Genomic DNA, 52,480 nt, shown 5'->3' on the forward strand with positions numbered 1-52,480 from the left:
TCTCGCAAGCCCTGCGAGACCTTGGCGTTGGGCCGGTTGGCGCCGTAGAAAGGTGCGGTCAGGTCCTTGAAGAACTGCGAGCGGTCGGCCGTGACGCCGGCGCGGATGCCGTCGAAGACCTCGAGCGGCAGGCCGCCCGGATTGGCCGCCGTCTTCAGCATCAGCGGCGGCACGGCGCCCAGCAGCACGGCCTTGGCGACGCGCTTCGTGCCGTGGCGGCCGAGGTAGCGCGTCACCTCGCCGCCGCCGGTGGAATGGCCCACCATCACCGCGTCCTTGATGTCGAGCTTGTTCATCAGCTCGGCCAGGTCGTCGGCGTAGGTGTCCATGTCGTTGTCGTTCCAGGGCTGGCTGGAGCGGCCGTGGCCGCGCCGGTCGTGAGCGATGACGCGAAAGCCGCGCTCGCCGAGGAACACCATCTGGGCGTCCCAGGCGTCGGCCGTCAGCGGCCAGCCGTGCGAAAAAACGACCGGCTGGCCCGTGCCCCAGTCCTTGTAGTAGATCTGCGTGCCGTCTTGGACGGTGATGGTGTTGCTCATGGTTTGCTCTCCGCGGTTGTGATGCGACGCCTTGCCAAGCGTAGACGCCGACAGGGTTCAGAAGAACCGCAGGAAGAGTAGTGCCGCTCTATGACTTTGGGGAGACTTAAAGTCCCGCGAGCCACTTGAAGCCGACGATGAGCGCCACCCCCAGCAGCGCCAGAACCACGAGCCGGCCCCAACGCACGGCACGGTGCTCCGGGGCATCGTCCAGGTCGGGTCGCGCGAGCGTGTCGAACGAGGTGTCCGGCTTGTCTCGTGCCCAGTCGTGGAAGTTGTCGCGCTCGGTGTTCATGTAATACATTCTAACTACATGTAAGCAAAACTTGCAGAGCCGGCGTTAAGCCTGGCAGGGACAACACCGGGGCGACACAGGGCTATACAAGATTTCGCTCGTGCCTTACGCCTACTTCACATGGCAGGAGCACGATGAAGGCTCCTTCCAAGCACAAGGAGCTCGCATGAGAAAGATCACTTTCACTCTTGGCGCCGCCGCCCTGCTGTCGCTCGGCGCGATCACGGCTCCGGCCCATGCTGAATACGGCGAGCGCTATCCGCACCGCGTGATCGTGGTTCCGGCGCCGCCTCCGCCGCCGCAGGTTTACTACGGGCAGCCCTATTACGGCCAGCCGCAGCAGCGCTGGCACGGCGACGATCGCTGGGATTCCCGCCGCCGCGGCTGGGGGGACAACGACCGCGACGGCATACCGAACCGTTATGACCGCGATCGCGACGGTGACGGCGTGCCCAATCGCTACGACCGCCGCCCGAACAACCCCTATCGCTACTAGGTAGCCTCGCGCCGGCGACGGCGCTCGACGGCGTTCCGAATACTCGTAGACGGTGCATGTGGACACCGTCCAGTATCTCTGCTAAGGTTTGTGGATGGTGTACACAAACCCGAGGAGATACGCATGCTGCTCGCCAACAAGACTGCAGTGATCCACGGCGCCGGAGGCGCCGTCGGCGGTGCCGTCGCACGCGCCTTCGCCCGAGAAGGCGCCAAGGTGTTTCTCGCCGGCCGCACGCTGGCCCGCCTCGAAGGCGTCGCAGCGGACATCGAGGCCGCGGGCGGCACGGCCGAAAGCGCGGTGGTCGATGCCCTCGATGCGCAAGCGGTCGACCGGCATGCCGATGCCGTGGCGCAGAAGGCCGGCGGCATTGACATCGCATTGAATGCCATCGGCGTTGCACACGTCCAGGGCACGCCCTTCGCAGACCTGTCGCTGCAGGACTACGAATACCCGATCACCATCTACACGCGCAGCAACTTCATCACCGCGCAGGCCGTGGCGCGGCACATGGCGAAGAAGGGTTCGGGCGTGATCCTCACCCTCTCGACGCCAGGCGCCCGCCTGCCGGGGCCCGGCTACATGGGAAACTGCGTGGCGAGCGCAGCGGTCGAGGCGCTGTCCCGCCACTTGGCCGGCGAGCTCGGCGCGCAGGGCATCCGCGTCGTCTGCATGCGGCCCCATGCGATTCCCGAGGCGGTGGCGACTTCGCACACGCGTGAGGTGTTCCGTCCGCTGGCCGAACGCGCCGGCCTCAGCATCGACCAGATGCTCGCAGGCGCGGCCACCGGCACGTTGCTGAAACGTCTGCCGACGCTGGACGAGGTGGCGAACACGGCGGTGTTCCTGGCCTCCGGCTACGCCGGCGCCATCACCGGCACCGTCGCCAACCTCAGCTGCGGCTTTCTCGTCGATTGAACGGAGATTTTTTTCATGCTCAAGACCATCGTCATCGCCATCGTCGTCCTGTTGGCCGCATTGCTCGGGTGGGCGGCCACCAAGCCCGACACCTTCCGCGTCGAGCGCAGCACCACCATCAAGGCGCCGCCGGGAAAAATCCTTCCCCTCATCAGCGACTTCCGCAATTGGCGCGCCTGGTCGCCCTACGAGAACCTGGAGCCGGGAATGAAAAGAACCTTGAGCGGCCCGCCCAGCGGCAAGGGCGCCGTGTACGCATGGGAAGGCGAAGGCAAGGCCGGCGCCGGACGCATGGAGATCACGGAGGTCGCGCCGGCGTCACGCGTCAAGATCCAGCTCGACTTCAGCAAGCCCTTCGAGTCCCACAACACCGCCGAATTCACGATGCAGCCCGAGGGCGATGCCACCAAGCTGACCTGGGCGATGTACGGGCCCAATCCCTACATGGCGAAGCTCATGCAGGTGTTCTTCGACATGGACACGATGGTCGGCAAGGACTTCGAGACCGGCCTCGGCAACCTCAAGACGGCCGCGGAGAAGCAAGGATGAGCCAGCACATCGAAGGTCGCCGGCGCTGGCTGGCGCTCATGGTCCTTTGCCTCGGCGTCCTGATGATCGTGCTGGACACCACGATCGTGAACGTGGCGCTGCCCTCGATCCGCACCGACCTCGGCTTCACCGAGACCTCGCTGGTCTGGGTGGTGAACGCCTACATGCTCACCTTTGGCGGCTTCCTGCTCTTGGGCGGCCGGCTGGGCGACCTGTTCGGGCATCGGCGGCTGTTCCTGCTCGGCATCACGCTGTTCACCGTCGCCTCGCTGGCCTGCGGTCTCTCGAACTCGCAAGCCCTGCTGGTCGCCGCGCGCGCGGTGCAGGGCCTGGGCGGCGCGGTGGTCTCGGCGGTCGCGCTCTCGCTGATCATGAACCTGTTCACCGAACCGGCCGAACGCGCCAAGGCGATGGGCGTCTACGGCTTCGTGTGCGCCGGCGGCGGCAGCATCGGCGTGCTGCTGGGCGGCCTCCTGACCGACGCCCTCAGCTGGCACTGGATTTTTCTCGTCAACCTGCCGATCGGTGTGGCGGTCTATGCGCTGTGCCTCGCGCTGCTGCCGCACCTGCCCGGGCATGCGGCCGGCGAGAAGCTCGACGTCGGCGGCGCGGTGACCGTCACGCTTTCATTGATGCTGGCGGTGTATGCAATCGTCAACGGCAACGAGATCGGCTGGACTTCGACGCAGACGCTGGGCCTGCTCGGCATCGCGGCGGCATTGCTGGCGGTCTTCATCGCCATCGAGGCGCGCGTGCGCCATCCGCTGATGCCGCTGCGCCTGTTCCGCCTGCGCAACGTGGCCGTCGCCAACGTGATGGGCGTGCTGTGGGCCGCCGCGATGTTCGCGTGGTTCTTCATCTCGGCGCTCTACCTGCAGCTGGTGCTGGGCTACAGCCCGATGCAGGTCGGCCTCGCCTTCCTGCCGGCCAACCTCATCATGGCAGTCTTCTCGCTCGGCCTCTCGGCCAAGCTGGTGATGCGCTTCGGCAACCGCGGGCCGCTCGCGTTCGGGCTGCTGCTGGCGGCCGCGGGACTGGCGCTGTTCGCGCGCGCGCCGGTGGACGGCAGCTTCCTGCTCGACGTGATGCCAGGCATGACGCTGCTCGGCCTCGGCGCCGGCATCGCGCTCAACCCGATGCTGCTGGTCGCGATGAGCGATGTCGCGCCGAGCGAATCGGGCCTGGCTTCGGGCATCGTCAACACGGCTTTCATGATGGGCGGCGCATTGGGCCTCGCGGTGCTCGCGAGCCTTGCCTCGGCGCGCACCGACCGCCTCACGGGCTCCGGGGCGCATGCGCTGGCCGCGCTCAATGGCGGCTATCACGTGGCCTTCATCGTCGGCGCCGTCTTCGCGGCCGCGGCGGCCTTGCTCGGCGCCTTGCTGCTGCGTGCCGGATCGCTGTCGCCCGAAACCGAAGAGGAAAAAGAGCCGGTCGGCGCCGCACGCACCAGCTAGAACCGCCAGTCGATGTAACCGGCGCGACGATCGGTCTTCGCCTACAGAAATCGAGGACCTCGGCGCCCAGGATGAGTGGGCCATGAAAAATCCGATCAAACTCACCATCGATGAGCCGGCGCCCGGATCCTTCGTCTGGACGCTGCTCGAAACCGACACCGACGGCGCGCCGCGGAAGGTTCTGAAATCGGCGGAATACGACGCCGACACTTACGAGGCCGCGCTAGCGGCCGGAACCCGCGTGATGGATGCCGAGCTGCGCAGGAGCGCTGCGCCCCCGCGGCGCCGCAGCATGACGAACTGATCAGGCCAGGTGCGTCTTCAGGGGCACGGCGGAGTCTGCCGCAACCGCCGGGTCCGGGCTGCGTCCGGCTTCCAGCAGCTTGCGGCTCATCATGTGGTCTACCGGCGCATTGACCGACTCGACGCAGCGCAGCACGCCGTCCACGTAGTGCAGCAGCGAGAACGAAGCCGGATTGGCGCCCGGGCGCCGCACCATGCTCGCGCCGGCCGTGCCTTCGGCGGGGACCAGCCCGGCCATCTGCAAGCGCAGGCTGCCCTGATCCGACCAGAACCACGGCACCGCGTCGTGCGGACGGGCCGCGCCGGTCAGGGTGGCGACGGCCGTGCGCGCCTGGTCATTGGCGTTCTGCACCGACTCCAGCCGCAAGGCCTGGCCTGCGCGCCGATCCGGAAAGCGCGTGCAGTCGCCGACCGCGAGCACGGCCTCGTCGCTGGTCTGCATGTAGGCGTCGACCACGATGCCATCGGCGCACTCCAGCCCGGCGGCCTGCGCGAGCGCGGTCTCGGGCACGGCGCCGATGCCGAGCAGCATCAGGTCGACCGGCTGCGCCACGCCGTCGAGCTCGATCGCCGCGAGACGCCGGCCCTCGGTCTGCCAGGCGCCGCATTGCACGCCGGTGCGGATGTCCATGCCCGCGGCGCGATGGGTCGCGAGCACATGCTCGGACAAGGCGGGCGACACGGCCCGGCTCAAGAGCCGCGGCGCGCTTTCCAGAACGCTCGCGCGCTTGCCGAGCGCCAGCGCCGTCGCCGCCACTTCGAGGCCGATGAACCCGCCGCCGAGCACCGTGACGTGCTCTGCCGCCATCAGCATCGAGCGCAGCTGCGCGGCCTCATCGGCGGCACGCAGCAGCGCGACGTTCTCCAGCCCCACCAGCGCCGGCAACCGTCGTGCGCGGGTGCCGGTCGCGAGCACCAGCCGCTCCCAGCCGAGCACGGTGCCTGAACGCAGCGTGACGGTGCGCGCCGCGCGATCGATCACAAGCGCCGGGTCGCCCAGGTGCATCGTGATCCCGGCCTCGGCATACCACGCCTCGGCGCGGTGGAGCTGCGGCGCCTCGTCCGGACTCTTGAGGAAGGTCTTGGACAGCGGCGGCCGGTGATAGGGGATCGAGCTCTCCTCGCACACCAGGTGCACGCGGGCGCCCTGCCCCGCCTCCGCCAGGCCGGCGCACAGCTGTGCCGCGGCATGGCCGCCGCCGATGATCACGATGTCTCTGCTTGAATGCATGGTTGGCTTTTTCGTTGATGCCTGCAGATTCTCGCTCGGCGGGCCGCGCCCTTAGGATGCGCGGCATGACCCGCCGCATCGATGCCTACAGCCTGCGACTCTTCGTCTCGACGGCGCGCGCCGGCTCCATCGTGCGCGGCGCGGCGCTCGAGCACATCGCGCCCTCGGCGCTGAGCCGGCGCATCGCCGATCTCGAGCACGCCTTCGGCACTGCCCTTTTCGTGCGCTCGCCGCGCGGCGTCGCGCTCACCGATGCGGGCCGCCTCGTGCTCGAGCGCGGGCAGCAGATCGACAACGACCTGCAGTCGCTGGTGCGCGAGGTGCAAATCGAGGGTGACGAAGTGCGCGGCACGGTCAGGCTCTACGCCAACATGTCGGCCGTGATCGGCTTCCTGCCCGAACGTCTGCAGGCCTTCATGGCCCGGTATCCGCGCGTCCAGATCTCGCTGCATGAAGAAGACACGCGCGACGTCATCCGCGCCTGCCTCGACGACCGTGCCGACGTCGGCGTGGGCGTGGAGGCGCCGGTACCCGCCGGGCTCGATGCCTGGCGCTTCGCGACCGATCCGCTGCAGGTGGTGCTGCCCGCCGGCCATGCGCTGGCCAAACGAAAGGCCGTCGGCTTCGCCGAGCTGCTGGACCATCCGCTGATCGGCGTCCACCAGGGCGGCGCGCTCGACCGCTGCCTGCACGAACGTGCCCAGGCGCTGCAGAAAAAACCTTTTGCGCCCACCGTGTCGGTCAGCAGCTTCGATGCGGTCTGCCGCATGGTCGAGGCGGGCCTGGGCATTGCGGTGGTTCCGCAAAGCGCCGCCGCGGCCTATGCCGGCAGCCCGCGCTTCGTGCGCCGGCCGCTCGACGAAGCGTGGGCGGCGCGCGAGCTGCATCTCTATGCGCTGCGCAAGACGCCAAGGCCGCGCTCGGTCGCGGCATTGATCGACGCGCTGCGCGGGTAAGTCCCCATCTCGCATTTCGCGAGAGCCCCTGTGCCGCCTTGGCGCTTTTCGGCCCCGGGGGCCTGACGCGAAGATCAGGCATGCCAGCCCTTGCGCCAGCTTCCGACGATCTTCCGGCGCTTCGCTTCGCGCCCAGGCTGCTCTTCTTGAGCAGCTCACCCGAAGTCGTCGAACAATGCCTGCGCGGCGAAACGCCGGCACTGGCGGAAGCCATGCCCTTGCGCGACGACATCTCGACCGACGAGATCACACCGCTGCCCATCCTCACCCATTACGACGACAAGCTCGGCCGCTACCCCTACACCGGCTTCAAGACCGGTGACCGCCTGCCCGTCGGCACCGATGCGGTCCGCGCGAGCGGCATCGAGGTAGTGGTCGCGGGCAGGCGCTACGGCAAGGGCTCGTCGCGCGAGCACAGCCCCGCGGCCGAGAAACTGGCCGGCGTGCGGCTCGTGATCGGGGAGAGCTTCGAGCGCATCTACCGCCAGAACGCCGACAACATCGGCCTCTTCACCTCCACCGATTTCGGGCTGGTCGAACGCATCCGCGCCGGCGAGGCGATTCCGCTCGCCGAACTCGTCGCCGGCCGCGATGCGCTCGCCGCGGCCATCCTGCAAAGCGGCGGCCTGCTGCGCTTCGGCCAGCACTTCATGTGCCGCATCCGGAGCGCCGAGGGCGCGCCGCCCGAGCGGCCACGCACGCTGTTCGAGAAGATCGTGGCCCGCCATGCGCTCGCGACCGAGCTCACCGAGGCGCACCCGGCGCCCGGCGACGGCGCCTTCGTACGTGCCGACTGGCGCTTCATCCACGAGTACTACACCGGCATGGCGGCGCACATGCTGCATGCGACCTTCCGCAAGCCGTTGAACCTGCACGAGCCGGCATCGATCGTGGTGTTCGAGGACCACACCTCCTACGTCGGGGAAAGCCCGGCCCACGTGCGCGGCGGCCTGGTGCCCAACGTGCACCGCATGGTCGAGGCGCAGCGCGAATTCGCGGCCGCGTACGGCCTGCGCTCGCACCGCACCCTGACCGAGGAGGAGGCGCGCACCGACGGCAGCAGCAACATCGCCGGCATCTCGCACGCGATGATGGCCGAGCGCTACGCGCTGCCGGGCCAGGTCGTGGTCGGCACCGACTCGCACACGCCGCACAGCGGCGCGCTGGGCTGCGTGGCATTCGGCGTCGGCACTACCGACATGGCCAATGCCTTCGTGACCGGCGCGCTGCGGCTCACCGTGCCGCAGTCGCTGCACATCGTGTTCGACGGCGCGCTGCGGCCAGGCGTGACCGCCAAGGACATCGTGCTGCACCTGCTGGCCGAGCCGCGCATCCGCGCCGGCGGCGGCGTGGGCCGGGTGTTCGAATTCACCGGCGAGGTGGTCGCGCAGCTGTCGACCGACGAGCGCGCGACGCTCACCAACATGACGGCCGAGCTCGGAGGCTTCACCGGCATCGTCGCGCCCGACGCGGAAACGGTGCGCTTCCTGCGCGAGCGGCGCGGCATCGACTTCGTGCTCGAGCCGTGGATGCGCAGCGACGCGGACGCGGTCTATGCGGAGACGATCCGCGTCGATTGCACCGCGGTGCCGCCGATGGTGGCCCGCCCTGGCGACCCCGGCAACGGGCTGCCGCTGGCGGCGCTCGAGGAACCGGTGCGCATCGACATCGCCTACGGCGGCTCCTGCACCGCGGGCAAGCGCGAAGACTTCGACCACTATCACGAGGTGCTGCGCTGGGCGGCCGACCGCGGCCTGCGCGTGCCGGATCGCGTGTCGCTCTACCTCCAATTCGGCACGACCGCGGTGCGCGACCACTGCGCGGCGCGCGGCTACCTCGATGCCTTCGAGCGGGTCGGTGCGCGCATCCTGCAACCGTCGTGCGGCGCCTGCGGCAACTGCGGCCCGGGCACCTCGGTGCGCAAGGAAGAGGTCACCGTGAGCGCGATCAACCGCAACTTTCCGGGCCGCGGCGGACCGGGCCAGGTCTGGCTCGCGAGCCCGCCGACCGTGGCCGCGAGCGCCATCGCAGGCGAGCTGCTGTCCTTCGAGGAACTGCGACGCCGGCATCCATGAAACAAGACAAGGAGACACACGTGACGATGATGAAAGCCCCCCTGATCCGCCGCATCGCGGCATCGCTCGCCAGCGCCGCCTTGGCGACCGCAGCGCTCGCCCAGGCACCGGCCTCCGACAAGCCGATCCGCATGGTCGTGCCGCTGGCGGCCGGCTCCACCGTGGACGCGGTCGCGCGCGCCATCGGCCCGTCCTTCGGCAAGGCCGCGGGCCATCCGGTCGTGGTCGAGAACATCGCCGGCGCCGGCGGCATCCCAGGCACCACGCAGATCGTGAGGGCGCCGAAGGACGGCCTCACGCTCGGCATGATCTCGTCGAACCACGTGATCAACCCGGGCATCTACAAGACCGTGCCCTACGACACGCTGAAGGACATCACGCCGATCGCGGTGATCGCCACCGTGCCGCTGGTGCTGGTGGTGCACCCCTCGGTACCGGCGAAGAACGTCAAGGAACTGATCGCGCTCGCCAAGGCCAAGCCCGGCACGCTCAACTTCGGCTCGGCCGGCAACGGCAGCACGCTGCACCTGGCCGGCGAGCTGCTGGTCAGCGAGACCGGCATCGATATGAAGCATGTGCCCTACCGCGGCACCGGCCCGCTCGTCACCGACCTGATCGGTGGCCAGGTGCAGTTGGGCTTCGTGTCGGTGTCGCAGGTGGCGCCGCAGATCAAGGCCGGCACGCTGCGCGCGCTGGCCGTGTCGACGCCTACGCGTTCCGGCGCGCTGCTCGAGGTCCCGACCGCGGCGGAGGCCGGCGTGCCCGGCTACAGCTTCGACGCGTGGATCGCGCTGATCGGGCCGGCGGAGCTGCCGAAGAACATCGTCGACGGCTACAGCGGCGCGATAAAGATCGCGCTGGCCTCGCCCGAGGCGCAGAACGCGATCGCCGGCCAGGGGCTCATGGTGCTGAACACCGGCCCCGACGCGGCGCCGGCCTTCTTCCAGGCCGAGCTGAGCAAGCACCAGAAGCTGGTAAAGCAATCGGGAGCAACGCTCGATTGAATGGCCTGCGGACGCGGGTAGAGTCGGCCCAAATGGTCGTCCTCTACCACTGCGTCAGCGCCCGCTCCTTCCGCCCGCTGTGGATGCTCGAAGAGTTGGGCGCACCTTACGAGCTGCGCATGCTGCCCTTCCCGCCGCGCGCGCTCAAGCGCAGCTACCTCGAGATCAATCCGCTCGGCACCATTCCCTACCTCATCGACGGCGAGACGCGGATGACGGAGTCAGCCGCGATCTGCCAGTACCTGGCCGAGCGCTTCGACCCGGACAACCTGCACGGCCTGGCCGTTCGACCCCACGAGCCCGGCTTCGGCGCCTGGCTCAATGGGTTGCACCAGGGCGAAGCCACGCTGACCTTCCCCCAGACCATCGTGCTGCGCTACGGCCGCTTCGAGCCCGACGAGCGCAAGCTGCCGCAGGCGGCCGAGGACTACACGCGATGGTTCCTGGCACGGCTGCGCGGCATCGATGCGGTGCTGCAGCAGGAAGACTTCCTCAGCGCGGGACGCTTCACCGCCGCCGACATCTCGGTCGGCTATGCGCTGATGCTGGCCAGCAAGCTGGACCTGGTTGCGCAGCTTCCGGCCGCCGTTGCCGCCTACTGGCAACGCCTGCAGCAGCGCGACGGCTTCAGGCGCGCCCTCGTCGCGCAGCACGATGCGGCCCTGGCACAGGGCGTTTCGCCCCAAGATGCCAGCGTTGACTGAATCGGCATTGCACCTGCATAACCGTAGGGATGGACTTCCACCACCCGCTGTTCCAGAGCCTGGCGCTGCCGCTTTGCATTGCATTCGCGGCGACGGGGTTTCTGCGCGGCGTGCTGGGCCCGGTTCAGGGCGCGCGCTGGGCCGCAGTGGGCGTCGCGGTGGCGATCGTCGGCACGGTGCTGTGGGTGCTGGGCTGGCGGCTGATGCCGGGCGCGCTGACCGAGAAGCTGCCGTGGGTCTATGCGGCTGCTGCGCTGCTTGGCCTCGGCCTCGAAGCCATGCGCGCCGGCCGGCGCGTGCAGTGGCTGGCAGCCGGCATCCTGTGGGCCCTGGTGCTGGCGATCCTGGCCTGGCAGCCGCTGCCGCTCAAGATCGGCATCTGGCTGCTGGGTCTGGCGGTGATCCGCGCCGTGTTGAAGGAAACCCCGCGGCGCGCCGATGCGATCGCGATGCTCGTGCTCGCGAGCTTCGGGCTCGCGGCGCTCGCGATGATGTCCGGCTCTGCCCTGCTGTTCGAGCTGAGCCTCGGGCTGGGCGCCGCGCTGGCGGGCTGCGCGCTGTGGCTCTGGCCTGTGGGGCGCATCGCTTTCGGCGCCAGCGGCGCGGTCGTCGCGCTGCTGGCCTGGCTGGCGCTGGCACAGGCCACGGCATTGCTGACGCCGGCCCGGCCGGGCGCGTTGCTGCTGCTGGCTGCGTCCTTCACCTCCGGCTCGCTGGTGCGATGGGGACATCGGCGCCTGCGGCGCGGCGAGGGCCGCCCCTGGGCCGAAACGCTGATCGTGGCCGCGGTGGCCGCCTTGTGGGTTGCAGCCGCGCTGGCATTGGCGCATTGGGGCGGCGGGGTCGACGGGCCCGCCGCTAACATGGACGATCCCTACTACAAGCCCAGGTGGTGAATGCCCGCAACCCGCGCCCGCTCATGAGCTCGACCCAACCCCGCAGCTTCGGCATGGAAGCGCTGTGGCCGCTGTGTCTGGACATCGTCCGGCGTCGCCGCAGCGGAGAGCCGCCGGCGACGCCACTGGTGCCGGGCGAGGATTGGGACGACGAAGCTGTCGAGCTCCTGGCACTGCTACAGCCCCTGCTCGAGCGGACGGCCGAGGCCACGCCCTGGGTGATCGGCCAGTTGGGCCAGAGCCTCGACGGCTGTATCGCCACGCGGGGCGGCGACTCCAACTACGTGAACGGCGAGCAGGTGCTGCTGCACCTGCACCGGCTGCGCGCACTCAGCGATGCAGTCATCGTGGGCGCCGGCAGCGCGGCCATCGACAACCCGCAGCTCACCACGCGCCGCGTGGCGGGCGACAACCCGGTGCGCGTCGTGCTCGACCCGGCCCTGCGCCTGACGCCGACGCTGCGCGTCTTCACCGATCGCCAGGCGCCGACCCTGCTCGTGTGCGACGCGGCACGTGAAGCCGAAGCAGCGCAGCGCGTGGGTGCCGATCAGGTGCTGGGCGTGCCGGGCCTGGTGGACGCCAAGGGCGCAATGGACTTGCGCGCCCTGCAGGCCGCGCTGCAGCAGCGCGGCCTGCGCGTGCTGTTCGTCGAGGGCGGGGGTATCACGATCTCGCGCTTCATCGCGCAGGGGTGCATGGACCGCCTGCACCTCAGCGTCGCGCCGGTGCTGATCGGCGGCGGGCGTCCCGGGCTGCTGCTGCCGCAAAGCGCGGCGATGCGCGATTGCCCGCGTCCCGCAAGCCGCGTCTTTCGCATGGGGGCGGATGTGATGTGGGATCTGGATCTGCGCCTTGCTCCCTCTCCCTCTGGGAGAGGGCAGGGGTGAGGGCAGCGGCCGTGGTGGCGATGGCGCCGGTTGCTGAGCCCTCACCCTAACCCTTGTATGTAGCAAAGTAGCGGCTGGCCGAACTCGAAAAGAAGACGGAGCTTGTGGCGATGCAGCATGAGTCCTTCAGCCGCAACACGCGCAACCAGCTTCGGCAGGTTTTTCGATGCGCTGCGCGAATTGATGACACCACCCGAGCCAGCCAAGCGCCCCATAGGTTTCGTGGCACCCAAGACACGAAAACCTCGCTAAGGCATCGCCAGAAGATCCACGTGCCCCACGCGCAGGCAGGTGCGATCGACAAGCGCTAACCGCCGCGCCTTCCATGCGCCGACGAGCTCGTGCGCAGCCGGTTCCTGTTCCAGCGTGGCATGAGCCATGCCTTCGATCATCGCGCGCAGCATCGCCGCCTCCTCGATGCACCAATCGCTTCGCGCCTGCGTGACGCTGTAGCCCATCGCATCGAGGCGGGCGACCGCCAGCGCAACCGCTTCGCCGCCGAGCGCGGGTCCGAAACCCTTGTCGCGCTGTTGATGGGTGGCGAACAGTTCGTGGACCTCCGCGTCGCCTGCAAGACCAGGCGCCCACGCGACACGGCCATCGACAGTCAGTGCGAAGAGCACGGCCGCACTCGCCATTCGCACATGGTTCAATAGCGCGTCGAGCCACGATGCGGACACGAGGTCCAGCAGCGCCGAGGCCGTGACGAGCCGCGCCGCGCCATAGGGCACGGCATCAAGCGCCGCCGCCAGATCGATGCGGAGCGGACGCGCCTTCGCATGCCACCCCGGGCCTTCGAGCGATTCCGGCAACGCCGCCAGCAGGCGCGGGTCGTGGTCGACCATCAGCCACTGCTGGGCGCCGCCCAGCCGCGGTGCCAGGTCGCGCAGATTGGCGCCGGTGCCGCAGCCCAGGTCGATCACGCGCAGGACCGGATCGTCGCCGCGCAGCCGGGCCGCCATCGCGTGCAGATCCAGCAGCGCAGCCGACGCACTGCGCGCCGCGCGATCGAAGGGCTCGCGCAGGGCGAGCCAGTCGGCGCTGAAGCCTGTCATGCGCCTCCTGCCGGCTGCCGGAAATCGGCGAGCACCGATGCAAAGCGCGCGCCGCTCTGCTGCCATGTCGGCAGGCGGCCTCGCGCTCTTTGCGCGCCGGCCTTCAGTTGCGCCCGCCACGCAGCATCGTCCATCAGCCGCTGCAACGCGGCACGCAGCGCGATCGCGTCGCCGGGCGACACCAGCAGGCCCGCATCGGCCGGCACCGTGTCCGGAATGGCGCCCGCGCGGGTGCTGATCACCGGCAGGCCGTACGCCAGCGCCTCGGCCAGGGCCATGCCGTAACCCTCATGGAACGAGGGCAGCACGAAGGCATCGGCCTTCGCATAGAGCGCGCACAGGCCCACCTCGTCCTGCTCGCCATGCAGCACCACGCGTTCGCGCAGGCCGTGACGTTCGATGGCCTGCATCAATGCCGATGCGCATGCGGCGTCCATGACCAGGCTGCCTGCGCAATGCAGCGTCCAGCGCCGGTCCTTCAACCCGGCCAGCGCTTCGATCAGCAGGGCATGCCCCTTGCGCGGCGTCACGGTCGCCACGCACAGCAGCGACAAGGCATCGGTGCCCGAGCCTGCGGCCAAGGGGGCCGGCTCGGTCCCGGGCTCGACCACGACGATGCGCGAATCCGGAACGTCGAAGGCTGCCAGCGCTCGAGCCGTGGAAGAGCTGGTGACGATCACGCCGCGCGCACTGGCCAGCGCGCGCCGCTCGCTCTCGAACAAGGCGCGCTGCTGCGCCGCGTCGAGGCCGGTCTCCAGCGACAACGGGTGATGCACCAGCGCGATCCAGCAAAGCCGCTCTGCATGCCTTTGCGCCAGATCGGGCAGCACGCCGAAGGCGAGGCCGTCGACCACCGCCAGCGCGCCATCGGGCAAGGCATCGGCCACGCGGCCGGCCTGCGCGAGCGCTGCCGCAGCGGGCGCCGGATAGCCTTCGCCCAAGGTCTGGACCTCGACCTCCCACTGCTGCGCGCGCAGGCCATCGATGATGCGGCGGTCGTACGTGTAGCCGCCGGTGCGGGTGTTCAGGTCCCCCGGCACCAGGAAGCTGCAGCGCCTCGCTGTCAAAGTGCGCCCTCGTAGGCCGCCCAGGCCACATGCGATTCGTTCAACTTCACGCGCATGCTCGCGAGGCCGCTTGCGTGGGGCCCGAGTTCGCCGGCCGCGATGCGCGCGGCAACGCGATCGAAGATCACGCGCGCCATGAATTCCGTGGTGGTGTTGCGCCCCTCGAAGGCCGGATCGTCGTCGAGGTTGCGCAGGTTGAGTTCGCCCAGCACGCTGCGCAGCACCTCGGTGGCGAGCGCGATGTCGACCACCACGCCGTCGGCATCGAGCTCGGCGCGGCGCAGTTCGAGATCCACCACATAGGTCGCGCCATGCAGGCGCTGCGCGGGGCCGAAGACCTGGCCGCGAAAGCTGTGGGCAATCATGAAATGGTCGCGGACGTTGACGCTGTACATGCGAAGTCTTTCCAGGGTGAAGGGGTCAGGGATAGTCGATGCGGTGGCACAAGGTGTTCGGCGCGCCCGCGGCGAGCCGGCCGAGCACCGCCGGCAGTTCGGCGAAAGGCGCACTGTCGGTGATGAGCGCATCGAGCACCGGATCGCGCAGCAGCGACAACGCCAGCGCCATCCGGCGCCGATGGCTCCAGCGCGCGCGCTGCGCGGTGGCCACCTGGCCGACCTGCGAACTCCTGAGCGTGAGGCGCCGCGAATGGAAGGCTTCGCCCAACGGCAGCGTCACCGCGCGCTGCCCGTACCAGCTCAGTTCCAGCACCGTGGCCTCGAAGGCGGCCAGCCGCAGCGCCGTGGCCAGGCCTGCTGGGCTGCCGCTGGCATGCAGCACCAGATCGGCCTCGAGACTCGCAGCCTCCGGACTCGCAAAGACGAGGCCCAGCCGTTCCGCCACCGCACGGCGCGCGGGATTCGTGTCGATCACCTCGACCGTGCAACCGGGGATGCGCCCGGCCAGCCAGGCCACCAGCAGGCCGACCACACCTGCGCCCACGACGGCGATGCGGTCGCCGACGCGCGGTGCCGCATCCCACAGCGCATTGACTGCGGTCTCCAGGTTGGCGGCCAGCACCGCGCGCGCGGGCGGCAGGCCCTCGGGCAGCAGGTGCACGGCATCGGCCGGCACCACGTAGCGGGTCTGGTGCGGATAGAGGCAGAACACCTCGCGGCCGAGAAGCGCCTCGCCCCCCCGCTCGACCGTGCCGACACTCGCATAGCCGTACTTCACCGGCGCTGGAAATTCGCCTTCCTGGAAGGGCGCGCGCATGCGTTCGAATTCGCTGGCAGGCACCTCGCCGCCGAACACCAGCAGCTCGGTGCCGCGGCTGATGCCGCTGTGCAGCGCACGAACCTGCACCTCCTCGGGACCGGGCGCATCGAATGCAGCGCGCCGGATGCCGGCCCGGCCCGGGGCTTCGATCCAGCAGGCCCAGGACTCGGCAGAAGCAACACGGGAGGGATATGCTGGCATGCAACGGATCTTATGACGATGCTCACCCATCCTCCTGCCGATGGCCCCGCACGCAGCGCGGGCCGGCTCGCGGCGCTCCGGCGCGATGCCTGGCGCGAGGCCGTGCCCTGCTTCCTGCTGCTCGCCGTGGCGGCTGGCGGGCTGACGGTGCTGGGCGAGCTCAGTCCCTGGTTCAAGCTCAAGGCAGCCGCCGTCTTTGCGGCAGCCTTCGCGTGGGTGCTGCATGGCCTTGCGGCGCATGCGCCGAATGCGCGCTTCGGTGCCGCCAACCGCGTGACGCTGGCGCGCCTGGCGCTCGCCGCATTGCTCGCGGCGGGCATCGGCGAGCCCCTGGCCGATGCCGAAGCGATGGCGTGGAGCGCCATCGTCGTGGGCACGACCGCCGCGCTGCTCGATGCCCTCGATGGCCCGCTCGCGCGCCGCAGCGGGCTGGCCAGCGAATTCGGCGCGCGCTTCGACATGGAGACCGATGCGTTGCTGACCTTCGCGCTCTGCCTGCTGGTCTTTCATTTCGACAAGGCCGGCTCATGGATCCTTGCCGCGGGCCTGATGCGCTACGCCTTCGTGCTGGCGATGAAGCCCTGGCCCTGGCTGGCGCGGCCGCTCGCGCCGAGCCAGCGGCGCAAGGCGGTGTGCGTGGCGCAGATCACCAGCCTGCTCGTCTGCCTCGGTCCGATCATCTCGCTGACCTGGAGCCAGGCCATCGCGGCCGCGAGCCTGGCCGCGCTCACTGCGTCTTTCGCGATCGACATCGCGTGGTTGATCCGTCATCGCGCATCCCCACTGGAGCCTGCCTCATGAAAGCACTCGCGGCCCGCTTGCCGTACGCCCTGATCGTGTCATGCCTCATGGCGAACGCCCTGCCCGCGCGCGCCGAGGCCACACGCTACGAGCTCGACCCCGAACATCTCACCATCGCCTTCCTGGTCGATCACATCGGCTACGCCAAGGTGCTGGGCATGTTCCGCGCCGCGCGCGGCAGCTACAGCTTCGATGAGGCCACGGCCACGCTCGGCAACGTGCGCATCGAGGTCGACACCCAGAGCGTCTTCAGCAATTTCGCCAAGCGCGACCAGCACCTGAAGAGCGCCGACTTCCTCAACACGGCCGAGTTCCCGCGCATGGTGTTCACCGCGGCCGGAGCCAAGCGCACCGGCGAGCGCACCTTCGAGATCGCCGGCCAGCTCGAGCTGCTGGGCCGCTCCCAGCCGCTGACGCTCGCCGCGACCTGGAACAAGAGCGGGCCCTCGCCGATCGAGAAGAGCTACGTGATGGGCGTGTCGGCGCGCGGCAGCTTCAAGCGCAGCAGCTACGGCATGAACTACGCTGTCGGCAACGGCTGGGTCGGCGACGAGGTGCCGCTCATCATCGAGTTCGAGGCCAAGCGCAAATGAGGCCCGCCGCATGGGGCGGGTGGCTGCCGCGCTTCGCCCTGCCCCTGCTGCTGCTCAATGCGCTGCTGACGATGGAGAACCACGGGCCGGGGCTGTGGCCGCGCCTGGCGCTGCGCGTGTCCTTCGAACTCGTCATGGTTCTGGTGATGCTCACGGCCTGGATCGCCTGGCGCGGGCAGCCGGGCGCACGCATGCTGCGTTTGCTGGCGAGCGTCACCGCCTTCTGGATCCTCGCTCGCTACCTCGACGTGACGGTGTCGGCCGTATTCGGCCGGCAGATCAACCTCTACTGGGACAGCAGGCACGCGCTGGACGTGCTGCGCATGGGCGAGCTCGCAGCTTGGCAGATCGGCTTGGCAGCGCTCGCCGCGCTGGCCATCCCTGTGCTGCTGTACGGCCTGGCATGGCGATGCTGGCTTGCGATTGCGCGCGAGCTGGCTTGGCCCACGCCGCGGCCCGCGATCGGCCTCATCGGCCTTCTGCTCTTCGCGAACTTTGCCGCGCATGGCATCGGGGGGCGCGACACGCGCTGGTTCTTCTCGATGCCGGTCGCGCCCATTCTTGCGCAGCAGGCCGCAATCCTGGCCGGCCAGCTGCTGCCCGGCCACGCGGCTTCGCAGCTCTCGCCCAGCCCGGCCTTCGAGCACAGCTCGCTCGCAGGCCTCCGCGGCGCCGACGTGCTGCTGATCTTTGCCGAGTCCTACGGCGTCACCGCGCTGGACGACCCGCAGCAGGCCGCCGCGCTCGCGCCGGCGCGCGCGCAGCTGATGCAGGCGCTCGCGGCCCGCGGCCGGCAGGCGGTCTCGGCGCGCGTGCGCTCCCCCACTTTCGGCGGCGCCTCCTGGCTGGCCCATGCGGCGCTGCTCAGCGGCGTCGACATGCAGGACCCCGGCGCCTACGAACTGCTGCTGACCACTGATCGTTCGACGCTGGTGCGCCATTTCAAGGCCCATGGCTGGCGTACCGTGAACTGGATGCCGGGCCTGCAGAAGCCCTGGCCCGAAGGCAGCTTCTACGGCTTCGACCGCTATGCCGACGCCGACCGCATCGGCTATCGCGGGCCGCCCTTCGGCTACTGGCGCGTTCCCGACCAGGCCTCGATGGCACTGCTGCACGCGCAGGAACTGGCCGAGCCGCGCGAGGAACGCGCGCCGCGCTTCATCGTCTTTCCGACCCTGACGAGCCATGCGCCCTTCCGCCCGATCGCGCCCTACGTGCCGGACTGGCAGCGGCTGCTGCGCGCCGACGCCTACACGGCGGCGGAAGTCGCACAGGCCGTCGCGCAACCGGGTTCGTGGCTGCAGCCCGTGCCCGCGTACCTCGAATCGCTGGCCTACACCTTCCACTGGCTGGGCGACTACCTCTCGGGTCGCGCACCGCGGCAGCTGCTCACCATCGTGATCGGCGACCATCAGCCGATGGCGGGCGTGAGCGGCGCGGGCGCTTCGTGGGACGTACCGGTCCACATCATCAGCACGGACACGCAACTGCTCAAACGCTTCGAGGCCCTCGGCTTCACGCCGGGTCTGCTGCCGATGCGGCCCTCAACCGCAGGTATGCATGACCTGACGCCGGTGCTGATCGCCGCATTCGACGCGACTGCCGACGCACCGTTGGGCAGCGCAGAATGAAAGCTGGCGCGCCCACAGCTTCCGAGCAATAGTTCATACCCTGTTCGGCCAGGGCTCTGCTAGCCTCTCTCCCATGCGCGCCATTCTTCTTCTCGCCAGCATCGTGATCCTCGGCCTCGCCTGGTGGCTGGGATCCTTCGTCGGATTGCTGATCGCGATCGGCGCGTGCTTCGCACTGGCGGCTGCGAGTTTCATCTTCTCCAGGGCCCGCAAGGAAGCCCGCGAATCCAAGGAGATGCAGCGCGCCTTCGGCCGCAGCACCACCTTCCTCGCCGGCCTGCGCAGGCACTGACGGCGGCTCACCCGCTGCTACTTGCCGGCGCCCGCGGCCTCCTTGGCATGCGCGACCTCGGTCTCGCGCGGCAGCCTGACGCCGTTCTTCACCGCCAGGATTTCGGCCATCACGCTCACCGCGATCTCGGGCGGCGTCTTGCTGCCGATGTAGATGCCGATCGGGCCGCGCAGGCGCGAAAGCGATGCCTCGGTCTGCTCGAAGTGCTCGATCATGCGTTCGCGCCGCGCCTGGGCATTGCGGCGCGAGCCGATCGCGCCGACGTAGAAGGCTTCGCTTTGCAGGGCCTCGAGCAGGGCCAGGTCGTCGAGCTTCGGGTCGTGCGTGAGCGCGACAACGCAGCTGCGGCGGTCGGGCTTGAAGGCGCTCACCGCGTCGTCGGGCATCTCGGTGCTGAGCGTCACGCCCGGCACGGCCCAGGCGGTGCGGTACTCGGTGCGCGGATCGCACAGCGTCACCGCGAAACCGCTGAACTTCGCCATCGTCGACAGGTACTCGGCCAGCTGGCCGGCGCCGATCAGAAGCATGCGGTATTCGGGCCCGAAGGTGTTGACCAGCTCGGTGTCGCTGATCGAGAGCTCGGCCGGCGCGCTCGCCTCGGCCACGCTGACGGTGCCATCGGCCAGCGACACGGTGCGCTGCATCAGCCGCCCTTTTTCGAGCGCGGCCACCAGCGTCTCGAGCGAGGCGGCGTCCGGGTCGTATTCGAGCAGCAGTTCCAGCGTGCCGCCGCAGGGCAGGCCGAAGCGGTGCGCCTCATCCGCCGTGATGCCGTACTTGACCAGCGCCGGCGCGCCCGAAGGCATCTCGCCCGGCGCGCCGTGGGCACGGCTGTAGCGCGCGATCAGGTCGTCTTCGATGCAGCCGCCCGAGACCGAGCCGATCACGGCGCCGTCTTCCGCCAGCGCCATGATCGAGCCGATCGGCCGCGGCGAAGATCCCCAGGTGCGCACCACCGTCGTGAGCAGCGCGCGGCGGCCCGCGAGCCGCCAGTCGCGCAGCGTGCGCAGAACCATGACGTCGAGGTTCTCCATGATGTTCGTCTTCCTAGTCGGCCGGCTCTTCCGTATCGCTCGCCGATTTGTCGGACTTCCTGCCGATGCCGATCTTGCGCATGAAGCCCGCCATCGCGCCGGTCTTCTCGGACGGCTCGGCGGCAGCGGGCGCCTCGGCGCTCTCGGCCACCGCGGCCGGCGGCGGGCCGTAGCGGCTTTGCATCTCGACCTCGAAGCGCTTGAAGAAATCGTCGGCCGTCGACTTGGCGGCGCCGTCGATCAAGCGCTGCCCCAACTGCGCGATCTTGCCGCCCACCTGCGCCTGCACCGTGTAGTCGAGCTCGCAGCCGGGGCTCGCATCGGCGACCGGCTTGAGCGTCACGCTCGACGAACCCTTGGCGAATCCGGCAACGCCGCCCTGCCCTTCGAAGGACAGCTTGTAGCTGTCCGGCGGCGAGATGTCGGCCAGCGCGACCTTGCCATTGAACTTGGCCGACACCGGGCCGATCTTGACGGCCAGCGCCACCGCGTACTGGTTGTCGCCTACGGCCTCGAACTTGTCGCAGCCGGGGATGCATTTCTTCAGCGTCTCGGGATCGTTGAGCGCCTCCCAGGCTTGCTGCTGCGTGATGCCGAGCCGGCGGTTGCCGAGCATTTCCATCGTGAGGTTCCTTCTAGCGGCCGGACCGCATCAGGGCCGCGAGACTCGCGGCCAGTTGTTCGAGTGCCAGGAGATTGTGGACCGCGAGCATCGCGTCTGCATGGCGGTGCAGAACGGCCGCCCCGCGCGCGAGCGGCGCATAGCCCTCGTAGCGCAGCAGCGGGTTGAGCCACAGCACCCGCCGCGAATGGCGCTTGAGCCACAGCAGTTCGCGCTCCAGGGTTTCGGGTTCGCCGGTGTCCAGGCCGTCGCTGATCACCAGCACCAGCGTGCGGCGGCCGGTCAGGCGACGCGCATGGCGCTCGCGCAGTTCGCCGAGCGAGGCGCCGAAACGCGTGCCGCCGGCGAAATCGGCGATGGCCTCGCTGGCTGCGGCCAGCATCAGATCGGTGTCGGCCAGCCGGAAGGCCGGCGTCAGGTCGGTCAACTGGGTGCCGAAGGCGAACACGTCGCGCCGGCCGGCGCGCCGCGTCGACGCATGCAGAAAGGCCAGCAGCAGGCGCGCATAACGCTCCATCGATCCGGAGACGTCGACCAGCACCAGCAAGGGCAGCGGCTGCTTCTGCCGCGAGAGCCGCGGCAGAAGCAGCATCTCGCCGCCGGTGCGCCCGGCCTCGTGCCAGACGCCGGGCCAGTGCATGCGCGAATGCGCTCCCGCATCGCCGGTCACGCGCAGGCGGCGCGAGGGCAGCGCCGGCACCGGCAGCGCGATGTCGCGGGCCAGTCGCTCCACCAGGCGGTACTCGGCGGCGCCCAGCGCGTTGAAGTCGGCGTGGTGCACCCGCTGGCGATCGCTTGCCGTCATCGCGGCATCGAAGTCGACCTCGCGCTCGGTCTGCGCGGGCTTCACCGCATCGCGCGGCGCCGCAAGTGCCTCGCGCACGCGTGGCCGGCGCTTCGAGGGCTCGGCCTTGCCTTCGGCGCTCGGCAGCATCTGCGCGAGCAGCTTGTTGGCAAGCTCGGGATCGCGGAACCAGGCATCGAAGAGTTCTCGGAACACCAGGCGATCCTGTTCGCGGCTGATCATCACGGCTTCCATCGCGGCCGCCAGGTCGAGCCGGCTGTCGACCCCGACCAGCGCAGCGGCTTCGGCAGCGAGCGCGATGCGTGCCGAATCGGTCCGCACGCCGGCGCGGCGCAGCGCCCGGCCGAAGCCCATCATGTTGCCGGCCAGCTTGCCGCGCCGCGCGTCGCCGAGTTGCGGAACGCTCACGACGCCGACTCCTCCTCGGGCTTCAGCAGATCGGAGGCCAGCTCGTGCGTCAGCGCCGCCACATCGTCGCGCTGCTTGAAGAGAATGCCCGCGGTATCGACCACGATCTCGGGGTCGAGCTCGACGGTGTCGAGCGCGATCAGCGCCCTTGCCCATTCGACGCTTTCCGCAATGCCCGGTGCGCGCTGGAAGGCGCTTGCAAAGGGCGCGCTACGCAAGCGCCCGACGAAGGCTGCGACCTGCTCGGAAAGAACGGCGCCCGCCTTCGGCACCTGCGCACGCACGATGGCCAGCTCGCGATCGCGCTCCGGGTAGTCCAGCCAGTGGTAGAGGCAGCGCCGCTTGACGGCATCGTTGAGTTCGCGCGTGCGATTGCTGGTCAGGATGGTGACCGGCGGCACCAGCGCCTGCACCGTGCCCAGCTCGGGAATGCTGACCTGGTATTCGCCCAGGTACTCGAGCAAGAACGCCTCGAAGGGCTCGTCGGCGCGATCGACCTCGTCGATCAGCAGCACGGCACCGGGCGCCGGCGCCTGCAGGGCCTGCAAGAGCGGCCGGCGGATCAGGTAGCGCGGCTGGTAGACCTCCGATTCGACGTCGCTCGAAGCCCCGTGCGCCTCGGCCGCGCGCATGTGCAGCAGCTGCGCCGCATAGTTCCATTCGTAGAGCGCCTCGCGCTGCTCCAGGCCGTCGTAGCACTGCAAGCGCAGCAACTCGCGCGCGAGCGCGGTCGCCAGCGCCTTGGCCAGCTCGGTCTTGCCGACGCCGGGTTCGCCCTCCAGCAGCAGCGGACGCTGGAGCTTGAGCGCGAGAAACACCGCCGTCGCGAGCCGCCGGTCGGCGTAGTAGGCGGCGCCTTCCAGCGCCCGCACGACCGCGTCGATGGTGTTGAACGGGGAGGTCGCGGCAGGCGTGGTGTCGGTCATCTCCGAAGCTTAGCCCAGCGCCTTTTTCACCGCGCGCTGTGTGAGTACGTTGATCAGGTTGGCGCGGTAGGTCGCCGAGGCATGCAGGTCGCTGTTGAGATCGCTGGCGTCGATCTTCACGCCGGCCGCGGCCTCGGGGGTGAAGCTCTTCGCGAGCGCATCTTCCAGCCCCTTGTGCCGGAACACGCCATTGCCGGCACCGGTAACCGCGACGCGCACGCCGCTGTCGCCTTGCGTGACGAACACGCCGACCAGCGGGAAGTTCGAGGCCTTCTGGCGCAGCTTCTCGTAGGCAGCCCGCTTCGGGATCGGGAAGCGGATCGCGGTGATCAGCTCGCCCTCCTCCAGCGCGGTGGTGAAGAGGCCGAGGAAGAAATCGTCGGCCGCGATCTCGCGCTTGTCGGTGACGATGGTCGCGCCCGAGGCCAGCACCGCGCTCGGGTAGCAGGCCGCCGGATCGTTGTTGGCCACCGAGCCGCCGATGGTGCCCATGGCACGCACCTGCCGGTCGCCGATGTGGTCGGCCAGCCAGGCCAGCGCGGGGAAGCCCGCCTTGATCTCGGCGTTGGCGCCGACGTCGAGGTGGCGCGTCATCGCGCCGATCACGAAGGCATTGCCGTCCTTCTTGATGCCGGCGAGCTCCTTGATGCCGCCGAGGTCGACCAGCTGCTCGGGCGCCGACAGGCGCAGCTTCATCGAAGCCAGCAGCGTCTGGCCGCCGGCGAGGACCTTGCCGCCGGCGGCAGCCAGCTTGGCCGCATCGGCGACGGTGGCGGGACGTTCGAGGGTGAAGGCGTACATGGCGATTTCCTTCTCGTTTGGTTCTACTTGGCCACGGCCTGCATCGCTTCCCACACGCGGTGGGGCGAGGCCGGCATGTCGAGGTCCTTGACGCCCAGCGGCGCCAGCGCGTCCAGCACGGCATTGATCAGGGCCGGCGGCGAGCCGATGGCGCCCGCCTCGCCGCACCCCTTGGTGCCCAGCGGGTTGTGCGTGCAGGGCGTGCAGGTGGTGGCCACCTTGAAGGTCGGGAAGTCGTCGGCGCGCGGCATCGCGTAGTCCATGAAGCTGCCGGTGAGCAACTGGCCGCTCTCCTTGTCGTAGACGCAGTTCTCCATCAGCGCCTGGCCGAGGCCCTGCACGATCCCACCGTGCACCTGGCCTTCGACGATCATCGGATTGATGATGGTGCCGAAGTCGTCGACCGCGGTGAAGCGGTCGATCTTCACTTCGCCGGTGCCCTTGTCGATCTCGACCTCGCAGATGTAGGTGCCGCCCGGGAAGGTGAAGTTGGTCGGGTCGTAGAACGCGGTTTCGTTGAGCCCGGGCTCCAGCTTGTCGAGCGGGTAGTTGTGCGGCACGTAGGCGGTGAGCGCGACCTGCCCGAAGGGGATCTTCTTGTCGGTGCCCTTGACGGTGAACTCGCCGTTGGCGAACTCGACGTCGGCGTCGCTCGCCTCCATCAGGTGGGCCGCGATCTTCTTGGCCTTGGTCTCGATCTTGTCGAGCGCCTTCATGATCGCCGCGCCGCCGACCGAGATCGAGCGCGAGCCGTAGGTGCCCATGCCGAAGGGCACGCGGCCGGTGTCGCCGTGCACCACGTCGACGGACTCGACCGGAATGCCCAGGCGCGCGGCCACCACCTGCGCGAAGGTGGTCTCGTGGCCTTGCCCGTGGCTGTGCGAGCCGGTGAACACGGTCACGCTGCCGGTCGGATGCACGCGGATCTCGCCGCACTCGAACAGGCCGGCGCGCGCGCCGAGCGCACCCGCGATGTTCGAGGGCGCGATGCCGCAGGCCTCGATGTAGCTCGAGTAGCCAATGCCGCGCAGCTTGCCCTCGGCTTCGGTCGCTGCCTTGCGCTCGGCGAAGCTGGCCACCTCGGCCAGTTCCTTGGCCTTGTCCATCGAGGCGTGGAAGTCGCCCGTGTCGTACTGCAGCGCCACCGGCGTCTGGTACGGGAAGGTGGTGATGAAGTTGCGCTTGCGAATCTCGTCCTGGCCCAGGTTCATTTCCCAGGCGCAGCGCGAGACCAGGCGCTCCAGCAGGTAGGTGGCCTCGGGCCGCCCCGCGCCGCGGTAGGCATCGACCGGCGCGGTGTTGGTGAACCAGGCATCGACCTCGACGTAGATCTGCGGCGTCGTGTACTGGCCCGCGAGCAGCGTGGCGTACAAGATGGTCGGCACCGCGGTCGAGAAGGTCGACAGATAGGCGCCCAGGTTGGCGTCGGTGTGCACGCGCAGCGCGAGGAACTTGCCATCCTTGTCCATCGCCATCTCGGCATGGCTCACATGGTCGCGGCCGTGCGCGTCGGACAGGAAGCACTCGGAACGATCGCCGGTCCACTTGATGCTGCGATTGAGCTGCTTGGCGGCCCAGGTCAGCGCCACGTCCTCGGCATAGAGGAAGATCTTGGAGCCGAAGCCGCCGCCCACGTCGGGTGCGATCACGCGCACCTTGTGCTCGGGCAGGCCGAGCACGAAGGCCGTCATCAACAGGCGTTCGACGTGCGGATTCTGATTGGCGACGTAGAGCGTGTATTCCTCGGTCGCGCGGCTGTAGCTGCCGATCGCGACGCGCGGCTCCATCGGGTTCGGCACCAGCCGGTTGTTCACCAGGTCGAGCTTCGTGACATGCGCCGCCTTGGCGAAGGCCGCGTCGACCGCCGCCTTGTCGCCCAGCGCCCACTTGTAGCATTGGTTGTCCGGCGCGGCCTCGTGGAGCGTGACGCCGCCTGCCTTCTTCGCGGCATCGGCCACGCTCACCAGCGCGGGCAGTTCCTCGTAGTCGACCACGATCGCTTCGGCCGCATTCTTCGCCTGCTCCACCGTCTCGGCCACCACCATCGCGACGTGGTCGCCGACATAGCGCACCTTTCCGATCGCGAGGATCGGATGCGGCGGCTCCTTCATCGGCGTGCCGTCGGGGTTGTTGATGAGCCAGCCGCAGGGCAGCCCGCCCATCTTGCCTTCGATGTCCTTGCCGCTGAAGATGCCGACCACGCCGGGCATCTTCTCGGCGGCGGCGGTGTCGATCGACTTGATGTTGGCGTGCGCATGCGGCGAACGCAGGAAGATGGCGTGGCTCTGGTTGGCCATCGTCACGTCGTCGGTGTACTGGCCGGCGCCGGTCAGGAAGCGGTAGTCTTCCTTGCGCTTGAGTGCCTCGCCGATGTGCGGCAGGCTGGCGAAATCGGGTGCGCCCATGATGGTGCTCCTTATGCCGTGGCAGCGGCTTTGGCCGGTGCGGCGGCCATGGCCTCGCCGCCCATCTGCACGGCCTTGACGATGTTCTGGTAGCCCGTGCAGCGGCACATGTTGCCGTCGAGCAGTTCGCGGATTTCGGTTTCGCTCGCCTTGGGATGGTGCGTGCACAGGTCGATCGCGCTCATCACCATGCCCGGCGTGCAGAAGCCGCATTGCAGGCCGTGGCACTCCTTGAAGGCCGCCTGCATCGGATGCATGGTGCCGTCGGGCTGGGCGATGCCTTCGATGGTCGTGATCTTCGCGCCGGTCACCTGCGCCACCAGCACGTTGCACGACTTGACCGCGCGGCCGTTGACCTGGACGGTGCAGGCACCGCACTGCGCGGTGTCGCAGCCCACATGCGTTCCGGTCAGGTGGAGATGCTCGCGCAGCGCCTGCACGAGAAAGGTGTTGGGGGGCGCGTCGACCGTGACCGCGCGGCCGTTGACCGTGAATGGAACCTGCATGTGGCTGTCTCCGTTGTGGGTGAGATGGCTAGGATCGGCAACTGGAATCTTGGACGCCGGACAGGGGCACCATCCTAGGCAAAACCCTAGGCGCTTGCAGCGCGCGCTTGAAATTCTCAAAATGAAACACGATGACCGCCCCCCACGCCACGCCGCCGACCGAGCGCTCCCTCTCCATCGCGCAGGCGCGGCGCGAATGGCTCGACGGCGATGACGCGGGTCCGCAGGGCGCGCGCATCGAGCCCTGGCTCGCGCGCTCCTGGCAGCGCTGCCTCGCCGCCGGCCACCAGCCGCAGCAGCGCGTCTGCTTCGATCCAGTCTCGGCGCCGGCGGCCCGCCATGCCGCGGAGCGCAACCGGGCCCTGGTCTCGGCCGCGCGGCCGGTGCTCGACAAGCTGTCGCGCGCCATCGCCGACACGCGCTATTTCGCGATCCTGACCGATGCCGATGGCATCGTGGTCGATGTGGGCGCCCTGCCCGGCGGCAGCGATGCCACAGCCAGGCACGCGCGTGACATCGCGCGCATCGGCGTCGACCTGTCGGAGCGCGCGGTGGGCACCACGGCCATCGGTGCCGCGCTGGCCGAACACGAATCGGTATGGCTGCACCGCGGCGAACATTTCTTCGACGACACCAGCGTCTACAGCTGTGCCGGTGCGCCGCTCTTCGGCCCGCGGGGCGAATGCGTCGGCATGCTGGACCTGACCGGCGTGCAAGTGGTCGAACGCCCCGAGCTGAGGCACCTGGCCGCGCTCTCGGCGCGCAGCATCGAGGACGCGCTGATGCAGAACCATCCTTGCGAGTTGCTGCTGCGCATCGATTGGCCTGGCTATGCCGCAGGGCCGGGCACCGAGGGCTTGCTGTGCATCGACGCCGACGGCCGCGTGACCGGCGCCAATACCGCGGCACGCCAGATGCTCCACCAACCGCTCGGCACCGATCCGACGCTGCACTGCAACGATCTGTTCGCGCTGCCGCCGCAGATGCTCTTCGATGCGGCACGCCGCGGTGACGCGCTGGACGTGCCGCTGTGGTCCGGCCTCCGCGTGCAGGCCCGGCCGCAGCTCGCCGACCGCGCGCCGCGTGGCGCAAGCCAGGAGCGCCCGCGGCTGCGCGACGTCGAGACGGCACTGATCCGCCGCGCGGTGGACGACGCGCGCGGCAACGTGGCCGAGGCGGCGCGCGCGCTCGGGATCAGCCGCGCCACGGTGTACCGCAAGCTGGCGCGCCGCCGGCAATAAATTGCGGGCCGACGCAAAATCCGGGCGATGAACGATTCCTACGCCCCGGTCGAGCCCTCCCGCAGCGAAGTCGACAGTCTCTCCGGCCCCACGCTCATCGAATTCGGCGCACCGTGGTGCGGCATCTGCAAGATGGCGCAGCCGCTGCTCGCCAAGGCGCTGGCCGAGGTGCCGCCGCTGCGCCACCTCAAGATCGAGGACGCCAGCGGCCGGCCGCTGGGCCGCTCCTTCGGCATCAAGCTGTGGCCGACGCTGATCTTCATGCGCGACGGCAAGGAACTGGCGCGCCTGGTGCGGCCCGACAGCGCGGATGCGATCCGGCGCGAGCTCGGGGAGCTCCTCCATTCCGCTCGGCGATGAACGGTTGCTGAATGGACTTCGGCGGGCACGCCGCCTATATTGAGTTTCAGCGATCCGTCTCCGGGGATCGCGGCTCGATGTCATCCCCTCCAGGGCTTTGTGCCGCGGCCGCGGCGGCCAGGCCTCCACCTGCAACGAGGGAAAGCGCCATGGCCACCTACATCTCGCTCATCAACTTCACGGACCAGGGCATCCGCAATGTCAAGGAGTCGCCGAACCGCGCCGAGGCGTTCACGGCCCTGGCAAGCAAGCTGGGCCTGAACGTCAAGAGCATCCACTGGACCTCCGGCAGCTACGACCTGGTGGTCACGACCGAAGGCAGCGACGAAGCGGCGATGGCCACGCTGCTCAGCGTCGGCTCGCTCGGTAATGTGCGTTCGCAAACGCTGCGCGCCTACTCGGCCTCGGAAATCAAGAAGATCATCGGCCTGATGCCGTGAGGCGCGCGCGCAGAAAGCCGCTTCAGCCGGCCTTCTGCGCCTTCTCGTAGGCGCGCGGCTGCGTCAGCACCTCGTGGCGCAGCGCGTCTTCGAGCTCGGCCTCGGTCATCAGCTTGCGGCGCAGCACCACCTCGCGCACGTTGGTTCCGTTGGCGAAGGCCTCGGCCGCGACCTCGGTCGCTTCCTTGTAGCCGATGATCGGATTCAGCGCGGTCACCAGCGAGATCGAGCGCTCGATGCTCTCGCGCAGCCGGTCCGGGTTGGCGGTGATGCCCTTCACGCAGAGGTCGGCCAGCGTCATGCAGCCGTTGGTCAGGTGCTTGAAGCTGCGGAACAGCGCGCTCGCGATGATCGGCTCGAAAGCGTTCAGCTGCAGCTGCCCGGCCTCGGCCGCGAAGGTCACGGTCAGGTCGTTGCCGAACACCTCGAAGGCGACCTGGTTGACGACCTCCGGAATCACCGGGTTGACCTTGCCCGGCATGATCGACGAGCCGGCCTGCATCGGCGGCAGGTTGATTTCGCCGAAGCCCGAGCGCGGGCCGCTGGAGAGCAGCCGCAGGTCGTTGCAGGTCTTCGACAGCTTGACCGCGATGCGCTTCAACACGCCCGACAGCTGCACGAAGGCGCCGCAGTCCTGGGTCGCCTCGATCAGATTGGGTGCGGTGGAGAGGTCGAGGCCGGTGATGCCGCGCAGCGCGGCCAGCGCCTTGCCCGCGTACTCGGGATGCGCGGTGATGCCGGTGCCGATGGCCGTGGCACCGAGGTTGACTTCGCGGATCAAGGCCGAGGCCTCGGTCAGGCGCGCGATGTCTTCCTCGACCATCACCGCATAGGTCGAGAACTCCTGGCCGAGCGTCATCGGCACCGCGTCCTGCAGCTGGGTGCGGCCGATCTTCAGCAGGTGCGCGAACTCCTTGGCCTTGGCGTCGAAGGCTTCGCGCAGATGCTCCATGGCCGCGAGCAGCTCTTCGATCGCGAAGCAGGTGGCGATGCGGATCGCGGTCGGGTAGACGTCGTTGGTGCTCTGCGCCATGTTGACGTGCTCGTTGGGATGCAGGTACTGGTACTCGCCCCTGCGGTGGCCCATGATCTCGAGCGCGCGGTTGCAGACCACCTCGTTGGCGTTCATGTTGGTCGAGGTGCCGGCGCCGCCCTGGATCACGTCGACCACGAACTGCTCGTGCAGCGCGCCGCCGCGGATTTCCTTGCAGGCCGCGACGATCGCGTCGCGCAGCTCGGCGGGCAGGAGGCCCAGCTCGGTGTTGGCTTCGGCGGCCGCCTGCTTGACCGAGGCGAGCGCGACCACCAGCTCCGGGTAGGCCGAGATGGTCGTGCCCGAGATCTGGAAGTTCTCCTTGGCGCGCAGCGTATGGACGCCGTAGTAGACCTCGTCGGGCACCTCGCGATCACCCAGCAGGTCGTGTTCGATGCGCATCTTCTGGCTCATGGCTTGTTCCTCGGTGAATGGAATTGAAGGCGATGGTCGGCGGATCGGGTCGCGCCCGCAACAGCGTACTCCCACCGCTGTCACAAACGCAGGCCTTCCTGCGTCTTGAATGCATGGAAGGCCGCATGGGGCGGCCGTCCTGATGCAACCAAGGACCTTTTCATGGCTCACACCGCCCGTCTTCCCTACCATCAACTCGCGCCCAAGGCTTTCCAGGGGCTGCTCGACGCCTCTGCCGCCGTCCACAAGGGCGCGCTCGGCAGCCGTCTCGTCGACCTCGTGCTGCTGCGGCTCTCGCAGATCAACGGCTGCGGCTACTGCATCGACATGCACTGGCGCGACCTGATCCGGCAGGAGATCGATCCGCGCCATCTCAATGCCCTGGCCGGCTGGCGCGAGGCGCCCTTCTTCAGCGAACGCGAGCGCGCCGCACTGCGCTGGGCGGAGCTCGTCAACGCCACGCCGCACAGCGACGCGAGCGACGAGGAGTTCGCGCGGCTGAAGGCGCACTTCACCGACGTCGAGATCGTCGAACTCGGCTTCACCATCGCGGTCATCAATGCCTGGAACCTGCTCAACGTGAGCTTCCGCAATCCGGTGCCTGAGAAGGTGTAGTCACTTTCGTCAAGCGCGGGCTCTAGGATGCGTCATGGTCGACGCATCTTCATACGGGGCCCGCGCGCTCCAGCCACCGAGGTTGTTGCACCTGGATGCGCTGCGCGGCTTCGCGCTCCTGGGCATCCTGATGGTCAACATCGCGACCTTCGCTTCGGCCTACTTCGGCATGGCCGTGCCCGACCCGGCCTTCGCCCGGCCGATCGACCGCGCCGTGCGGTGGCTCGTGGCCTGCCTGTTCGAGACCAAGTTCTACCTGCTCTTCTCCTTCCTGTTCGGCTACAGCTTCACCTTGCAGATGAACGCGGCCGAGCGCAGCGGCAAGGCCTTCGTGCCGAGGATTCTGCGGCGCCTGTTCGGGCTCTGGCTCATCGGCGCCGCGCATGCCGTCTGGCTGTTCCACGGCGACATCCTCTGCACCTATGCCGTGCTGGGCCTGATCCTGCTCCGGTTGCGGCATCGGACCGACGCCCAGGCGACGGTGCTCGCCTGCGTGCTCACGCTGCTGCCCGCCGCCATCCTGGCCTCGCTGGGCGGACTCCAGCTCCTCGCCGGCGAGACGGCCGACATCGCCAGCACCATGGCCCGCGCGAGCGCCGCGCAGCAGGCCTGGCTGGGCACGCCGGCCACCGTGGTCGCGCAGCGCCTGCGGGACTTGGGCCAAACCTGGTGGATCGTGGTGCTGATCCAGGGGCCATGCGCGCTGGCCATGTTCATGCTCGGCCTGGTGGCCGGCAAGCGCCACCTGTTCGCGCAACACGACCGGTACCGCGGCCTCTGGCGACGCCTGGCCGTCTGGGGCCTGGCGGTGGGCCTGCCCGGCGCGCTGTTCTATGCAACGGCCACGGTCTACGGGGTCGGCTCGGGCTGGGAGATCGCGGGCTTGGGCGCGAGCCTCCTGACCGCGCCCTTCCTGAGCGCCGCCTATGTCGGGATGGCGATGATGCTGTTCGAGGGCGCGGGCGGCATGCGCATCGCCGGGCTGCTGGCGCCCGCGGGGCGCATGGCGCTGACCAACTACCTCATGCAGTCGCTCCTGTGCGCGCTGATCTTCACGGCCTACGGGCTGGGCTGGATGGGCCGCGTCTCGCCGGCGGCCTGCGTGCTGATCGCGTCGATCATCTTCGCGGGCCAGCTGGCGGCCAGCCGCCTGTGGCTGCGCCGCTTCGGCTACGGCCCGGTGGAATGGGCGCTGCGCGCTTTCACGGTCGGCGCCTGGCCGGCGATGCGCAGGACGTCGGAGCTACCGCGGCGCTAGGGCCTCTGTTCAGGAGCAGACGTACGAAGCCGCCGATCGCGGATCGCCGCCGGTCAGCGTCGCCTTGGTCGGATGCATGCAGATCGGCCGCGAACTGGCCGGCGTGCCACCGCTGGCGGGGGCCGAGATGTCGATGCGCTCCGGCGAGTTGCCGCCCTCCACCCAGGCCGTGAGCGCCGTGTAGAGCAGGTTGATCGTCGGCAGCGGCGGATTCGCGGCCGCGTTGGTGGTGCCGTTGCTGAAACCGTGGGCCATGCCCGGCACCAGGAAGAGCCGGTAGAAGTTGCGGACCACTGCATCGCCGCCCATCCGATCCGACAACCGCGTGTAGTAGTTGATGGTGCCCTGCGGCGGGATCAGCGTGTCCGCCAGGCCGTGGTAGACCAGCATCTTTCCGCCGCGCAAGGCGAAACGGCCGAGGTCCGGGTCGTCGGTATTGATGTTGGCGAACGCGAATTGCAGGGCGACGCCCTGGTCGAAGGCGTTCGAGAGATTCGCGTAAGACAGCGTCTTCCACCGGTCCACGCCGTTGCCGGTCGCGTTGATGAAGTTGGGCTGGGCCCAGGTCGGGTCCTGCAGCTCGAGCGCAACCATGTCGCTCGCGATGGTGAAGGGTGTGGGTCCCGCGAGCCCGATCGGGTTGGTGCCGCGCGTGAGCCCGTACCAGCGCTGGTTGGCCGAGGCGGAGGGCGAGGTCGCGAAGCCGTTGTCCGCCGAGGGCGAAGGCACGGAGCCGTTGCTGGTCTGGCCGTACCAGATCTTGTTCATCGCCAGCGCCTGGGCGGCCGTGACGCAGCTGCCGGCGGGGCCCGTCCCGCCGCTGCTCGCGCACAGCACGCTGGCGTCCAGCAGCGGGTCGTAGCGGCATTGCGTGAGGTCGGGGATGTAGCCGAGATGCTGCCCGTTCACCACGTCGCAGGCGTTGATGGCGGCATTGCCCATCAGCGTGAGCTGGGCCTGCGTGAGCGGCACGCCGCCCAGGTCGCGCTGGTAGACGATCTGCGGGTACAGCTCGGCCGTGATGAACTTGGTCCAGTTGATGGCCGGCGCGCCGGCGAGGATGCCGTCGAAGTCGGCCGGATTTGCCTGCGCCTCCATGTGGCCCTGGCGGCCGCCGGTGGAGAAGCCGTTCCAGTAGGCGAACCTGGCCGGCGTGCCGTAGAAAGCGGCGGCCAGCGCCTTGGTCTTGACCGCCATCTCGTGGATGCCGCGCTGGGCGAAATCGCTCCACAGCGCCGTGTTGATGGTGCCGTCCGGCTTCATCGCGAAGGAGCCGCCGTTGGCCGTGTTGGCATGGCCGGTGTCGGTGCTGGCCGAGACCGCGCCTTCGACCATCGCGGTTTCCGCCGGCGCGCCGGCGCTGCCGCCCGTGACGCCCGCGAGCGCCGTCAAGGAGGTGTGGACGCCGCCGGCCCAGCCGCCGCCGCCCTTCACGTGCACCCGCTTGTTCCACTTCGCCTCGTTGGGCAGCCAGACTTCGATGCCGATGCCGAGCGAGGTCGATGGGGCATCCGCCGGGCCGGAGTTGCCCGGTCCGACCAGCAGTTTCACCACGCAGACGTCGGTGGTCGCCGTGGGTGTGGTGGGCGTCGGCGTGCCGGACAAGAGCAGCGGGTCGCCTGTCTTGAAGGCCTTGACCAGCAGCACGCTGGTGTTGGCATCCGGCTTGAAGGCGCTCTTGATCGAGTCGTCGCAGCTCAGTTTCGTCTGGCCCGGGGGGAAGACCACGCCGCCGCCATGACCGCCGCCTCCACCGCCGCATCCTGCGAGCCCTGCAGCAGCCGCGATGCACGCTGCGCGAATCAGCGCCTTCGTCCGCAAATCGAATCGGCTGTTTGCTTGCATGATGTCTCCCGCTTCTATCCCGGCAGCCGCGACAGCGCGTCTGAAGCGTCATGCGCTGCAAACAAGTCTTCGAGCGTAGGACGAATCCACCGGCCAGCGAGAAGCGGCGGCCTACAGCCGAAGGAGAACGCGGACGCGGCAAAGGCAGTGAACTGGTTTTTCGCGGCGCTCTACGCGTTGCTTTCTCTGTTCAGTTGAGGCCGCAACCGGCTGTTGGATCCATAAGCTGTGCAAATAACGCGGCGAAGACGCGCGCGTTCCGAAGCGCTGCGTGGGAAACGGCTGACAGACAGACGGCTGCCGGTGTGGACAGTGCGGAGGTACTGTTTGCTATTCAGGGAGTTTGCTCATGTCGGTGGTGTGTAGGACTTGCGGAAGCCGGAACCGCGACAAGGCGATGTTCTGCAGCGGCTGCGCGGGCCGCTTGCCCGGCTTCATGCCGACCGGCCCTTCGGCCCTCGATGCCGTCAAGACCAGCCGCGCCGCGCCGATCTCGCCATTCGACGCGCCGATGTCCCCCTTGGACGCGCCGTTTTCGCGGCCCCGCGCCGCTTCGCTGGCGCTGCTGCCGGCCGAGACGGCAGCCTTCTGGCTTCGCCTGTTACTGTCGGCATTGGCCATGAGCGTGGTTTTCATCGGCTGGTATCTGTATGTCACGCGCGATGTCGCGGAACCGTCGTGGTGGCCGAAACTGAACGCGGCGGTGGCGGCACCTGAAGCCAAGGCGCCGCCATCGGAAAAAGCTGCAGTGGTGGTGCCAGCGCCAGCATCGACACCAGCACCGCCGCAGGCCGCGGCGCCTGCGCCCGTTGCGCCCGTTGCACCCGTTGCGCCAGCTGTGCCCGTCGCGGCTGCACCCGCTGCACCCGCTGCACCTGCCGCTGCACCACCCGCTGCACCTGCACCCGCTGCACCTGCAACGCCCGTCGCTGCGGCGCCGTCCCAGTCCAACGAAGAAAAATCCTCGGCGGCACCAGCCGCCCCCTCTCGCTCCGCCGCGCTCTCGGAGCGCACTCGCGCGAATCCGCCGATGGCCCCGCGGCAGGCGCGCGCTCCGGCATGGAACCGTGACGACCTGGGGCCGCCGATCGCGCCCGGTCCCGGACCGCTGGTGGGCTCGGTATCCGCACCGGCGTTGCTGCGCGACCCGGGTCCACCGGTCGTGCCGGGTCCCGGCCCGCTGGTCAGCTCTTCTCGCGCGACCACACCGACCTTCGACGACCCGGGACCACCGGTCGTCCCCGGTCCAGGCCCACTCGTCAGCTCGTCCCGCGCGCCCGCATGGGCCGCCGACGACGCGGGGCCGCCGATCGCCATCGGCCCCGGACCGCTGGCCAATCCGGTCCGCGCGCCTCGCGCCAGGTAGCGCCGCTCGAGGGACCGCGCGTCCCATTGTTTCCAAGTCGCAAACGCCGCGGTTCTTTTCGCGGCGTTTTTTCGAGGGCCTTCGCACCCACACTTCATCTCACCAACCAACCGATTTGAAGGAACCGAAATGAATGCCTCGAAGATCATCGCCGCTGCTGCCTTCTCGCTCGTGGCCGCCGCCGGCGCGCAAGCGGAAACCTATGACGGCGTGCACACCCTGACCTCGGCGGCCAGCCGCTCGGAAGTGGCCGCCGAAGGCGTCGCCGCCGCACGCGCCGGCAATCAGTACGCCGATGGCGCCAGCGCCGGTGCGCAGACCTTCACGTCCACCGCCGACCGCGCCACTATTCGCGCGGAGGCGGTCGCCAAGGCGCACGACCCGTTCGAGAGCCTGGATCGCCGTGCCTTCTATCGCGACGAGGTGCCGGCCGCCTACAAGAAGCCGAAGGTGTCGTTCACGCGCCAGGCCGGCCTGTAAATCAGGCTTCGCCGCTGCTTCGCAGCAGCTTCACGAGCCGGTCCAGCGTCTTCAGCGCTGCGTCCGGCGTTTCGTCGAACTGCGCGTGAACGATGGCGCCGTCGACCGCCAGCGCGATGAGCTGCGCGTCCTTCGCGCGCTGGCGCGACGGCGGCAGCAGCTTCTCGATCTCCGCCGTCATGTCGCGCTTGTGGCTGCGCGCGATCTCCACCACCTCCGGCAAGGCGCCGCCGAGCTCGCTCACGCTGTTGAGGAAGGCGCAGCCGCGATAGCCGGCATCCGCAAACCAGTCGCGCAGCGCGGGCACCAGCGCATCGATGCCCTTGCCGCGCTTCGCGCCGTGGCGCTCCAGCGCATCGACGAACCACGTCATCCAGCGCTCGTGGCGGTAGGCCAGGAAGGTGCGGATCAGCTCGTTCTTGCTCGGGAAGTGGCGGTAGAAGGTGACCTTGGTCACGCCCGACTCGGCGATCACGCGGTCGATGCCGGTGGCGCGGATGCCTTCGCGGTAGAACAGGTCGTGCGCGGTCAGCAGGATGCGCTCGTTGGCAGGGCGGTCCTTGAGCTCGGGAGCGACGGGGCTTGGCATGACGCCATTGTAGACAGGTCTGTCTACGTGCATTAGACTGGCGACGTAGACAGCTCTGTCTACCTTCTTCCAATCACCCCTCGGGAACCCGCCGCCATGGAAAGACGCCCGCCCCTGCCCCCCTTCACATTCGAAACCGCAACCCAGAAGGTTCGCCTGGCCGAAGACGGCTGGAACTCGCGCGACCCGGCCCGCGTCGCGCTGGCCTACAGCGAAGACACGCGCTGGCGCAACCGCGCCGAGTTCCCGGTCGGCCGGGCGGCCGCGCAGGCGCTGCTCGAGCGCAAGTGGGCGCGCGAACTCGACTACCGGCTGATCAAGGAGCTGTGGGCCTTCGGCGGCCCGCGCATCGGCGTGCGCTTCGGCTACGAGTGGCACGACGACGCCGGCAACTGGTTTCGCAGCTACGGCAACGAGAACTGGGAATTCAACGAGCACGGCCTGATGACGCATCGCCACGCGAGCATCAACGACCTGCCGATCAAGGAAAGCGAACGCAAGTTCTTCTGGCCGCTGGGCCGCCGGCCGGACGATCACCCGGGTTTGAGCGACCTCGGACTCTAGGGCCTGTTCAGGCCCTCGCCCTCACCCCGGCAGCGCCACCACCACCGCCGCTTCGTCGATGGTGGCCACCACGCGCTGCCGCGTGCGCAGCCCCGAGCCGGCCGGCGCGAAGCCGACCAGTTGCAGGCCGCTGTCGAGCGTGATCGCGATCTCGTCGCCATCCTCGCCGCGCGCCGCGCCCTGCACCAGGCCGCCGAGCTGATTGCCACGGGTCCTTCGCGCCGCCGCAACGCGCTCCACGCGTACCGCGGTCGCCTTGCACAGCGCGATCGCCGGCATGCCTTCTGCCAGCCCCAGCAGTTCCGCGCTCTCCTGCGTGATGCGCGCGGCGATGGGCTGCTGCGCATCGCCGCCGAGCCTCATGTGCACGCGCACGATGCGGCCGGTGGATTCGAGCGCGGCCACGATCGCCGGCAGCTGGTTGCGCATGCTGGTGCGGATCGAGAGCCGCGCCGCCGCCGTGCCGGCACTGGCGCCTGCCCGCGACTGAACGGCACGGCGCGCCGCATCCAGCGCCTCCGCCAGTTCGAGCAGTTGCGCCCCGTGCGCGGTGAGCACGGCGCCGCCGCCGCCCGCGCCGCCCACCGCGCGCGCCACCAGCGGCACGCCGGCCAGGTTGGTGAGCGTGGCGACCGCCTGCCAGGCCGCCTTGTAGCTCACGGCCGCCTCGCGCGCGGCCTGGGAGATGCTGCCGGTGCGGCCGATGCCGCGCAGGATGTCGATGCGCTTGTCGCTCATGCCATGGCCGAGCGCGTCGCCGAAACGGGGAGATGCCATGCGCGGATTGTGCCGTTGGCTCTACACTCGCGCTATTCCGTTGATGAATAGCGCTCCATGAAGCTCCCACTCGCCTTTCGCCTCGCCGCCGCCACGCTGCTCACGCTCGGTGCGTCGCTCGTCAGCCAGGCGGGGGAAGTCCAGGTCGCGGTCGCGGCCAACTTCTTCGCGCCCATGAAGGCGATCGCCGCCGAGTTCGAGAAGACGACCGGCCACAAGGCCGTGCTCTCCTCGGGCGCGACGGGCAAGTTCTATGCGCAGATCCAGAGCGGCGCGCCTTTCGACGTGTTCCTCGCGGCCGACGACGAGACGCCGGCCAAGCTCGACAAGGAAGGCGCTACTGTGCCGGGCAGTCGCTTCACCTACGCCACCGGCAAGCTGGTGCTGTGGTCGGCCAAACCCGATCTGGTGGATGCCAAGGGCGAGGTGCTCAGGAGCACGAAGTTCGCCCACATCGCGCTGGCCGCGCCCAAGCTCGCACCCTACGGAGCGGCGGCGGTGGAAACGCTCACGCGCCTCGGCCTGCTGGCACAGCTCGAACCCAAGTTCGTGCAGGGCGAGAGCATCGGGCAGGCCTTCAGTTTCGTCTCCACCGGCAATGCGGAACTCGGCTTCGTCGCGCTCTCGCAAGTCTGGGAGAACGGCAAGCTCAAGAGCGGCTCGGCCTGGATCGTGCCCGCTGAACTGCACGGCCCCATCCGGCAAGACGCTGTGCTGCTCGCCCGCGGCAAGGACAACGCGGCCGCCGCTGCGCTCATCGCGTATCTCAAATCGGATGCAGCCAAGGCCGTGATCCGGTCCTTCGGCTACGACGTCTGAGCGCCGATCCTGCATGCCCACAGCCTCCGACCTCGGCGCCATCGTCCTCACGCTGAAGCTCGCGGCGCTGACCACGCTGATCCTGCTGCTGGTGGGCTCGCCGCTGGCCTGGTGGCTGGCGCGCACGCGCTCGGCATGGAAGGGGCCGGTCGGTGCGCTGGTGGCCTTGCCGCTGGTGCTGCCGCCCACGGTACTGGGCTTCTACTTCCTGGTGACGATGGGGCCCAACGGGCCGATCGGCGCGTTGACGCAATGGCTCGGTATCGGGGTGCTTCCCTTCACCTTCGCGGGGCTGGTGATCGGCTCGGTGGTCTATTCGATGCCCTTCGTGGTGCAGCCAATCCAGAACGCCTTCGAGGCCATCGGCCAGGAGCCGCTCGAGGCGGCGGCAACGCTCAGGGCCTCGCCGCTCGACTCCTTCTTCAGCGTGGTGCTGCCGCTCGCGCGGCCGGGCTACCTCACCGCGGTCGTGATGGGCTTCGCCCACACGGTGGGCGAGTTCGGCGTGGTGCTGATGATCGGCGGCAACATCCCCGACAAGACGCGCGTGGTGTCGGTGCGGATCTACGACCACGTCGAGGCGCTCGAATACACGCAGGCGCACTGGCTGGCGGCCGGCATGGTGGCGTTCTCATTCCTCGTGCTGCTGGCGCTCTATGTGCTCAATCCGACGGGACAGCGGCGATGAGCGATGGCGTGTATGCGCGGTTGAAGGTCGACCACCCCGGCTTCTCGCTCCAGGTCGAGCTCGACCTGCCGGGCCGCGGCGTGAGCGCGCTCTTCGGCCCCTCGGGCTGCGGCAAGACCACTTGCCTGCGCGCCATCGCGGGGCTGCAACGCGCACCCGGTGCGCAGGTGACGGTCAATGGCGAGGCCTGGCAGGACGGCGACATGTTCCTGCCCACGCACCGGCGGCCGCTGGGCTATGTGTTCCAGGAGACGCGGCTCTTCGCGCACCTGGACGTTCGGCGCAACCTCGAATACGGCATGAAGCGGGTCGCCACAGCCGATCGGCGCGTGTCGCTCGCGCAGGCGGTGGAACTGCTGGGCATCGGCCACCTGCTCGCGCGCCGGCCCGACACGCTCTCGGGCGGCGAACGCCAGCGCGTGGGCATCGCGCGTGCACTGGCCACCAGTCCGCGGCTGCTGCTGATGGACGAACCGCTCGCCTCGCTGGACCTGCAGCGCAAGCGCGAGATCCTCCCCTACCTCGAGCGGCTGCATGCCGAGCTCGACATGCCGGTGATCTATGTGAGCCACGCGCCCGACGAGGTCGCGCGCCTGGCCGACCACCTGGTGCTGCTCGACGCCGGACGCGTGACTGCGAGCGGCCCGGCCAACGAGTTGATGACCCGGCTCGACCTGCCGCTGGCGCACGGCGATGCGGCGGGTGCGGTGGTCGCCGCGGTGGTGACGGGCTACGACGCCGCCTACGGCCTGACGCAGCTCGCGTTCGCGGGCGGCACGCTCTGCCTGCCGCACAGCGGCGCGCGCGTGGGGCAGGCGGTGCGGGTTCGCATCCAGGCGCGCGACGTCAGCCTCACGCTGCAGCACCAAGCCGCGACCAGCGTGCTCAACATCCTGCCCGCGACCGTGGCCGACCTGGCCGAAGACGGGCCGGCCCAGGTCATGGTCGGGCTGGACCTCGGCGGCGCACGCCTGCTCGCGCGCATCACGCGCAAGTCGGCCGAGCTGCTGCGGCTTGGCGTGGGCTCGGCCGTGCATGCGCAGGTCAAGGGCGTCGCGATTCTCGAATAGGCCTCAGGCGCCGACCGGCACCTTGTCGAGGAAGCCCGTGACCGACTGCAGCTTGCCCGCTTCGAGCTGGACGAAATCGGTGCCTTCGATCAGGTCTTCGGCGCCGCTCGGGCCCAGGGTCCACGAGAAGCGCAGGTGGTCGCCGTGCGCATCGGCCTCGCCCTTGAGTCTGAAGCGGAAGCCCGGATAGCGCTGGTGCACGCCGCCGACCAGTGCGCTGATCTGCGCGCGGCCACTGCCCTGCATGATCGGATCGACGTAGCGCGCGTCGGCGGTCCAATGGCTTTCGAGCAGCGCGAGGCGGCGCTCGGCGTCGGTCTCGTTCCAGACGGCGATGTAGTGTTCGGCAATGCGCGCGGCATCGGGGGCGGCGGTGTTCATGGCGTTTCCTTTCTGTTCAGGGCCCGCAACGGCGCGGGGTGAATGAATGGTCCCCGCGAGCGCGCCGCGGGTCGATGACGTGAGAGGTCATGGGCGCAACGGCACTACCATGCAGGGAGGACTTTTTCGGAGCAGGTCATGAAGATCGCGGTGATGGGTGCGGGCGCAGTGGGTTGCTACTACGGCGGCATGCTGGCGCGCGCCGGCCATTCGGTGGTGCTGATCGGCAGGGCGCAGCACGTCGAGGCGATACGCCGCGACGGCCTGCTGCTCGATACGCAGTCCTTCAAGGCGCATGTGCCGATCGAGGCCAGCACGGAAGTCAGCGCCGTGCAGGGCGCGCAGCTGGTGCTGTTCTGCGTCAAGTCCACCGACACCGAGAGCGCTGCCGCGCAGATGGGTCCGCACCTGATGCCGGATGCGCTGGTGCTCACGCTGCAGAACGGCGTCGACAACGCCGACCGGCTGCAGGCGGCGCTGCGCCAGCAGGTCGCGGCGACGGTGGTGTATGTCGCCACCGAGATGGCGGGGCCGGGCCACGTGAAGCACCACGGCCGCGGCGAGCTGGTCATCGCGCCGTCGCCCCGCAGCGATGAGGCCGCGCGCCTCTTCATCGAGGCCGGCGTGCCGACGCAGATCTCCGACAACGTGGCGGGCGCGCTGTGGGCCAAGCTGATTCTCAACTGCGCCTACAACGCGCTGTCGGCGATCTCGCAGGTGCCTTACGGCCGGCTCGTGCAGGGCGTCGGCGTGGACGCCGTGATGCGGGACGTGGTGCAGGAATGCCTGGCCGTCGCCGAGGCCAGCGGCGTGACCGTGCCCGGCGACAGCTGGGCCGCCGTCGAGCGCATCGCGCAATCGATGCCAACCCAGTTCTCCTCCACCGCGCAGGACCTGGCGCGCGGCAAACGCAGCGAAATCGACCACCTCAACGGCTACGTGCTGCGCAAGGGTGAAGCGCTGGGCATCGCGACGCCGGCCAATCGCGTGCTGCACACGCTGGTGAAGCTGATCGAGGGACGGTCGGCCGAGGCCCCGGCCTGAGCCGCATCAGCCCAGTGCCACCGGGCTCGGCCGCGGAACCGCAGGCAGTGCCGCGAGGTCTTGCCGATGCGGCATCGACACCTGCGCGCCCGCCTTCGTCACGCTGAGCGCCGCGGCCTGGATGCCAAGCGCGATGCCTGCATCGATGGATTCCTTGTTCGCGAGCGCGGCACACAGCGCGCCGATGAAGGTGTCGCCCGCGGCCGTGGTGTCGACCGCCTGGACCGCCAATGCCGCGAAGTGGCGGCAGCCCTCGGCGTTGGCGGACACGACGCCGTCGCCGCCCATCGTCAGGATCACGTGAGCGGGTCCGCGCTGTCGCAGGGCATCGGCCGCGCGGGCGGCACTCGCCGTGTCGCAGACGGTCATGCCGCTCAACATCGCGGCCTCGGTCTCGTTCAGCACGAGGATGCTCACCAGCGGCCACAGCGCGTCAGGCAGCGGCTGCGCGGGAGCAGGATTCAGCACTACCGTGCAACCGCGGGCATGCGCGATCGCCGCCGCTTCGCACACCGCCGGCATGGGCACTTCGAGCTGCAGCGACACGATGCGCGCCGCCGCGAGAGCGTTGCGCAGCCGGCCGATGTCTTCGGTGCCGACGGATGCGTTCGCGCCGGGACTCAGCGCAATGCGGTTCTGCGCGCCGTCGTCGACCATGATCAGGGCCACGCCGGTCGACGCCGCATCGGTGGCCACATGGCGCGTCTCCACACCGTCCGCTTCGAGCGATGCCTTCAGGGCGCGCCCGAAGGCGTCGTCGCCCACGCGACCGACCATGGCCACACGGGCGCCCTGCCGCGCGCACGCCACGGCCTGGTTGGCACCCTTGCCGCCCGGATTGCTCATGAAGGAACGAGCCTCGAGGGTTTCGCCGGCATCCGGCACGCGCGGCACACGGAGCACCAGGTCCATGTTGAGGCTGCCGAACACCACGACCTCGGGCGTGGCGTGGTCGGAGTTCAAGACTCGGCGTCCATCTGGTGGAGCTTCTCGACGCGGCGGCGAAAATCCTCGTCCTCCGCCGCGAAGCGCGCCCCCAGGTAGGAGGTGACGAGGTCGGCGGCGAGCCAGGGGCCGACGATCTGCGCGCCGATGCACATGACGTTCACGTCGTCGTGCTCGACCGACTGGTGCGCCGAATGCACGTCGTGGCAGACCGCCGCGCGGATACCCTTCATCTTGTTGGCGGCGATCGACGCGCCGACGCCGGTGCCGCACACCATGATGCCGCGCTCGACCTCGCCGGCGACGATCTTGGCGGCCACCGCGCGCGCCACATCCGGAAAGTCGACCGGTCGGTCGTCATGGCTGCCGACGTCGACGACCTCGTGGCCGAGCTTCCTGATGTGGTCGACCACGGCGCTTTTGAGCACCCAGCCGGCGTGGTCCGAACCGATGACGAGACGCATGAATTCCTCTTCGGGTTGTGGATGATCAGGGACGCATGTTCGCGGGCAGATCGCTGCCGTGGAACTTCTTGTAGATGGCGTTGAGCTTGCCGTTCTGGAGATTGGCCGTGACCCACTCGTTGAGCTTGGCGACCATGCGCTCCTCGCCCTTCTTGACGCCGATGGCGAGATCGAGATTGCGCAGCACGATCTTCTGCTCGAACGGGCGTTGCGGGTTCTTCGCGGTGATCTGATTCATGATCGTGACCGAGGTGGAGACGATGTCGGCCTGGCCGCTGACGCCGGCGGTGACCATGGTCGCATCGTCGTCGTAGCGCACCACCTTGAACTCCCTATCCTTCGCCAGCTGGGTGAGTTCGGTGTCCTGCGTGGTGCCGCGCGTGACGGTGACCGACTTGCCCTTCAGGTCGGGCCAGTCCTTGATCGCCAGATCCTTGCGCGCGCCGATGACGGAGACCAGCGCCGCATACGGCTTCGAGAAGTCGATGACCTTCTGGCGCTCCGGGGTCACCGACAGCGTCGAGACCACGATGTCGGCCTTGCCGGTCTGCAGGTTCGGAATGCGCGTGGCGCCGGTGGTCTGCACGAACTCCAGTTCGAGCCCCCAGTCCTTGGCGAGCAGCTGCGCGGTTTCGACGTCGGAGCCGGTCGGCTTGAGGTCCTTGTCGAGCATGCCGGACGGTGGAATCGAGAAGTCCGTTGCGATGCGGATCTTCTTCGCCTTCATCACGTCGTCGAGCACGTCGGCGTGCGCGGCAGCCGCCAGCGTGAGGCAGGCGGCGGCCAACAGGGTGGGCAGTGAACGGAAAAGCTTCATGACGGTGTTGTCTCCATGTTTTCGAAAGAAGGCCAGCCTTCAGAGCTCGCTGGCCACGAACTGCCGAAGCTCGGCGGTTTGCGGGGATGACAGGATCTCGGGGCCGCCGCGCTCCCAGACCCTGCCGCGGTGCATGAATAGCACCTGGTCCGCGACCTTGCGTGCAAAGGCCATCTCGTGCGTGACCATGACCATGGTCATGCCGCCGGCCGCGAGGTCCTCGATGACGTGCAGCACTTCGCCTGTGAGCTCCGGGTCGAGCGCCGAGGTCACCTCGTCGAACAGCATCACCTTCGGCTGCATCGCCAGCGAGCGCGCAATGGCAACCCGCTGCTGCTGGCCGCCCGAGAGCTGCTCGGGATAACAGGACGCCTTCTCCGCAAGGCCGACCTTGGCCAGCACCTCGTGTGCCAGCGCGCGCGCCGCCGGCTTGGCCACGCCCTTGGCCGAGCGCGGCGCGAGCATGATGTTCTGCTCGATGGTCAGGTGCGGAAAGAGGTTGTAGCTCTGGAACACGATGCCGACATCGAGCCGCAGCGCCTTGAGGTCGATGCCCGCGTCGTCGACGCGGTGGCCGCAGACCACGATCTCGCCGCTGTCGATGCGCTCGAGGCGATCGATGCAGCGCAAGGCCGTGCTCTTGCCCGAGCCGCTGCGGCCGATGATCGCCGTGACCTCGCCGCGGCCGACTTCGAAGCCGACGCCTTCGAGCACTTTCAGTGCGCCGAAACTCTTGTGCACGTCGTGCAGGCGCACGACCGGCGCCGAAGCGCGCTCAGGATTGGGCGAGGACTGGGTCATGGGTGAAGACGGCTTTCGCCGCAGTGGGAGACGCGACGGCCCTGCGCTCGAGCCGGCGGCTCCAGACCGAGAGCGGATAGCACAACGCGAAGTAGATCGCCGCGATGAAGAGGTAGACGATGAAGGGCTCGAAGATCGAGTTGTTGATGATCTGGCCCGAGCGCGCGAGTTCGACGAAGCCGACCACCGACGCCAGCGAGGTGTTCTTCACGATCTGCACCATGAAGCCGACCGTGGGCGGCGTGGCCAGCCGCACGGCCTGCGGCAGCACGACCTTGAACATGCGCTGCGTGCGGCCGAGCGCCAGGCATTCCGCAGCCTCCCATTGCGCGCGCGGCACCGCCTGGATGGCGCCGCGCCAGATCTCGCCGAGATAGGCCGACACGTAGATCGTCAGGGACACGCCGGCCGCGGCGAGTGCGGAGACCTTGATGCCCAGGGTCGGCAGCCCGAAGAAGGCCAGGAACATGATGACCAGGAGCGGCGAGCCCTGCACCAGCTGGACCCACAGCCCCGTCGCCGCGCGAACCCAGCGATGGGGCGAGACCCGCGCCAGCGCGACGATGAACGCGCACAGCCCGCCGCCGACGAAGGCGATGAGCGAGAGGATCGCGGTCCACCCGGCGCCCTGCAGCAGGAACAGCAGGTGGTTGGCGTTGAACGCGGTGCCGGTCATCACAGCGCGGTGCCCAGTCTGCGGCGGCGCGGGAACAGCAGCGCGCCCAGACCCCAGAAGCCGAGGCGCATCAGCAGCGACAGCAGGATGTAGGCGGCGCCGACGAGGATGAAGGTCTCGAAGGGCCGGTAGGTGTCCGACTGCACGTGGTTGGCGATCGCGGTGAGCTCTTCGGCCGAGATCTGCGAGCAGATCGACGAGGCCAGCATCAGCAGCACGAACTGGCTGGTCAGCGCCGGGTACACGCGTTCCATCGCGGGCAGCAGCACGACGTGCCAGTACACCTGCAGCCGCGAAAGCCCGAGGCATTCGGCAGCCTCGATCTGGCTGCGGTTCACCGAATCGAAACCGGCGCGCATGATTTCCGTCGCATAGGCGCCGGCATTGACCGCGAGCGCGATCACCGCGACGGTGAACGCCGACAGCGACAGGCCGAGACTCGACAGGCCGAAGTAGACGAGAAAGATCTGGACCAGGAGCGGCGTGTTGCGGATCAGTTCCACATACGCGCCGCAGGCACGCGCCAGCAGCCGGTGGCTGCTTCGCCTGCCGGCCGCGCACAGCGTGCCGATCGCAAAGCCCGAGAGCGTGGCGACCAATGCCAGGCGCACGGTCAGCCACGCGCCCTCGACGAACAGCGGCCAGCGTTCGAGCACGACCCCGAAGTCGAAATCGATCACGCCACCTCCTCGCGCGTCGGCGGCCGGCCGCGCGCGGCAGGCCCGGTGGCGGCCTTGCGCCGGTATTCGTCGCCGATGCTGAAGTGCTTGCGCAGCACCTGGTCGGCTCGGTCTTCGTCGCGCGCGACCAGCGCCTGAAAGATGCGCGCATGGTCTTCGACCAGGTACTGCTTGACCGCCGGATCGCCGCCGACCACGTCGCGGCGCTCATGGTGCGAGCGCATCAGGAGCGTCGACATCGCGGCATACAGCTGCATCAAGGTCTCGGAGCGGCTTGCCCGCACCAATGCGGTGTGGAACTCGTAGTCGGCGCGGCTGCCCTCTTCGGAGTCGTCGACTGTCGCCTCGATCCGGTCGACCGCCGCGGCGATGCGCTCCAGGTCGGATGTCGACGCGTGCCGGCAGGCCAGGCGCACGGCCTGCACCTCGATCGCGATGCGCGCCTGCATCACGTCGTCCACGATGTCGGCCTGCTGCGCCATCGAGAACGCGAAGAAGTCGCCGAGCACCGACACGTCGGGCTTGCGGACGATGGTGCCCACGCGCTCGCGGATCTCGACCACGCCCATCATCGACAGCGCGCGCAGCGCCTCGCGCACGATGGGCCGGCTCACGCCCAGCTGCAGCGCGAGTTCGCGTTCGGGCACCAGCCGATCTCCCGAACGGATGCTGCCTTCGAGCAGCTTGTCGCGCAGGAAGGCGAACACCTTGGAGAAGCCGGTGCCTTCGGCCTCTTGCGTCCGCGTGATCGAGGGTGGCTGGATCTTTCTTGTCATGCCGTGGTTTTACCAGCGGCAAAACCACGACGCATCCAGGCTATCCCTCTAGGGAAAAACCCGAAGGCTCAGGCCGAGGCGCCGCTCGGCAACGCGCCGACAGGACCACGCGGCGCGGGCGAAAGGTAGCGGTCCATCGCCAGGCCGTCGGTGCGGATGTCGGGCCGCCGCCCCATCACCTGGTCGGCCACCAGCTTGCCCGAGCCGCAGGCCATGGTCCAACCCAGCGTGCCGTGGCCGGTGTTGAGGAACAGGTTGGCATACGGCGTGGCACCGACGATCGGCGTGCTGTCGGGCGTCATCGGCCTGAGGCCGGTCCAGAAAGTGGCGCGCGGCAGGTCGCCGCAGGGGAACAGGTCGGTGATCACGCGCTCCAGCGTCTCGCGCCGGCGCGGATTCAGGCGCAGGTCGAAGCCGCCGAGCTCGGCCATGCCGCCGACGCGGATGCGGTCGTCGAAGCGCGTGACCGCGACCTTGTAGGTTTCGTCGAGCACGGTGGACTGCGGCGCCGCGGCCGGGTCGACGAGCGGTACGGTCATCGAATAGCCCTTGACCGGGTAGACCGGGATGTCCAGGCCCAGCTTGGCTGCGAAGTCGCGCGAATAGCTGCCGAAGGCGAGCACGTAGCGATCGGCCGTGAGCACTTCGCGCGCCGGCCCGCCCAGGCGCACGCCGGTGATTCGGCCGCCTTCGGTGGCGAGCCCTTCGACGTCTTGTTCGAAACGGAAATCCACGCCCAGCCCGCGCGCGACGTCGGCCAGGGCGCGCGTGAACAGGTGGCAGTCACCGGTCTCGTCGTTCGGCAAACGCAGGCCGCCGGCCAGCAGGTCGCCCGTGCGCGCGAGCGCCGGCTCGACCGTCGCCAGCTGGCTGCGATCGAGCAACTGGTAGGGAACGCCGCACTCCTGCAGCACGGCCACGTCGCGTTGCACGGCGTCGAGCTGGGCCTGCGTGCGGAACAGCTGCAGCGTGCCCTGGGTGCGATGTTCGTAGCTGATGCCGGTTTCGGCGCGCAGCTCGCGCAGACAGTCGCGGCTGTATTCAGCCACGCGCATCATGCGTTCCTTGTTGACCGCATAGCGCTCGGGCGAGCAGTTCTTCAGCATCGCCGCCATCCAGCGCAGCTGGAACAGGCTGCCGTCGGGTCGGATCGAGAGCGGCGCGTGCTTCTGGAACATCCACTTCAAGGCCTTGAAGGGAATGCCCGGCGCGGCCCAGGGCGTGGAATAGCCGGGCGACACCTGGCCGGCGTTGGCGAAGCTGGTTTCTTCCGCGGGGCCGCTCTGCCGATCGACGAGCGTCACTTCCGCGCCGGCACGGGCCAGGTAATAGGCGGTCGTGACACCGATGACACCGCCGCCCAGAACGATCACTTTCATGGCAAGACACCTTCGCTGCGAGAGAAGGGTCAAGCGTATTCATTCATCTGCCATAAACTCCACTGAAATATCGACACGTTCCAGTGCTTTTTGCTGCCCATGACCGAACTCGACCGCACCGACCGCAAGATCCTCGACATCCTGCAGCGCCAGGGCCGCATCTCCATGACCGAACTGGCCGAGCAGATCGGCCTCTCGACCTCGCCCTGCTCCGAGCGCGTGCGGCGCATGGAACGCGAAGGCGTGATCACCGGCTACCACGCGCGCATCGATCCGCAGGCGATCGGCAAGACGCTCCTGGTGTTCGTGGAAATCACGCTGTCCTCCAAGTCGGCCGACGTCTTCGACAAGGTGAGGAAGGAATTGCTGCACGTGCCCGAGGTGATGGAATGCCACCTGGTGTCGGGTGGCTTCGACTACCTGGTGAAGGCGCGCCTGCGCGCCATGAGCGACTACCGCCGCCTGCTGGGCGACCTGCTGAAGAAGCTGCCGGTGCCGGCCGAGTCGAACAGCTATGTGGTGATGGAAGAGGTCAAGGAAAGCCTGTACCTGCCGCTGGATCGCTGAGGCTTCGGGCGGATCAGGGCACGTTGGCTGTCCTGAGATGAAACGGCCGGCCCTCCATCGTGAAGCTGCCGCCGAACTCCATGTTCATGCCGCCGGTGCCCTGCACCGGACAGCCGCCCGGCGGCTGGCAGGCCCAGGAGCCGCCGCGGTTCGCGAAGATCACCGAGCCGTAGCGGTAGTTCGACACCGCCTTGCCGGTGTAGTCCGCAATGCTCAAGACCATGTTGTCGCTTGCGAAGTTGTCGGCATCCTCGACCGCGATCGGGTCGACGATGCGCGAGTCCTGCAGGGTGCGAACCACGCTGCCGCTGTTGCCGTCGCCTGCGAACCTCACCCACTGGATCTTGCGATCACCGCGCGAAGCCACCAGCACCTGCTCGTTCAAGGGCTCGAAGGTCCTGTTCTCCGGGTCGATCTTCGAGATCGCCAGCGAGGTCGGGTTCTTCCCGATCGCGACACGGCCCTTCTCGACGACGTCCGTGACCGTGGTGCCGGTGGGCACGTTGCCCAGGCCGTAGATGCGCAGCGAGCCTTCTTCGGTGGCGATCCAGGCACGGTGCACGTTGCCGAAGATGGTCGTCTTCACCGCGGTCGGCTTGCTGTCCAGCGCCACCGTCGTGATCACCGTCGGCGTCTGCTGCGGCTTGTACGCGAAGGTGTACGGCCACTGGTTGTCGGCCTGACCCAGGTTGGTGAACTCCGTCGGACCGGTACCGAAGTAGACGCTGTTGACGTAGCTGAACAACGGCTTCAGGTCGATGAAGGCGGCCTTCTTCTCCGACTTGGAGATGACCACCGCCACACCCGACTTGGCGTACCGGTTGGCGTTCGTGCCGGAACCCGAGAACGTCGCACGCTTGGCCGGATCGGTCAGCGGCGAGTAGGTCTGGCCCATGAACTCGCCGTACTTTTCCGGCAGCGCCGTCTGGAACTGGTCGAAGCCCGTGGTAACGGCGATCTCGGTCGGTGCGTTCATGCCCGGCAGGTCGATGTAGCCCAGCACCTTCATGAAGGCGATGTTGCCCATGTTCGGCAGGCCGGGGTACACGCCCATCCACTCATGCCACCAGTCGTACCAGGCGTCGTAGCTGCCGTTCTTCGCCGAGTTGTAGGGGTTGCAGTTGTTGCACAAGCCGGCCAGCGAGATCACCGCCACCTGGCCCTTCAGCGCCGTCGTGTCCCACACCGTCACCAGCGCGTATTCGCTGGTGTTGGTGATGGCCATGCCGGTCGGCACCTTGTCGGCGGGCAGTTTCACCGAGCCCCGGTTGTTCGCCGTGTTGCTGCCCGCGGTGCCGATCAGGCCGTTCTGGAAAGCCACCAGCGAGGTGGCGCAGAAGCCTACGCGGCCGCCGCAACGCGCCACCGCCACCGGCTCGCCGGTCGTGAGGCCGGCGGTCTTGTAGGTGCTGACGTTGTAGTTGGTGCGTCCGGCGCTGCCGTCCCACGCGGCCGCTTCCTGCCAGGGCAATTGCGGCGCTTGCGCGAAGGTGTTGTGGTCGATGGCGGAGATCTGCAGATCGCCCACCCCCATGCGCACCGCGGTGTTGTCGGCGACAAAACCGACGTGGGCCTGGTTGGTCATGTAGAGGCCGGGATCTTCGAGAAGAGGTCCCCCCAGTTGCCAGGTGCCTCCGTGGTAACTCATGGTCTGGTCCGCACGCTTGAACAGCGTCGGGATGCCGGTGTTGTTCACGGACGGCGCATTGCCGTAGCGGTAGGCGATGCCCTCCGCCGTGGCCAACTTGAGCGCCAGGGCGCGGTAGCTATCGGCCACCACTCGGCCGGCGCTGTCGACGACATCGCCGGAGACGAGTGCGGGTGCGGGTGCGGGTGCGGGCGCGGGCGCCGGGGCTGGCGCTGGCGCTGGAGCCGGGGCGGGTGCCGGAGCCGGCGCGGGAGCGGGAGCGGTGCCGGGTGCTGCACCGAGGGAATAGCAAGCCTTCACGACAAAGGGCGAAGGGTCTTTGCCGAAGAATTCGTTCGTGCACTGGCCGGTGCCGCTGACTGTCTTTTGAACCCACAATGAACCGGACCCGTACTGCACAAGGGTGGCAGCAGCGACGGTGAACGACGAGCCCTCGCCCGCGAGCAGCGTGCCTGCTGCAGGCGCGGTGGGCGCGGGCGCGGGCGCGGGCGCAGGTGCAGGTGCAGGTGCAGGTGCAGGTGCAGGTGCAGGTGCAGGTGCAGGTGCAGGTGCAGGCGCGGGCGCGGGGCCTTGGATGTAACACGCCTTCGCCACATAGGGCAGCGGATCGCCAAAGGTCGCATTGCTGCACTCGACCGAACCCGAGAGCAATCTCTTCCTCCAGGTCGAGTTGGCCCCGTACTGCACGGTCGTCGCCGAAGCCAGTGTGAATCGCTGATTCTCGACAGCCACCTTGGTCCAGCTCGAATCAAGCGCCTTCTCGACCGGTGCCGCTTCTTTTTCGACGGCAGGGTCGGTTGGCGCAGCAGAGGTGGACGGTGCTGCAGTCGTATCCGATGCCATCCCTTGCATCACCGGAAATCCACTTCCACCGCCTCCTCCACCCCCACACGCTGCGAGCGCGGCTGCTGCAGTAACAAGCAGAAGCGCGCTTTTTCCAGTGGATTTCATCCAATACCTTCCAAAAAGGATCGAGGCCGGGGTGCAGGAGCGGTCTGACACGCGTTCCAACAATGCTTGCATTTTGTTTCGTTTGCACCCTTTTATCGCCGCTTGCGTTACGTATGTTTCATTTGGTAACCTGTTAAACGCAAATACTTACATCAGGACTCCTGATCTGGTCTGGCGTTCAGGGATTTCTGGAAACCCGGCCGATGGACAAAAAGCCAGGCCCCGGCGCATTGCTGCACGTCATGGGTCGCGCATGAGCCGCTGCACGTGCCCGAGGTGATGGAATGCACCTCGTGTCGGGTGGCTTCGACGACCTGCCGAAGAAGCTGCCGGTGACGGCCGAGTCGCACAGCTATGTCGTGACGGAAGAGGTCAAGGAAAGCCTGTACCTTCCGATGGATCGATGACTCCCTGGAGCCCTGATGCACCTCCTTCTCCGTCTGATCCTTTGCCTGACGCTGTTCACCGCCCCTGCAATCGCGACGGCGCAGCCCAGCCAGCAGCTTGAAGTGGCGGGCGCGGTGCGGCAGCAACTCCGGCTCGACGCCGCAGCGCTCGCAGCCTTCCCGGCTGCGGAGATCGGCCAGTTCACGCAATCGCGCAGCGGGCAAGGCACCGAAACGCGCAGCTCGGTGCGCGGGGTCAAGCTTTCCGCACTGGTCGCTCGCGCAGGTCTCGCCGCACCCGGGCGCAACGACTGGAAGACCCTCGTCGTCGTCGCGACGGCAACCGACGGCTACCGCGCCCTCTTCTCCTGGCCGGAGATCAGCAACACCGCGGTGGGCGAAGGCGTGCTGGTGCTGTTCGAACGCGACGGCAAGGCGCTCGACGAACGCGAGGGACGCATCGCACTGATCTCCGCGGCCGACCATCGGCTGGGCGCACGGCACGTGCGCAACCTGATGCGCATCGAGGTGCGCGCGCTCGATTGAGCGCTCACCGCGCAGGGCACAAGGAAGCGGCGATTCGAAAGCAAGGACCGGAGTGCGATCAGGCTGACGCGATGCCACAGTGAATCCTCACAGGAAGCAATGAGGACATCGCAATGAACACAACTGTTGATCACCGGGAAGGCGCAATGGAAGAACTCCGTTTCGCGTACGGAACCTTCTCGCTG

59 protein-coding genes and 1 pseudogene (2 of these 60 running past the window's edge) are annotated in these 52,480 nt (G+C 68.6%); 31 read left to right on the top strand and 29 right to left on the bottom strand.

The genetic code is table 11. The features are described 5' to 3' along the window. A protein-coding gene (locus ACSQ86_RS20030) for an alpha/beta fold hydrolase (protein ID WP_436309479.1) crosses the window boundary here: on the bottom strand, positions 1-539 show its 5' portion. 286 nt of this gene lie to the left of the window's left edge; 539 of the gene's 825 nt are visible here — the first part of the coding sequence; it begins with the start codon at positions 537-539; the stop codon falls past the left edge of the window. 106 nt (positions 540-645) lie between these two features. After that, positions 646-834 carry a hypothetical protein gene (locus tag ACSQ86_RS20035; protein ID WP_436304772.1) on the bottom strand — a complete coding sequence of 63 codons (189 nt, stop codon included), beginning with the start codon at positions 832-834 and terminating at the stop codon, positions 646-648. A 166-nt stretch (positions 835-1,000) separates the two neighbouring features. Between ACSQ86_RS20035 and ACSQ86_RS20040 the strand changes: the two genes are divergently transcribed. The 5 genes from ACSQ86_RS20040 to ACSQ86_RS20060 all read left to right on the top strand — a co-directional run bounded on the left by ACSQ86_RS20040 (position 1,001) and on the right by ACSQ86_RS20060 (position 4,558). Next, positions 1,001-1,330 (top strand): thrombospondin type 3 repeat-containing protein, encoded by a 330-nt coding sequence (locus tag ACSQ86_RS20040; RefSeq protein WP_436304773.1) that lies wholly within the window; start codon positions 1,001-1,003, stop codon positions 1,328-1,330. 123 nt (positions 1,331-1,453) lie between these two features. Continuing rightward, positions 1,454-2,248 (top strand): SDR family NAD(P)-dependent oxidoreductase, encoded by a 795-nt coding sequence (locus ACSQ86_RS20045; RefSeq protein WP_436304774.1) that lies wholly within the window; start codon positions 1,454-1,456, stop codon positions 2,246-2,248. A gap of 15 nt (positions 2,249-2,263) precedes the next feature. Next, positions 2,264-2,797 carry an SRPBCC family protein gene (locus tag ACSQ86_RS20050; RefSeq protein WP_436304775.1) on the top strand — a complete coding sequence of 178 codons (534 nt, stop codon included), beginning with the start codon at positions 2,264-2,266 and terminating at the stop codon, positions 2,795-2,797. Then, on the top strand, positions 2,794-4,254 hold the full coding sequence (locus ACSQ86_RS20055) for an MFS transporter (RefSeq protein ID WP_436304776.1): 1,461 nt from the start codon (positions 2,794-2,796) through the stop codon (positions 4,252-4,254). The genes ACSQ86_RS20050 and ACSQ86_RS20055 overlap by 4 nt, the downstream gene beginning before the upstream one ends. An 82-nt stretch (positions 4,255-4,336) precedes the next feature. Next, positions 4,337-4,558 (top strand): hypothetical protein, encoded by a 222-nt coding sequence (locus ACSQ86_RS20060; protein WP_436304778.1) that lies wholly within the window; start codon positions 4,337-4,339, stop codon positions 4,556-4,558. Here ACSQ86_RS20060 and ACSQ86_RS20065 read toward each other — a convergent pair whose 3' ends face one another. Continuing rightward, positions 4,559-5,788, bottom strand: coding sequence for an NAD(P)/FAD-dependent oxidoreductase (locus ACSQ86_RS20065; protein WP_436304779.1), 1,230 nt, complete (start codon positions 5,786-5,788; stop codon positions 4,559-4,561). Positions 5,789-5,853: 65 nt separating this feature from the next. On the opposite strand from ACSQ86_RS20065, the gene ACSQ86_RS20070 reads away from it, so the two are divergent. The 6 genes from ACSQ86_RS20070 (at position 5,854) to ACSQ86_RS20095 (ending at position 12,310) form a co-directional block, all read left to right on the top strand. Next, the gene (locus tag ACSQ86_RS20070; RefSeq protein ID WP_436304780.1) at positions 5,854-6,744 is read left to right on the top strand and encodes a LysR substrate-binding domain-containing protein; all 891 of its coding nucleotides are present in this window, start codon (positions 5,854-5,856) and stop codon (positions 6,742-6,744) included. Positions 6,745-6,824: 80 nt separating this feature from the next. Further along, positions 6,825-8,819, top strand: a complete 1,995-nt coding sequence (locus tag ACSQ86_RS20075) for an aconitase family protein (protein ID WP_436304782.1) — start codon at positions 6,825-6,827, stop codon at positions 8,817-8,819. Positions 8,820-8,845: 26 nt separating this feature from the next. Continuing rightward, positions 8,846-9,823: a tripartite tricarboxylate transporter substrate binding protein gene (locus tag ACSQ86_RS20080; RefSeq protein WP_436309480.1), complete on the top strand. Its 978-nt coding sequence runs from the start codon at positions 8,846-8,848 to the stop codon at positions 9,821-9,823. A 32-nt stretch (positions 9,824-9,855) separates the two neighbouring features. Then, positions 9,856-10,527 carry a glutathione S-transferase family protein gene (locus tag ACSQ86_RS20085; protein ID WP_436304783.1) on the top strand — a complete coding sequence of 224 codons (672 nt, stop codon included), beginning with the start codon at positions 9,856-9,858 and terminating at the stop codon, positions 10,525-10,527. A 29-nt stretch (positions 10,528-10,556) separates the two neighbouring features. Next, complete coding sequence (locus tag ACSQ86_RS20090; RefSeq protein ID WP_436309481.1) at positions 10,557-11,423, top strand: hypothetical protein; 867 nt, start codon at positions 10,557-10,559, stop codon at positions 11,421-11,423. 23 nt (positions 11,424-11,446) lie between these two features. After that, on the top strand, positions 11,447-12,310 hold the full coding sequence (locus ACSQ86_RS20095; protein ID WP_436304785.1) for a RibD family protein: 864 nt from the start codon (positions 11,447-11,449) through the stop codon (positions 12,308-12,310). A 248-nt stretch (positions 12,311-12,558) separates the two neighbouring features. Here the strand turns inward: ACSQ86_RS20095 and ACSQ86_RS20100 are convergent, their stop codons facing one another. From ACSQ86_RS20100 to ACSQ86_RS20115, 4 genes are read right to left on the bottom strand one after another with little or no spacing between them, the layout of a single operon-like run. After that, positions 12,559-13,365, bottom strand: a complete 807-nt coding sequence (locus tag ACSQ86_RS20100; RefSeq protein WP_436304786.1) for a class I SAM-dependent methyltransferase — start codon at positions 13,363-13,365, stop codon at positions 12,559-12,561. Next, complete coding sequence (locus tag ACSQ86_RS20105; RefSeq protein ID WP_436304787.1) at positions 13,362-14,432, bottom strand: glycosyltransferase family 4 protein; 1,071 nt, start codon at positions 14,430-14,432, stop codon at positions 13,362-13,364. The genes ACSQ86_RS20100 and ACSQ86_RS20105 overlap by 4 nt, the downstream gene beginning before the upstream one ends. Beyond that, positions 14,429-14,827, bottom strand: coding sequence for a 6-pyruvoyl trahydropterin synthase family protein (locus tag ACSQ86_RS20110; RefSeq protein WP_093103061.1), 399 nt, complete (start codon positions 14,825-14,827; stop codon positions 14,429-14,431). Before ACSQ86_RS20110 ends, ACSQ86_RS20105 begins: the two co-directional genes overlap by 4 nt. A 25-nt stretch (positions 14,828-14,852) precedes the next feature. After that, a complete protein-coding gene (locus tag ACSQ86_RS20115; protein WP_436304788.1) occupies positions 14,853-15,851 on the bottom strand; it encodes a zinc-dependent alcohol dehydrogenase in 999 nt (332 codons plus the stop codon). A gap of 18 nt (positions 15,852-15,869) precedes the next feature. Between ACSQ86_RS20115 and ACSQ86_RS20120 the strand changes: the two genes are divergently transcribed. The 4 genes from ACSQ86_RS20120 (at position 15,870) to ACSQ86_RS20135 (ending at position 19,168) form a co-directional block, all read left to right on the top strand. Further along, positions 15,870-16,652 carry a CDP-alcohol phosphatidyltransferase family protein gene (locus ACSQ86_RS20120; protein WP_436309482.1) on the top strand — a complete coding sequence of 261 codons (783 nt, stop codon included), beginning with the start codon at positions 15,870-15,872 and terminating at the stop codon, positions 16,650-16,652. Beyond that, on the top strand, positions 16,649-17,245 hold the full coding sequence (locus ACSQ86_RS20125) for a YceI family protein (RefSeq protein ID WP_436304789.1): 597 nt from the start codon (positions 16,649-16,651) through the stop codon (positions 17,243-17,245). Before ACSQ86_RS20120 ends, ACSQ86_RS20125 begins: the two co-directional genes overlap by 4 nt. After that, positions 17,242-18,876 (top strand): sulfatase-like hydrolase/transferase, encoded by a 1,635-nt coding sequence (locus ACSQ86_RS20130; protein ID WP_436309483.1) that lies wholly within the window; start codon positions 17,242-17,244, stop codon positions 18,874-18,876. The genes ACSQ86_RS20125 and ACSQ86_RS20130 overlap by 4 nt, the downstream gene beginning before the upstream one ends. Before the next feature lie 73 nt (positions 18,877-18,949). Continuing rightward, entirely contained in the window at positions 18,950-19,168 is a 219-nt protein-coding gene (locus ACSQ86_RS20135; protein ID WP_093103053.1) for a hypothetical protein, read from the top strand. A gap of 17 nt (positions 19,169-19,185) precedes the next feature. Here ACSQ86_RS20135 and ACSQ86_RS20140 read toward each other — a convergent pair whose 3' ends face one another. The 7 genes from ACSQ86_RS20140 to ACSQ86_RS20170 are packed head-to-tail and all read right to left on the bottom strand — an operon-like array spanning position 19,186 to position 26,675. Beyond that, on the bottom strand, positions 19,186-20,202 hold the full coding sequence (locus ACSQ86_RS20140) for an XdhC family protein (protein ID WP_436290985.1): 1,017 nt from the start codon (positions 20,200-20,202) through the stop codon (positions 19,186-19,188). A 13-nt stretch (positions 20,203-20,215) separates the two neighbouring features. Further along, the gene (locus ACSQ86_RS20145) at positions 20,216-20,824 is read right to left on the bottom strand and encodes a CoxG family protein (protein ID WP_436290984.1); all 609 of its coding nucleotides are present in this window, start codon (positions 20,822-20,824) and stop codon (positions 20,216-20,218) included. A 13-nt stretch (positions 20,825-20,837) separates the two neighbouring features. Beyond that, a complete protein-coding gene (locus ACSQ86_RS20150) occupies positions 20,838-21,986 on the bottom strand; it encodes a vWA domain-containing protein (protein WP_436306328.1) in 1,149 nt (382 codons plus the stop codon). A gap of 47 nt (positions 21,987-22,033) precedes the next feature. Continuing rightward, entirely contained in the window at positions 22,034-22,963 is a 930-nt protein-coding gene (locus ACSQ86_RS20155; protein ID WP_436304791.1) for an AAA family ATPase, read from the bottom strand. Between the two features lie 9 nt (positions 22,964-22,972). Continuing rightward, positions 22,973-23,764 carry an FAD binding domain-containing protein gene (locus ACSQ86_RS20160; protein WP_436309484.1) on the bottom strand — a complete coding sequence of 264 codons (792 nt, stop codon included), beginning with the start codon at positions 23,762-23,764 and terminating at the stop codon, positions 22,973-22,975. 23 nt (positions 23,765-23,787) lie between these two features. After that, the gene (locus tag ACSQ86_RS20165; RefSeq protein ID WP_436304792.1) at positions 23,788-26,169 is read right to left on the bottom strand and encodes a xanthine dehydrogenase family protein molybdopterin-binding subunit; all 2,382 of its coding nucleotides are present in this window, start codon (positions 26,167-26,169) and stop codon (positions 23,788-23,790) included. A gap of 11 nt (positions 26,170-26,180) precedes the next feature. Further along, complete coding sequence (locus tag ACSQ86_RS20170; RefSeq protein WP_093103041.1) at positions 26,181-26,675, bottom strand: (2Fe-2S)-binding protein; 495 nt, start codon at positions 26,673-26,675, stop codon at positions 26,181-26,183. 131 nt (positions 26,676-26,806) lie between these two features. Between ACSQ86_RS20170 and ACSQ86_RS20175 the strand changes: the two genes are divergently transcribed. The 3 genes from ACSQ86_RS20175 (at position 26,807) to ACSQ86_RS20185 (ending at position 28,716) form a co-directional block, all read left to right on the top strand. Beyond that, positions 26,807-27,916 (top strand): helix-turn-helix domain-containing protein, encoded by a 1,110-nt coding sequence (locus tag ACSQ86_RS20175; protein WP_436304793.1) that lies wholly within the window; start codon positions 26,807-26,809, stop codon positions 27,914-27,916. 27 nt (positions 27,917-27,943) lie between these two features. Continuing rightward, positions 27,944-28,276 (top strand): thioredoxin family protein, encoded by a 333-nt coding sequence (locus tag ACSQ86_RS20180; protein WP_436304794.1) that lies wholly within the window; start codon positions 27,944-27,946, stop codon positions 28,274-28,276. 149 nt (positions 28,277-28,425) lie between these two features. Beyond that, positions 28,426-28,716: a GYD domain-containing protein gene (locus tag ACSQ86_RS20185; protein ID WP_436304795.1), complete on the top strand. Its 291-nt coding sequence runs from the start codon at positions 28,426-28,428 to the stop codon at positions 28,714-28,716. 22 nt (positions 28,717-28,738) lie between these two features. Here the strand turns inward: ACSQ86_RS20185 and aspA are convergent, their stop codons facing one another. Then, positions 28,739-30,163 carry an aspartate ammonia-lyase gene (gene aspA / locus ACSQ86_RS20190; RefSeq protein WP_093103035.1) on the bottom strand — a complete coding sequence of 475 codons (1,425 nt, stop codon included), beginning with the start codon at positions 30,161-30,163 and terminating at the stop codon, positions 28,739-28,741. Between the two features lie 162 nt (positions 30,164-30,325). On the opposite strand from aspA, the gene ACSQ86_RS20195 reads away from it, so the two are divergent. Then, positions 30,326-30,778, top strand: a complete 453-nt coding sequence (locus ACSQ86_RS20195; protein WP_093103034.1) for a carboxymuconolactone decarboxylase family protein — start codon at positions 30,326-30,328, stop codon at positions 30,776-30,778. Positions 30,779-30,812: 34 nt separating this feature from the next. After that, entirely contained in the window at positions 30,813-32,036 is a 1,224-nt protein-coding gene (locus tag ACSQ86_RS20200) for a DUF418 domain-containing protein (protein WP_436309485.1), read from the top strand. Between the two features lie 9 nt (positions 32,037-32,045). Here ACSQ86_RS20200 and ACSQ86_RS20205 read toward each other — a convergent pair whose 3' ends face one another. After that, positions 32,046-33,764, bottom strand: a complete 1,719-nt coding sequence (locus ACSQ86_RS20205) for a tannase/feruloyl esterase family alpha/beta hydrolase (protein ID WP_436309486.1) — start codon at positions 33,762-33,764, stop codon at positions 32,046-32,048. A 447-nt stretch (positions 33,765-34,211) separates the two neighbouring features. Beyond that, positions 34,212-34,517, bottom strand: a complete 306-nt coding sequence (locus ACSQ86_RS20210; protein ID WP_436290978.1) for a hypothetical protein — start codon at positions 34,515-34,517, stop codon at positions 34,212-34,214. Between ACSQ86_RS20210 and ACSQ86_RS20215 the strand changes: the two genes are divergently transcribed. Beyond that, a complete protein-coding gene (locus tag ACSQ86_RS20215) occupies positions 34,501-35,247 on the top strand; it encodes a hypothetical protein (RefSeq protein WP_436309487.1) in 747 nt (248 codons plus the stop codon). The two genes, ACSQ86_RS20210 and ACSQ86_RS20215, sit on opposite strands and share 17 nt — an antisense overlap. Positions 35,248-35,376: 129 nt before the next feature. Next, entirely contained in the window at positions 35,377-35,727 is a 351-nt protein-coding gene (locus tag ACSQ86_RS20220; protein ID WP_436304799.1) for an alpha/beta hydrolase, read from the top strand. A gap of 1 nt (position 35,728) precedes the next feature. On the opposite strand, the gene ACSQ86_RS20225 is transcribed toward ACSQ86_RS20220, so the two are convergent. Then, the gene (locus ACSQ86_RS20225; RefSeq protein WP_436304800.1) at positions 35,729-36,316 is read right to left on the bottom strand and encodes a TetR/AcrR family transcriptional regulator; all 588 of its coding nucleotides are present in this window, start codon (positions 36,314-36,316) and stop codon (positions 35,729-35,731) included. Between the two features lie 96 nt (positions 36,317-36,412). Between ACSQ86_RS20225 and ACSQ86_RS20230 the strand changes: the two genes are divergently transcribed. Further along, positions 36,413-36,880, top strand: coding sequence for a DUF1348 family protein (locus tag ACSQ86_RS20230; protein WP_436304801.1), 468 nt, complete (start codon positions 36,413-36,415; stop codon positions 36,878-36,880). Between the two features lie 21 nt (positions 36,881-36,901). Here ACSQ86_RS20230 and ACSQ86_RS20235 read toward each other — a convergent pair whose 3' ends face one another. Then, entirely contained in the window at positions 36,902-37,657 is a 756-nt protein-coding gene (locus ACSQ86_RS20235; RefSeq protein ID WP_436304802.1) for a TOBE domain-containing protein, read from the bottom strand. A 57-nt stretch (positions 37,658-37,714) separates the two neighbouring features. On the opposite strand from ACSQ86_RS20235, the gene modA reads away from it, so the two are divergent. From modA to modC, 3 genes are read left to right on the top strand one after another with little or no spacing between them, the layout of a single operon-like run. Next, positions 37,715-38,476 carry a molybdate ABC transporter substrate-binding protein gene (modA, locus tag ACSQ86_RS20240; RefSeq protein WP_436304803.1) on the top strand — a complete coding sequence of 254 codons (762 nt, stop codon included), beginning with the start codon at positions 37,715-37,717 and terminating at the stop codon, positions 38,474-38,476. Between the two features lie 13 nt (positions 38,477-38,489). After that, positions 38,490-39,164 (top strand): molybdate ABC transporter permease subunit, encoded by a 675-nt coding sequence (gene modB, locus ACSQ86_RS20245; protein ID WP_436290971.1) that lies wholly within the window; start codon positions 38,490-38,492, stop codon positions 39,162-39,164. Then, positions 39,161-40,234, top strand: a complete 1,074-nt coding sequence (gene modC / locus ACSQ86_RS20250; RefSeq protein ID WP_436304804.1) for a molybdenum ABC transporter ATP-binding protein — start codon at positions 39,161-39,163, stop codon at positions 40,232-40,234. Before modB ends, modC begins: the two co-directional genes overlap by 4 nt. Before the next feature lie 3 nt (positions 40,235-40,237). Here the strand turns inward: modC and ACSQ86_RS20255 are convergent, their stop codons facing one another. After that, positions 40,238-40,615, bottom strand: a complete 378-nt coding sequence (locus ACSQ86_RS20255) for a nuclear transport factor 2 family protein (RefSeq protein ID WP_436304805.1) — start codon at positions 40,613-40,615, stop codon at positions 40,238-40,240. Between the two features lie 138 nt (positions 40,616-40,753). Here ACSQ86_RS20255 and ACSQ86_RS20260 point away from each other — a divergent pair, with 138 nt between their 5' ends. Further along, positions 40,754-41,659, top strand: coding sequence for a ketopantoate reductase family protein (locus ACSQ86_RS20260; RefSeq protein ID WP_436304806.1), 906 nt, complete (start codon positions 40,754-40,756; stop codon positions 41,657-41,659). 6 nt (positions 41,660-41,665) lie between these two features. On the opposite strand, the gene rbsK is transcribed toward ACSQ86_RS20260, so the two are convergent. The 8 genes from rbsK to ACSQ86_RS20300 all read right to left on the bottom strand — a co-directional run bounded on the left by rbsK (position 41,666) and on the right by ACSQ86_RS20300 (position 48,197). Next, a complete protein-coding gene (gene rbsK / locus ACSQ86_RS20265; RefSeq protein WP_436304807.1) occupies positions 41,666-42,622 on the bottom strand; it encodes a ribokinase in 957 nt (318 codons plus the stop codon). After that, positions 42,619-43,068, bottom strand: coding sequence for a ribose 5-phosphate isomerase B (gene rpiB, locus ACSQ86_RS20270; RefSeq protein ID WP_093103013.1), 450 nt, complete (start codon positions 43,066-43,068; stop codon positions 42,619-42,621). The genes rbsK and rpiB overlap by 4 nt, the downstream gene beginning before the upstream one ends. Before the next feature lie 25 nt (positions 43,069-43,093). Next, positions 43,094-43,885, bottom strand: coding sequence for a transporter substrate-binding domain-containing protein (locus tag ACSQ86_RS20275; RefSeq protein WP_436304808.1), 792 nt, complete (start codon positions 43,883-43,885; stop codon positions 43,094-43,096). Between the two features lie 39 nt (positions 43,886-43,924). Next, on the bottom strand, positions 43,925-44,686 hold the full coding sequence (locus ACSQ86_RS20280; RefSeq protein ID WP_436304810.1) for an amino acid ABC transporter ATP-binding protein: 762 nt from the start codon (positions 44,684-44,686) through the stop codon (positions 43,925-43,927). Beyond that, complete coding sequence (locus ACSQ86_RS20285; RefSeq protein ID WP_093103008.1) at positions 44,661-45,362, bottom strand: amino acid ABC transporter permease; 702 nt, start codon at positions 45,360-45,362, stop codon at positions 44,661-44,663. The genes ACSQ86_RS20280 and ACSQ86_RS20285 overlap by 26 nt, the downstream gene beginning before the upstream one ends. Continuing rightward, positions 45,362-46,042 carry an amino acid ABC transporter permease gene (locus ACSQ86_RS20290; protein WP_212733618.1) on the bottom strand — a complete coding sequence of 227 codons (681 nt, stop codon included), beginning with the start codon at positions 46,040-46,042 and terminating at the stop codon, positions 45,362-45,364. Before ACSQ86_RS20290 ends, ACSQ86_RS20285 begins: the two co-directional genes overlap by 1 nt. Continuing rightward, entirely contained in the window at positions 46,039-46,818 is a 780-nt protein-coding gene (locus ACSQ86_RS20295; protein ID WP_436309488.1) for a FadR/GntR family transcriptional regulator, read from the bottom strand. The genes ACSQ86_RS20290 and ACSQ86_RS20295 overlap by 4 nt, the downstream gene beginning before the upstream one ends. Before the next feature lie 68 nt (positions 46,819-46,886). After that, entirely contained in the window at positions 46,887-48,197 is a 1,311-nt protein-coding gene (locus ACSQ86_RS20300; protein ID WP_436304813.1) for a D-amino acid dehydrogenase, read from the bottom strand. Positions 48,198-48,296: 99 nt separating this feature from the next. Here ACSQ86_RS20300 and ACSQ86_RS20305 point away from each other — a divergent pair, with 99 nt between their 5' ends. Next, positions 48,297-48,764: a winged helix-turn-helix transcriptional regulator gene (locus ACSQ86_RS20305; protein ID WP_093103004.1), complete on the top strand. Its 468-nt coding sequence runs from the start codon at positions 48,297-48,299 to the stop codon at positions 48,762-48,764. 13 nt (positions 48,765-48,777) lie between these two features. On the opposite strand, the gene ACSQ86_RS20310 is transcribed toward ACSQ86_RS20305, so the two are convergent. Continuing rightward, positions 48,778-51,255: a hypothetical protein gene (locus ACSQ86_RS20310; RefSeq protein ID WP_436309489.1), complete on the bottom strand. Its 2,478-nt coding sequence runs from the start codon at positions 51,253-51,255 to the stop codon at positions 48,778-48,780. A gap of 354 nt (positions 51,256-51,609) precedes the next feature. On the opposite strand from ACSQ86_RS20310, the pseudogene ACSQ86_RS20315 reads away from it, so the two are divergent. The 3 genes and pseudogenes from ACSQ86_RS20315 to ACSQ86_RS20325 all read left to right on the top strand — a co-directional run. Continuing rightward, positions 51,610-51,770, top strand: a pseudogene (locus tag ACSQ86_RS20315) (transcriptional regulator); the annotation flags it as partial. 15 nt (positions 51,771-51,785) lie between these two features. Next, positions 51,786-52,295, top strand: coding sequence for a molybdopterin-dependent oxidoreductase (locus ACSQ86_RS20320; protein WP_436304815.1), 510 nt, complete (start codon positions 51,786-51,788; stop codon positions 52,293-52,295). Between the two features lie 113 nt (positions 52,296-52,408). Continuing rightward, on the top strand, positions 52,409-52,480 hold the 5' end (the start) of the coding sequence (locus ACSQ86_RS20325) for a methylated-DNA--[protein]-cysteine S-methyltransferase (RefSeq protein WP_436304816.1). The gene runs 480 nt beyond the window's last position; the window shows 72 of its 552 coding nt (coding positions 1-72); it begins with the start codon at positions 52,409-52,411; its stop codon lies beyond the right edge, outside the window.

The organism is Variovorax sp. LjRoot130 (genome assembly GCF_964253755.1).
Taxonomy (GTDB): Bacteria; Pseudomonadota; Gammaproteobacteria; order Burkholderiales; family Burkholderiaceae_C; genus Variovorax.

Bases quoted from the DNA above. Each gene is read 5' to 3' on its own strand.
- ACSQ86_RS20300 (WP_436304813.1), bottom strand. From the start codon at position 48,197: ATGAAAGTGATCGTTCTGGGCGGCGGTGTCATCGGTGTCACGACCGCC.
- ACSQ86_RS20040 (WP_436304773.1), top strand. From the start codon at position 1,001: ATGAGAAAGATCACTTTCACTCTTGGCGCCGCCGCCCTGCTGTCGCTC.
- ACSQ86_RS20100 (WP_436304786.1), bottom strand. From the start codon at position 13,365: ATGACAGGCTTCAGCGCCGACTGGCTCGCCCTGCGCGAGCCCTTCGAT.
- ACSQ86_RS20155 (WP_436304791.1), bottom strand. From the start codon at position 22,963: ATGACCGACACCACGCCTGCCGCGACCTCCCCGTTCAACACCATCGAC.
- ACSQ86_RS20295 (WP_436309488.1), bottom strand. From the start codon at position 46,818: ATGACAAGAAAGATCCAGCCACCCTCGATCACGCGGACGCAAGAGGCC.
- ACSQ86_RS20320 (WP_436304815.1), top strand. From the start codon at position 51,786: ATGCACCTCCTTCTCCGTCTGATCCTTTGCCTGACGCTGTTCACCGCC.
- ACSQ86_RS20185 (WP_436304795.1), top strand. From the start codon at position 28,426: ATGGCCACCTACATCTCGCTCATCAACTTCACGGACCAGGGCATCCGC.
- ACSQ86_RS20035 (WP_436304772.1), bottom strand. From the start codon at position 834: ATGAACACCGAGCGCGACAACTTCCACGACTGGGCACGAGACAAGCCG.
- ACSQ86_RS20145 (WP_436290984.1), bottom strand. From the start codon at position 20,824: ATGGAAATGCTCGGCAACCGCCGGCTCGGCATCACGCAGCAGCAAGCC.
- ACSQ86_RS20305 (WP_093103004.1), top strand. From the start codon at position 48,297: ATGACCGAACTCGACCGCACCGACCGCAAGATCCTCGACATCCTGCAG.
- ACSQ86_RS20120 (WP_436309482.1), top strand. From the start codon at position 15,870: ATGCTCACCCATCCTCCTGCCGATGGCCCCGCACGCAGCGCGGGCCGG.
- ACSQ86_RS20310 (WP_436309489.1), bottom strand. From the start codon at position 51,255: ATGGCATCGGATACGACTGCAGCACCGTCCACCTCTGCTGCGCCAACC.
- ACSQ86_RS20095 (WP_436304785.1), top strand. From the start codon at position 11,447: ATGAGCTCGACCCAACCCCGCAGCTTCGGCATGGAAGCGCTGTGGCCG.
- ACSQ86_RS20275 (WP_436304808.1), bottom strand. From the start codon at position 43,885: ATGAAGCTTTTCCGTTCACTGCCCACCCTGTTGGCCGCCGCCTGCCTC.
- ACSQ86_RS20050 (WP_436304775.1), top strand. From the start codon at position 2,264: ATGCTCAAGACCATCGTCATCGCCATCGTCGTCCTGTTGGCCGCATTG.
- ACSQ86_RS20180 (WP_436304794.1), top strand. From the start codon at position 27,944: ATGAACGATTCCTACGCCCCGGTCGAGCCCTCCCGCAGCGAAGTCGAC.
- ACSQ86_RS20165 (WP_436304792.1), bottom strand. From the start codon at position 26,169: ATGGGCGCACCCGATTTCGCCAGCCTGCCGCACATCGGCGAGGCACTC.
- aspA (WP_093103035.1), bottom strand. From the start codon at position 30,163: ATGAGCCAGAAGATGCGCATCGAACACGACCTGCTGGGTGATCGCGAG.
- ACSQ86_RS20160 (WP_436309484.1), bottom strand. From the start codon at position 23,764: ATGTACGCCTTCACCCTCGAACGTCCCGCCACCGTCGCCGATGCGGCC.
- ACSQ86_RS20045 (WP_436304774.1), top strand. From the start codon at position 1,454: ATGCTGCTCGCCAACAAGACTGCAGTGATCCACGGCGCCGGAGGCGCC.
- ACSQ86_RS20060 (WP_436304778.1), top strand. From the start codon at position 4,337: ATGAAAAATCCGATCAAACTCACCATCGATGAGCCGGCGCCCGGATCC.
- ACSQ86_RS20080 (WP_436309480.1), top strand. From the start codon at position 8,846: ATGATGAAAGCCCCCCTGATCCGCCGCATCGCGGCATCGCTCGCCAGC.
- ACSQ86_RS20085 (WP_436304783.1), top strand. From the start codon at position 9,856: ATGGTCGTCCTCTACCACTGCGTCAGCGCCCGCTCCTTCCGCCCGCTG.
- modA (WP_436304803.1), top strand. From the start codon at position 37,715: ATGAAGCTCCCACTCGCCTTTCGCCTCGCCGCCGCCACGCTGCTCACG.
- ACSQ86_RS20090 (WP_436309481.1), top strand. From the start codon at position 10,557: ATGGACTTCCACCACCCGCTGTTCCAGAGCCTGGCGCTGCCGCTTTGC.
- ACSQ86_RS20235 (WP_436304802.1), bottom strand. From the start codon at position 37,657: ATGGCATCTCCCCGTTTCGGCGACGCGCTCGGCCATGGCATGAGCGAC.
- ACSQ86_RS20110 (WP_093103061.1), bottom strand. From the start codon at position 14,827: ATGTACAGCGTCAACGTCCGCGACCATTTCATGATTGCCCACAGCTTT.
- ACSQ86_RS20070 (WP_436304780.1), top strand. From the start codon at position 5,854: ATGACCCGCCGCATCGATGCCTACAGCCTGCGACTCTTCGTCTCGACG.
- ACSQ86_RS20055 (WP_436304776.1), top strand. From the start codon at position 2,794: ATGAGCCAGCACATCGAAGGTCGCCGGCGCTGGCTGGCGCTCATGGTC.
- modC (WP_436304804.1), top strand. From the start codon at position 39,161: ATGAGCGATGGCGTGTATGCGCGGTTGAAGGTCGACCACCCCGGCTTC.
- ACSQ86_RS20225 (WP_436304800.1), bottom strand. From the start codon at position 36,316: ATGCCAAGCCCCGTCGCTCCCGAGCTCAAGGACCGCCCTGCCAACGAG.
- ACSQ86_RS20140 (WP_436290985.1), bottom strand. From the start codon at position 20,202: ATGGAGAACCTCGACGTCATGGTTCTGCGCACGCTGCGCGACTGGCGG.
- ACSQ86_RS20065 (WP_436304779.1), bottom strand. From the start codon at position 5,788: ATGCATTCAAGCAGAGACATCGTGATCATCGGCGGCGGCCATGCCGCG.
- rpiB (WP_093103013.1), bottom strand. From the start codon at position 43,068: ATGCGTCTCGTCATCGGTTCGGACCACGCCGGCTGGGTGCTCAAAAGC.
- ACSQ86_RS20075 (WP_436304782.1), top strand. From the start codon at position 6,825: ATGCCAGCCCTTGCGCCAGCTTCCGACGATCTTCCGGCGCTTCGCTTC.
- ACSQ86_RS20175 (WP_436304793.1), top strand. From the start codon at position 26,807: ATGACCGCCCCCCACGCCACGCCGCCGACCGAGCGCTCCCTCTCCATC.
- ACSQ86_RS20170 (WP_093103041.1), bottom strand. From the start codon at position 26,675: ATGCAGGTTCCATTCACGGTCAACGGCCGCGCGGTCACGGTCGACGCG.
- ACSQ86_RS20150 (WP_436306328.1), bottom strand. From the start codon at position 21,986: ATGATGGGCTTCGGCCGGGCGCTGCGCCGCGCCGGCGTGCGGACCGAT.
- ACSQ86_RS20200 (WP_436309485.1), top strand. From the start codon at position 30,813: ATGGTCGACGCATCTTCATACGGGGCCCGCGCGCTCCAGCCACCGAGG.
- ACSQ86_RS20255 (WP_436304805.1), bottom strand. From the start codon at position 40,615: ATGAACACCGCCGCCCCCGATGCCGCGCGCATTGCCGAACACTACATC.
- ACSQ86_RS20285 (WP_093103008.1), bottom strand. From the start codon at position 45,362: ATGACCGGCACCGCGTTCAACGCCAACCACCTGCTGTTCCTGCTGCAG.
- ACSQ86_RS20130 (WP_436309483.1), top strand. From the start codon at position 17,242: ATGAGGCCCGCCGCATGGGGCGGGTGGCTGCCGCGCTTCGCCCTGCCC.
- ACSQ86_RS20135 (WP_093103053.1), top strand. From the start codon at position 18,950: ATGCGCGCCATTCTTCTTCTCGCCAGCATCGTGATCCTCGGCCTCGCC.
- ACSQ86_RS20220 (WP_436304799.1), top strand. From the start codon at position 35,377: ATGAATGCCTCGAAGATCATCGCCGCTGCTGCCTTCTCGCTCGTGGCC.
- ACSQ86_RS20280 (WP_436304810.1), bottom strand. From the start codon at position 44,686: ATGACCCAGTCCTCGCCCAATCCTGAGCGCGCTTCGGCGCCGGTCGTG.
- ACSQ86_RS20210 (WP_436290978.1), bottom strand. From the start codon at position 34,517: ATGAAAACCACGCTCATGGCCAATGCCGACAGTAACAGGCGAAGCCAG.
- ACSQ86_RS20260 (WP_436304806.1), top strand. From the start codon at position 40,754: ATGAAGATCGCGGTGATGGGTGCGGGCGCAGTGGGTTGCTACTACGGC.
- ACSQ86_RS20115 (WP_436304788.1), bottom strand. From the start codon at position 15,851: ATGCCAGCATATCCCTCCCGTGTTGCTTCTGCCGAGTCCTGGGCCTGC.
- modB (WP_436290971.1), top strand. From the start codon at position 38,490: ATGCCCACAGCCTCCGACCTCGGCGCCATCGTCCTCACGCTGAAGCTC.
- ACSQ86_RS20195 (WP_093103034.1), top strand. From the start codon at position 30,326: ATGGCTCACACCGCCCGTCTTCCCTACCATCAACTCGCGCCCAAGGCT.
- ACSQ86_RS20125 (WP_436304789.1), top strand. From the start codon at position 16,649: ATGAAAGCACTCGCGGCCCGCTTGCCGTACGCCCTGATCGTGTCATGC.
- ACSQ86_RS20230 (WP_436304801.1), top strand. From the start codon at position 36,413: ATGGAAAGACGCCCGCCCCTGCCCCCCTTCACATTCGAAACCGCAACC.
- ACSQ86_RS20215 (WP_436309487.1), top strand. From the start codon at position 34,501: ATGAGCGTGGTTTTCATCGGCTGGTATCTGTATGTCACGCGCGATGTC.